This window comes from Terriglobales bacterium (assembly GCA_035651995.1).
Taxonomy (GTDB): Bacteria; Acidobacteriota; Terriglobia; order Terriglobales; family Acidobacteriaceae; genus DASRER01.
The window spans coordinates 1-57,671 of sequence record DASRER010000008.1 but is presented as its reverse complement, the minus strand read 5'-3'; the positions used below and the strand labels follow the sequence as shown (position 1 = coordinate 57,671).

The following is a 57,671-nucleotide window of genomic DNA, read 5'->3' as shown; positions in this document are numbered from 1 at the left end:
CACGGCGACGAAGATCACCGTCTGGCCTTCGCGGCGCAGTTCTTCAGCGCGCCGCAGCAGCGCCGTCGCGCCTGCGACGGTCGCGGAGATCATTTCCTGCTTGCCAACCATTACTTCCCTGCCGAGTACGCGGCCGGTCACGCCGCGTCCAGTGAGCGATTCGAAGCGCTCGGGCTCCGCCAGCTCGGCGCCGCGCTCGCGCGCGCCGGCAACCACGGCGCCGGCGAGGGGGTGCTCGCTGTTGCGCTCCAGGCTGGCGGCGAGGCGCAGCAGTTCCCTCTCGTCCTGGTCCGCCGCCGCGATTACTGAAACCAGGCGCGGCTTGCCTTCGGTGAGCGTTCCCGTCTTGTCGACAACCAGCGTGTCCACTTTCTCGAAGCGCTCCAGCGCCTCGGCGTTCTTGATCAGCACTCCGGCTGAGGCGCCGCGCCCGGTCGCCACCATGATGGCCATCGGCGTGGCCAATCCCAAAGCGCACGGACACGCAATGATCAGCACGGCGACGGCGCCGACCAGCGCGTGCGCCAAGCGTGGCTCGGGCCCCCAGAGCATCCAGCCGGCAAAGCTCAGCGCCGCGATGACGATCACCGCCGGCACGAACCACGCGCTGATGCGGTCGGCCAGCCGCTGGATCGGAGCGCGGCTGCGCTGCGCCTGCGCCACCAGCCGCACGATCTGCGCCAGCAGCGTCTCGCTGCCCACGCGCTCGGCGCGCATGAGGAGCGCGCCCCAACCGTTCAGCGTCCCGCCCACCACCTTGTCGCCCGGACCTTTGTCCACCGGGACGGACTCGCCCGTGATCATGGATTCGTCCACCGCGCTCGCGCCCTCGAGCACCACGCCATCCACCGGAATCTTTTCGCCGGGACGCACGCGCAGCCGGTCGCCCTTCACCACCTGCGCAAGCGGAATGTCCTGCTCGCCGCCGTCATCACGCAAAACCCGCGCGGTCTTCGGCGCCAGGTCGAGCAGCGCGCGGATGGCGCTCGAGGTTTGGCTGCGTGCGCGCAATTCCAGCACTTGCCCCAGCAGCACAAGAGCGGTGATCGCCGCGGCGACCTCGAAGTACACCGGCGCCGTGCCGTTTTCGCGGAACGCGGGTGGAAAGATCTGCGGCGCGAGCACTGCAACCGCGCTGTACGCGTACGCCACGCCTGTGCCCATGGCGATGAGCGTGAACATGTTGGCGCTGCGGTTCCGGACCGACGCCCAGCCGCGCTCGAAGAACGGCGCGCCCGCCAAGAGCACGACCGGCGTGGAGAGCACCAGCTGTATCCATCCGATCGCGCGCATGCCGAATAGGTGTTGGAGCGGCTGCCCGGGGATCAGGTCCGACATGCCCAGCAGCACCGCCGGCGTGGCCAGCGCGACCGCCACCCAGAAGCGGCGCGTCATGTCGCGCAGCTCGGGATTTTCTTCGGCGGCCGCGGCGATCGTTCTCGGCTCCAGCGCCATCCCGCAGATCGGGCAGAATCCCGGCTCCGCGCGCACGATCTCCGGATGCATCGGGCAGGTGTACTCAGTGCGCTCGGCGGCTGCCACCGGCATCTCCGGCTCGAGCGCCATGCCGCACCGGGGACATGCGCCCAGCCGCGGCTCGCGGACCTCCGGATCCATGGGGCAGACGTAAGCAACGCCAGGCGCCGCCGGCGCTTCCGGCGCTGATGGCTTCGGCTTCGCAGCGCCGAGCGCTACCAACTGCGGCCCGAAGGGCTTCGGCGCGAGATATTTTTGCGGATCTGCCTGGAATTTCTGCGCGCAGCTTTTCGCGCAGAAGTAGTACGTCGTGCCGGCGTGCTCAACGGTCGCCGCGGCGCGCTCGGGCGCGACCTTCATGCCGCACACCGGGTCGGTCTGTCGTTCCGGCCCCGCCGCGCCTCCGTGCTCCGCGATGTGGTGATGATGCTCCATAGTTTTATGAATCCTGGTGCTCGGCGTTCTCCACGATCTCCGCCGTGGGCCGGTTTTGGTTCACAGCCGCGGACCACTGTAGTAGATTCGAGGCAGCCGCGGCGAGATTCATCGGCCGCACTTTCCCACATGACGACGCTCGACGTGATGTTCCGCTACGGCGTCCCGCCCGACGAGCCGCAAATGCGCGCGCTCGACGGCGTGCGCGAAGTCTACGGCGTGCGCCGCCTCGTCTTCGACGAGCAGCGCCGCACCATCCGCGTGGAATTCGACGCCAGCCGCCTCAGCGCCGACTCAATCGCCGCCCTGCTGCGCGGCGCGGGCGTGGACCTGCGCGAGAGAGTGGCGCTGGTGTAGGTCCCCGCTCCCGGCTTCAGCGAGGGCGTGCGGCAACGTTTGTTATAATCAAGTGTTTCCGCCGCGGTTGCAGCGCGCCCTTAGCTCAGTTGGATAGAGCGTCTGGCTACGAACCAGAAGGTCGGGAGTTCGAATCTCTCAGGGCGCGCCATTCCTTCATCATCTGCACAACCGGTGCCCCAGCCATCATCGCGGATGAGGCGAAACTGATTGCCCTTACCGATGCGGTGAGGCCGATTGCGATCAGCGCGATTCGGGCCCGGTGATTATTCTCATCAGCCAGCCGCTTCAGGGGGAAGGACCATCAATTCCGCTTTCACGTAAATCTTTCCCCGCGCCTGAAATTCCTACTCGCGGGCTTCTGCGCAACCCGGGTTGATGCTGAATAAGTGCCGTGTTTTCAATGCGGAACACAGCTCAGACGATGGCATGACCGTTGCTCTTTAGACGGCCAGACGAAGTGGCGCGCAAGGGAGCGCTCTCGAGAGTACTTCGGCCAGAGGTTATTCTTGAGCGCTCCTTTGCTTTTTGTTTTGAGAAAGCGCCCTCGGCCCTCGGCCGCCGGCTTTCGGCCTAACACTCGGTGCGCCGACCTCCCCGCTCATCTTCAACCGAGCTTCCAACCGTCCGAATTCAAGTGACAACCGGCAACTGAGAACTGTCCTGCTCTGCTAACCGTACATTGCGCCGGCCGTCCATCTGACGACGCCGGCGAACGTCAGCCTGACATGAACTTTGCTGAAATCCTGCGCCAGACGCTGGCTTCCATCTCCGCGCACAAGCTGCGGAGCGTGCTCACCATGGCGGGGATTGTGTGGGGCATTACGTCGGTGATCCTGCTGGTCGGGCTCGGCATCGGCTTCAATCTCGACCAGAAAAAGCGCATGCGCTCGATCGGCACCGACATCGCTATCGTCTGGGGCGGACGCACCAGCTCGCAGGCGGGCGGATACGCGGCGGGCCGCCCCGTCCGGCTGAGCATCAACGACGCCTACCTGATCAAAGAACGCTGCTCGCTCATCAAGACGGTGAGCCCGGAGCTGCGCCGCTCCGTGCCCGAAGTCAGCCGCTACAATGCCGCGAATCGGCCCGTGCGCGGCGTGTGGCCCGAGTATCAGCGCTTCCGCTCGCTCAGCGTGAGCGAGGGCCGCCTGATGAACGACGAAGACGAGGCCCAGGCGCGCCGCGTGGTCCTGCTCGGCTGGGAGGCGCGCAATCAGCTCTTCCCCGGCAAACCCGCCGTGGGCGAGACGCTGATGATGAACGGCCAGCCCTACAGCGTGATCGGCGTGCTGGAAAAAAAGAAGCAGAACGGCAGCTACGGCTCCGGCCCCGATAACACGCAGTTGTTCGCGCCGTACTCGGCGATGGCGCGCGATTATCCGCCGCCGGAGCGCCCGGGCATCACGCGCGGCTGGATCAACAACATCGTGGTGGAGGTTGCCGACCCCGAGCAGCACGAAGAAGCGATGAAGCAGGTTTACCGCGTGCTCAGCCAGGCGCACCACTTCGAGCCGCACGATAAAGACGCGCTCTTTGTGTGGGACACGCTCGCCGGCTCCAAGCTGACCGCGCGCATCTTCAGCGTGATGACCCTCTTCTTCGGCTGCGTTGCGGTGATGACGCTGGCGCTGGGCGGCATCGGCGTGATGAACATCATGCTGGTCACCGTCACCGAGCGCACGCGCGAAATCGGCGTGCGCAAGGCCATCGGCGCCACCCGCGGCGATATCCGCAAACATTTCCTCGCCGAAGCCGTCACGCTCACGGCCATCAGCGGCGCGCTCGGCTTTGCGCTGGGAATCGGGTTGTGTCTGGTCATGCGCTCAGTACCGCTGCCCGACTTCATCCCGCAGCCCGCCGTCTCGACGACGGCGATCGTGGCATCGCTGGCTACGCTCTCGGCCATCGCCATCTTCGCCGGGATGTATCCCGCCGAACGCGCCGCGGCGCTCACCCCCATCCAGGCGCTGAGGCACGAGTAATGCAGCTGCGCGAGGCCATGCTGCAGGCGCTGGAAGCGCTCACGCGCAACCGCATGCGCTCGCTGCTCACCATGCTGGGCATCGCCTGGGGACTGGTCACGGTGGTGCTGCTGCTGGCCTACGGCGAAGGAGTGGGCAAGAGCGTGCTGCAGGCCTTTCTCGGGATCGGGAACAACGTGGTCATGATCTGGGGCGGGCAGACCAGCATGCACGCCGGGGGGCAGCGCGCCGGCCGCCGCGTCCGCTTCAAGTACGAAGACGTGCAGGCGGTTCGCGACGAGGTGCCGATCGTGAAGGCGGTCAGCGCCGAAACCGACGACGTGCTCGGCTACAAGTACGGCAACAAAGTGATTTCGATCTCCACCAAGGCCATCCAGCTTCCGTACGGCAGCATGCGCCGGCTCGAGGTCGAAGACGGCCGCTACTTCGAAGAAGGCGACTTCGTCGAGCACCGCCGGGTGATGATTCTTGGTCAGCAGGCGGCCAGGCAGATCTTCAGCGGCTTGCCGCCGGTGGGCCAGCAGGTCACGCTGCGCGGTCAGTCGTTCACCGTGATCGGCGTTTTGCGGCTGAAAATCCAGGACTCATCCAACAACGGACCTGACAACTGGAACGCGTTCCTGCCCTTCGAGACCTACCGCGAAGTGACCAACGCGCGCGATCCCGACATGATCGTCTTCCAGCCGGTCGCGCCCGACCAGCACAAGCGGGCGCTGGAGGCGGTGCGCGCCGTCATCGCCCGCCGGCACCAATTCGATCCCCGCGACGACAAAGCGACGCCCGACTGGGACACGGTGGAAAATGCGCAGGAAATGCAGCAGTTCAACCTCGCGCTCGACGCGCTGCTCGGGCTGATCGGCGCCTTCACGCTCGGCGTGGGCGGGATCGGCGTGATGAACATCATGCTCGTTTCGGTGACCGAGCGCGTTCGCGAAATCGGCTTGCGCAAGGCGCTGGGCGCGCGCCGCCGCGATCTGCTCGCCCAATTCCTGGTCGAGTCGTTCACCCTTACCTTCGCGGCCGGCATGGGCGGGCTGCTGCTGGCTGTGATTCTCGCTTATGCCATACCGCCGATGCCGCTCTACTCCGAGCAGTTCAAGACCGCCAACCACGAAGGCGACATTTTCCTGCGTGCATCGCCCATGATCATGCTTATTTCTACAATGATTCTGAGCGCGGTCGGCGTGGCTTCCGGCATCATTCCCGCATGGAAGGCGGCGCAACTCGATCCGGTGGACGCGTTGCGTGCGGAGTAGTGAGCAGGACGAAGAATGTAGCAGTTATTAGAAGATAAGTATTATCAGAGGATAATAATTGTTATCTCTATGAATGTTTCCATTCCTCTCTCCAGAGCAGGGTTGTTACTTCGAAACAGCCGCGAACAAATCCGACTTGAGCAGCGACTCGAACCGGCTGTCGTCGGTCTTGAAGCGCAGGCGCAGCTTGTCGCTGTCGTTGTTCACGGTCACGCTGTCGAGCGCCACTTTTTCGACGCCCGTCGCTGAAAGCTTCCGGTAGAGCACTCCCGCCTTCACCAGCGACGAAAGCGCGCCGGCGGTGAACGAGTCGCTGGTGAAAACGTCCAGGTCGAGATTCACGCCGCCGCTGAAGTTCATGGTGTAGCGCGAGCCGACCAGGCGTTTCTTCACGGTGTCGTAATCGGCGAGCCGCGAGGCGTCGCCCAGCGCCGAGCGCATCATGTTCTGAGTGCCGTTGGCGTCGAGCACGCTCCACACCGTGCCGTCCTCGATGCCGCCCATGAGGTCGGCAATGCGCGAGTTGGTGTTGAGGCTGGGTAGTTCGCCATCGCGCGTGTCGAGCGCGAGCTTCACCGAGGCCGCGTCGCCGAACAGCATGGTGGCCGGATCAAGGAACGTCATCTGCATGCCGCTGGCGGCAGGATAAAGGTCCGCCAGGCGGTACTTCGCCGGTTTCACCTTGCGCACTGCCATGCGGCGCGCAAACTGCGTGGTCGGGAATTGCCCCTGCGCGATGCCGATGGTGTGCAGCGTCGAGCCGTCGCGGAACGAGATGAAGTCGAGCTGGTCCACGTCCTGGTCCAGGTCGAGTCCCATGCCGCGCAGCGCGGTCTCGAACTGCTTCAGGTTCTCGGGCAGGACACGCTCTTTCAGCGCCATCGCCGTCGACGAGGAGCGCAGCGCGCGGTAGTCCACCGAGATGATCTGTTGCACTTCGCTCGGGATGATGGTGCGCGCCGAGGAGCCCAGCGAAGCGCTCCAGACCGGCGCCGCCGCCATGGCCAACAGAACTGCCGTCCATACCATGCGCTTCATCACAGAGTGATTGCTCCTGCCCTTTCAGATGCCGTTCTTTGCCGTTGCTGCTGCATTACTGTAGCGCAAACCCCACCCTCGGGGAACGGACTCGCAGCCTGTGAGGTGGTTACCTTAGAACGAGGGCCGCGGGACTTCGTGCGCGAGGCAAAACAACCGGCCAACCGGCAAAAACACAAAGGGACACTAAGGACGCAACGGATGTCAGTTACGGTTCGTCCCACGGGGCGGCATCATGCGGATTTCTTCGACCGGGGCGTCAGGCGGAAGGGCAATCGCCTCCACCACCATGGCCGCGATGGCGGCGGGCCGCATCATCGTCTTGCGGTCGGCTTCGGGCATGAACTGCTGCCAGATATCGGTGTCGGTCGCGCCGGTGATCAGCGCGAGCACGCGAATGCCGCGCCCGCGCAGCTCCTCGCGAAGTGTATTGGTGAAGCCGAGCGCGCCGTGCTTGGAGGCGTCGTAGGCCGAAAGGCCGGCAAACACGGTGCCCGCGGCGATCGACAGGTTGTTCACGATCACGCCGCCGGCGCGCATCAGCGGCAGCGCCGCGCGCGTGCACAGAAACGTCCCGGTCAGGTTGGTGGCGATCACGTCCTGCCAGGCGTCGACCGAGAGCTCCTCCACGGGCTTCATCGTGTGGGCGATGCCTGCGTTGTTCACCATGATGTCGACGCGTCCGAATTCGCGGCGCACGGCGGCGAAGAACGCATCCACCGATCCCGCCGCGCGGACGTCGCATGCCAGAGTGAGAAGGCGCCCGCCGTGAATTCGCTTCGAAGCTGCTGCGAGTGACTTGGGATTGCGGCTGGAAACTGCCAGTGCGCAGCCCTCGGCCGCCAGCGCCTGCGCGATGGCCAGTCCGATGCCGCGGCTGGCGCCGGTCACGACCGCCACTTTTCCGGCGAGCCGCCCGGCCTGGTTTTTTCCGGCGCGCTTAGATGCCATTCGACTTGGCGCGGATCAGGGAGAGAAATTCCTGGCGCGTTTCCTGCTCGTCGCGGAAGCAGCCCAGCATGCTCGACGTCACCGCCGACGAGTGCTGCTTCTCCACCCCGCGCATCATCATGCACAGGTGCCGCGCTTCGATCACGACGCCAACACCCTGCGGCTCGATCGCTTTCTGGATGGTTTCCGCGATCTGCTTCGTCAGCCGCTCCTGCACCTGTAGACGGCGCGAGAAGACGTCCACCAGCCGCGGCAGCTTGCTCAGGCCGATAACTCTCCCGTTGGGAATGTACGCCACGTGCACTTTCCCGAAAAACGGCAGCAGATGGTGCTCGCACATGGAAAACATCTCGATGTCTTTCACGATGACCATCTCGTCGTAGCACACCTTGAACAGCGCGTTGTTCAGCACTTTCTGCGGATCTTCCTGGTAGCCGCGCGTCAGATACTTCAGCGCCGCGGCCATGCGCTCGGGCGTGCGGCGCAGTCCATCGCGCTCGGGGTCTTCGCCCAGCCGCACCAGCAGTTCGCGCAGCAGTTCGTCGGTGGAAGCCGAGGTCAGCGTGGCGGGTTCGCGGGTTTCCTTCATCGTCTTCTCTCAGCCTACAGGATGCCCAGGCGCCGCAGATGATGCAATTTTCACCGCGGCAATTCCGCGCCGCCGGCGTACTCAAACGAGTTCAACATGGTCTCTTCGATCCGCACGCGCTGTACCTGCGCCGGCTTGAAGTTGCTCCGCAGCGCATCGTAAATCGCCACGCACAGGTTTTCCGTGGTCGGCACCTGCCGCTGGAACTCGGGCAGCGTGTTCAGGTTCTCCAGATCGTAGCGGTCCAGCACTTCGCGCTGCACGGCGGCGTCAAGGTCGGCGAGGTCGCAGACCATCCCGGTCCTGGGATCGACCTGCCCGGCCACGGTGACCTCAACCTTGTAGTTGTGCCCGTGCCCGAATGGGTTATTGCATTTTCCGTAGGTCGCGCGGTTTTCCGCCTCGCTCATCTCCGGGCTATGCAGCCGGTGCGACGCGGAAAACAGATAACGCCGTGTCAGGTGCGCCTTCATGCTTCTCCCCGATTCAACTTTCCCCAAAGAAGTCCACGAACAGGTCGGGCGTCTCGTACACGCGCACCCGATGCAGTTGCGCGCGGCGTAACTTCGTCGCCAGCCGCTTCCAGATGGCGATCGCCAGGTTCTCCGTGGTCGGGATCGCGTGCTGGAACTCGGCAACTTCCTTGTTCAGGAAGCGATGGTCGAGCGCGTCAATGACTTCGCGGTTCAGGATTTCCTTCAGCTCCTTCAGGTCCACGACAAACCCGGAGCGGCGGTCCACCTCGCCCTTGACCGTGACCTCGAGCGTGTAGTTGTGGCCGTGTCCGTTGGGGTTATTGCACTTACCGAAGACGCGGCGGTTCTCTTCCGGCGAAAATTCCGGGTTGTGATAGTAGTGCGACGCGGAGAACTCGGCTTTGCGCGTGAGATACACCATATTGAGTACGTTCCAGACACTCGAGCGGATTTCAGTCACTCATGACCGATGAGTTCGGCGGGCCCGCGGCTTCGTGAATTGGTCCGCGGAACCCGCCTTCACCGGCGGTGAGTCTTTCCGCCGTTTGTGCGGAGTAACTTCTTCCCTTCCAGGTAACCTCGCCCTCGCCGGCGTAGCGTTGCGCCGACCGCCGCAGGAGATACGCAAACAGCGGCAGCCCCAGCAGCGCCAGCGTTTCGGCGCGGCCGCCGGCATGGGCACGGTGGATGCGCCGGCGAAAGTTGCCGTAAGCTGCGGCCGCAAGCGCGCCTGAGGCGATGGCCAGGCCGCGGCGTCCGCTGGCGGCCGCCCATGCGCCGACGGCCGCGCCGCCCACGATGGCGGCAAACTCCAGTCCGCGGCGCGCGGCCAGTTCTTCGGCCTCGGGAAACAGCAGCGCCAGGTTCTTCGTCCAGCCCTCGCGCAGTTGCTCAAAGCTGCGGTACATGCGCGTGCGCACCGCATCGCCGCCGAAGCGGAATTGCAAATGGCGGCCGCTGCGCTTCACGCGGCGCGCCAGCTCCACGTCTTCCAGAAGCGTCGTCGCTGCGGCGGCGTGCCCGCCCACTGCGTCGTAGGCTTCACGCGTGATCAGCAAATACTGCCCATTGGCCGCGGCCGCGGCAGATGCCGGGTCCGAAACCTCGCGCGGACGATAGGTCCCCGCCAGCTCGGCAAAGATCACCGGCATCACCGCCTGCCCCCACACCGTGTCGGTCACCTGCTCCGGCGAGTAAGACAGCAAATCGGCGCCGCAATTCTCCGCTTCGGCCACGGCGCGCGCCAGCGAACCAGGCAGGTGAACCGTGTCAGCGTCGGTGAACAGCAGCCACTTGCCGCGCGCTTGCCGTGCGCCGGTGGCGCAGGCGTTCGACTTGCCGCTCCAGCCGGCCGGCAGCGGCCCGGCCGCGATCACTTTCACGCCCGGGAACGAACGCGCGACCTCCCCCGTCGCGTCGCTCGAATCGTCATCCACCACAATGATCTCGCAGGAAACGCCATTCTGGTCCGTTAGTGATGCCAGGCACTCGCCGATCGAGATTTCCTCATTGCGCGCCGGCACGACCACCGAAACCAGCGGCGCCGCCGCATCTTCTGCCGCGGACGACGGCTGCTTGCGGCGCGATGCAGGCGGTCCTGGCGGCTGCGGCGGCATGAGGCGAAGTTGTTATTATACGTTTGTGCGCCGTGTGGCTGCCGCAATCGCGCTTCTGTTGCTCGCTTCCGCCTGCGATCGCGGCACGGCCCCGCCCAAGATCGGCTCCCCCGCGCCCGATTTCACGGTCAATGATCAGCAGCGAAGCGTGTCGCTCAGCGGTCTTCGCGGCAAAACGGTGGTTCTGAATTTTTGGGCGACGTGGTGTCCGCCGTGCATCGAAGAAATGCCATCGCTGATGGCCATGCAGCGGCAGTTGCGCGACAAGGGCGTGGTGGTGCTCGCCGTCAGCACCGACGAGGACGCCGACGCCTATCGCAATTTCCTCACGAAGTACAACATCGACCTGCTCACCGTCCGCGACCCGCGCCAGGCCAGCAACACCCTCTACGGCACCTTCAAGTTCCCGGAAACCTACGTGATTGACTCGGAGGGCGTGATGCGGCGCAAATTCATCGGCCCGGTGAACTGGACCACACCCGAGATCATGGACTACCTGACCAGGCTGTCGCCCGAGCGCCGCGCCGCTCGTTGATCGGGCGCCGTTACTTAGCGCTTCCGGCAGCCGCTGGGGCCGGCGCCGGGGCCGCGGCCACCGGCTGAATCGGATATGCCTTGTCGGCGCCGTCGTGAAACACGAGCCCGCCGGCTCCTTGCGGAACTTCGAAGGCAATGCGCGCTGATTTTGAGTTCTTCTCCTGGAAGAAGTACCAGTCGGTGTACTTGGCGCCGGCTGCGTCGGTGAGAAAGAGATTGGGCTCGTCGGTCGCCGAGTTGTCCTTGGCCTCCAGGCGGCCGCGGTCGCCGCTGCTGCTCAGCTTCACCACGCCGTCGGACTTCTTCTTCTCCAGCGGCGGCTTGTCGTCGAAGTGCAGCACCACCCACGTCTTGCCCTTGGCGGCTTCTTTGTCGTCGGTGCTTGTCTTGAGCCCGTTCACCGTCAGGTACATCACGCGAACTTTCGTTTTCGGTGAAAGCTCGGCACGCACCAGCTTCCCCTGCGATGTTTGTGGCGGCGGTGGCGGTGGCGCCGGGGCTGCCGCCTGAGTAGGCGTCTCCGCCTTCTGGCAGCTCACCAGGGCCGTGAACAGCAGCAGGACCCAACCCAGGGATGGCCGGAAGTGGCGGGTTCTCATCTCATCCTCCTGAACAGCGCGCGCATTCTCACCCCGCATGGTGAGGGCGTCAAGCAACAAAGCGAAATCCGCCAAAGCGGGCCTTTGGCGCGCCATTCCGCACGTGAGATCGTGGTTCCCTGTAAAATCACGGGTTGTTCGGAGGCGTTGTGTCCGCCCTGCGTGTTCCGCTTCCTTCGGCCGTGCCCGAACTCTGGCCGGCACTCCCGCTGGCAGAGTGGGAGCCGACCCGCGCCACGCTCCACATGTGGACGCAGATGGTCGGCAAGGTGCGCACCGAGCTCACGCCCCCGGTCAACCACTTCTGGCACAGCGCGCTCTACGTGACCTCGCGCGGCCTGACCAGCAGCGCCATCCCCTACCACGGCGGCAGCTTCGAGATGGAGTTCGACTTCACCGAGCACAAGCTGCGCTTCCGCAGCAGCCGTGGCGAGCGCCGCGCCATGCGTCTCTACGCCCGTTCGGTGGCCGACTTCTATCGCGAGTTCATGAGCACGCTGCGCGCGCTGGGAGTGAACGTCAACATCCGGACGATGCCGCAGGAAGTTCCCGACCCGGTTCCCTTCGAGCGCGACGAGGAGCACGCCAGCTACGAACCCGATCAGGCGCATTGCTTCTGGCAGGTTTTGCTGGCCTGCTGGCCGGTGCTGCACGAGTTTCGCGGACGCTTCATCGGCAAATGCAGCCCGGTGCATTTCTTCTGGGGCAGCTTCGACCTGGCGGTAACGCGCTTCAGCGGACGCCGCGCGCCCGAGCGCCCCGGCGCCGACTTCCTCACCCGCGAGGCCTACTCGCACGAGTGCGCCAGCGTTGGATGGTGGCCCGGCGGCGGCCCCGTAAAAGACGCAGCCTTCTACGCCTACGCCGCGCCCGAGCCGGATGGCTTCAAGACGGCCGTGAACTCGCCCGGCTTCTACAGCTCAGACCTGAACGAGTACCTGCTGATGTACGAAGACGTCCGCAACGCCGCCGACCCGCGCGGCATGCTGCTCGACTTCTGCCAGAAGACCTACGAAGCCGCCGCCGGCCTTGGGAAGTGGGACCGGGCCGCGCTGGAACGTTCAGGCATCTAGCGATTTGGTGGTTTAGCGATTTGGTGTTTTCAGATACAACGACCACGCCCGCATCAGCCAAGTCGCCAGGTCACGAATTCGCCAAATCACCAAGTTCTGGGTCTCTGCGGTGAACAAGCCATTACTCCATGAACAGCTCGTCCACGTAGCACCAGCGCCAGTTCTCGCCGGGCTCAAACGACTGGATGATGGGGTGCTTGGAGTGATGGAAGTGTTGGGTGGCGTGCTTGTTCTTCGATGAGTCGCAGCAGCCCACGTGTCCGCAGCTCAGGCACAAGCGCAGATGGACCCAGGTGTCGCCAATCTTCAAACAGTCCTCGCAGCCCTTGGCGGACGGCGTGACCTTCTTGATCTGGTCGAGATGAGTGCAGGTTTCGGCCATTGAGTTCCCTTCCTACCGAGTCGGCTACCAACCAATGGATGCACCCGCGCCGCGTCCCGGCTCAGGGCTCGAATTCATCCGGCTCGGCGACGGCGGCCGCTCCACTCCGCGGACGCGGTCCGCGGCGCAGCGGCGCGAGCACGTCGGCATAAGGATCGGGCGGCGGACTCGCCCGACGCCGGCGCAGCCACGCACGAACACGCGCCAACCAGCGCTGGCGCGCTTCGGAAAGACGCAACCGGAAGAAATAGAGCGACATGCATCGGCCATTCTATGCTCTGAGCCGCTTGCCTGCCGCACTGCGCCGCTGCGCAATCTGAGTACTGGAAGACGTCGTCGAGACGAAGCGTCAGCTCACGCGCCCCGGAGCACCTCGCGGCCCCGATTTGCATCCGAACGCTGATGGCTAAGGAGGCCAGCTATGAATGAATTGATTGAGCAACTCAAGTCGCGCGTGGGATTGAACGACAGCCAGGCAAGCTCGGCCGCGCAAACCGTTATCGAGTTCCTCAAGCAGCGCCTGCCCGCGCCGGTGGCAAGCCAGTTGGAGAACCACATTGCCGGCCAGGGCGGCGAAGCCGGGGCGGTGGAAGGCATGAAGGAGAAGCTCGGCGGCGTGTTCGGGAAAAAGTCCGCGTAGACGGCCGTTCGCGCGCACATTTTCGTTGAAAGAAAAGCCCGGCCGAGGGCGGCCGGGCTCCATCTGCTGGTGTGCGCCGGGCTTCCGCCCGGCGCCCGGACGGAACGTCCGGGCCTGCGCACACCGACTAGATGTCGTAATACAGGGCGAACTCGTAGGGATGCGGGCGCAGACGGACCGCGTCCACTTCCTTCGAGCGCTTGTAGTCGATGTAGGTGTTCAGCAGCTCCTCGGTGAACACGTCGCCCTTGAGCAGGAAGGCGTGGTCTTTCTCCAGGTGGTCGAGCGCCGACTCCAGCGATCCGGGCATCGAGGGGACTTTCGCCAGCTCCTCGGGGCCCAGATCGTAGATGTCCTTGTCGAGCGGCTGGCCGGGATCGAGCTTGTTCTCGATGCCGTCCAGTCCCGCCATCATCATCGCCGCGAACGCCATGTACGGGTTGCAGCTCGGGTCAGGCGGGCGGAACTCCACACGTTTGGCCTTGGGTGACGCCGAATACATCGGGATGCGGCATGCCGCCGAGCGATTGCGCCGCGAGTACGCCAGGTTCACCGGCGCCTCGAAGCCCGGCACCAGGCGCTTGTAGCTGTTGGTGGTCGGCGCGATGATCGCGGCCAGCGCCGGCCCGTGCTTGATCAGTCCGCCGATGTACCACAACGCCAATTGTGAAAGCCCGGCATAGCCGTCGCCGGCGAAGAGCGGTTTGCCGCCCTTCCACAGCGATTGGTGCGTGTGCATGCCGCTGCCGTTGTCCTGGAAGAGGGGCTTGGGCATGAACGTCACCGTCTTGCCGTACTGGTTGGCGACGTTCTTCACGATGTACTTGTACAGAAGCATGTTGTCGGCCGAGCGGACCAGCGAATTGAACTTCAGGTCGATCTCGGTCTGGCCGCCGGTGGCCACTTCATGGTGGTGGCACTCGACCTCGAGCCCGCAGTTCTGCATGGTCAAGGTCATCTCGGTGCGCAGGTCCTGGTAGTGGTCGGTCGGCGGCACCGGGAAGTAGCCTTCTTTGTAGCGCGGGCGATAGCCGAGGTTGTTGTCGGAGCGGCCCGAGTTCCAGCGGCCCTCTTCCGCGTCAATGTGATAGAAGCCCTCGTTCACGTTCTGGTCGAAGCGGACGTTGTCGAAGATGAAGAACTCGGCCTCGGCGCCGAAGTAGGCCGTGTCGGCCAGGCCGGTCGAGCTCAGGTACATCTCGGCCTTCTTGGCGATGTAGCGCGGGTCACGGTCGTAGCGCTGCTTGGTGACCGGGTCAATCACGTCGGCGACCATCACCAGCGTGGGCACCTCGGTGAACGGATCGAGCATGAACCATGCCGGGTCGGGGATGAGCAGCATGTCGCTCTCGTGGATGGCGGCCCAGCCGCGGATGGACGAGCCGTCCATGCCGAAGCCGTCTTCGAACGACGACTCGCTGAACTGGTCAATCGGGAACGAAACGTGGTGCCAGATGCCGGGCAGGTCGGTGAAGCGCAGATCGAGGAGCTTGACCCCGTTCTTCTTCACAAACTCCATTACCTGTTTCGGATCAGCCATGTAAAGCTCTCCTTGAAGGTTTGCCCGCAAGCTCACACTCGCCAGGCTGGTGGTCACTGGGCCGACATCGCCGCAAACACCAATACCGGTTGCCGCCGTTGCCGCGCCCGCCAAATTTCATGGAAGCACGCTGAGGATGTGCGCCGGCGGATTCCAACCGCAGGAGCACAGAATTGACCATAACCGCTCGGTGCCGGATTGTGAAATCAAACGTTTTTATGTCGGCCATAATGCCGGGTTATGAGAAGCTAAGTGCATCGCCGACAGTGGAATACGTGGTGGAAAACGGCGTTTCACGTTCCCCGTTCGCCTTTCATGGAGGGGGTTGCACTGGGAAGGCTGGGTGGATAAGTGAACGCGGCGCACAACCCGATCGAATACGCTCTTGGACGCACGCCCATCGAGTACGAGCGCCTGATGCGCCAGGCTCAGCTCTTCGAGCCGAGTGCTGCCCAAGATCGTCGAGCACGGAGTGGCGGCCGCCGAAGAAGTGCGGATCGAGACACTCGGCCGGCGGCTTCGCCGTGAGGCTGCGCCGACCGGAGCGCCGAGCATCATTGCGCCGCACGTCGTCGCGTGGGGCCGGAAGGAGTAGCCGCAACGCATGGACTTTGACCAGCTGGAAACCTTTCTCGACGTGGCCCGCCTGAGTTCGTTCTCACGCGCGGCGGAGAAGCGCTTTCGCACGCAGCCGGCCATCTCGTCGCAGATTCGCGCGCTGGAAGAAGAGGTCGGCGCCAAGCTCCTGGACCGCACCGGCGGCAAGGTTTCCCTCACCGCCGCCGGCAAGAGCTTCTTCAAATACGCCGAAGACGCCCTGGAGGCCCGCCGCGTCGCGCTCACCGCCGTCGCCGAAATGGAGCGCGTGCCGCGCGGCGAATTGCTGGTCGGCGCCAACGAGGGAACCTGCCTGCACGTGCTTCCCGAGGTCTTCGCCGAGTTCAAGAAGCAGTACCCGAAGGTCGGGGTGAGCATCCTGCGGCTGGAACACCCCAAGATCCTCGAATCCGTCATCGACAACACGGTGGACTTCGGCGTTGCCGTGCTGCCGGTGCCCGACAACCGGCTGACCGTCGTCCCCATCCATCGAGACGAGCTGGTTGTCATCGTGCCGCCCTCGCATGCGATGGCGGAGATGAAGGCCGTCAGCATCGCCGACGTGGCCCGCTTCCCCGTCCTGGTGCCCAAGCTCGGGCGCACCCGCGATACCATCGAAAACCTGTTTCACGAGCGCAACCTGAAAATCAACATCTCCATGGAGCTGGAATCGAGCGAACTGCTCAAGCGCTTCGTCGCCGCTGACGTCGGCGTGGGCTTCATCGCGCGCTCCTCGGCGCAGGAAGACGTCCGCTCCGGCGCACTCGTCGCGCTGGGCATCTCCGACGCCACGGTTCGCCGCGACCTCGCTCTGGTTTTCCGCAAGGACAAGGCCCTCAGCCGCGCTGCCTTGGCGTTCATTGATATTGCTGTCAAGCTGAAGCCGGCGGCGGCGATCAGCGCAAAGTGAGCTTTCACCGCAGCGCGCAGCACTCTGCACTCAGCATTCAGCCCTTGCGCATCCCGCTCTGGAGTGCACACCCTCGCCGAAGCCGTGCGGGGGCTGAATGCTGACTGCTGAATGCTGAGTGCTTCTTCCGGAAAAACCGTGAAGCTCCGCCCGGTGCTCACCATCTATTACAATCGCAGTCAGTCTGGAAATCAGAGGAGAGAAATGAAGCGCACGGTCATCTGTGTAGCCGCAATCCTGGCACTTTTCTCGTTCGCAACCGCTGCCGACAAACCGCAAACCCTCACCGGCGTGATCACCGACGAAATGTGCGGCGCCAGGCACATGATGTCGGGCAGCGCCGCCGACTGCGTCCGCGCCTGCGTGAAAGAAGGCTCCAAGTACGGTCTCGTGGTGGGCGACACCGTCTATACCCTCGACGGCGGCGATCAGGCCGCGATCGATAAGCTTGCCGGCGAGCGAGCCAAGATCACCGGCTCCGTCAACGGCAAGACCGTGAAGGTGCAGTCCGTCTCCGCGGCAAAGTAGCCGTCGGTGGCCTCCCAGGTCTGCCGTCGTTCTGGCGGACGTGGGTCGGCGAACCCGCATGACCCGGGTACTCGCCGCTCGGCCCCGGGCGCTCTCCCTGGCCGTTCCCGGCCGGGCGTTGCGTTTGAGAAAACCTCAGTTTTCTCTAGCGCAAATTTCCTGCTGTTGCTAAATTCTTCCATTCTCCTGGATTTCTAACTGGCCGGAGGCTCGAAAATTGTCGAAAGACATGGTCCCCAAGCGCATTTTTCTCACCAAGGGGGTGGGAAAGCACAAAGAACGGCTGACGTCGTTTGAGCTGGCGCTTCGGGACGCGGGCATCGCCGCGCAAAACCTGGTCCGCGTCTCTTCCATCTTTCCGCCCAACTGCAAGCTCATCCCGCGGGCGCTGGGATTGCGCTACCTCTCGCCCGGCGAAGTCGTGTTTGCCGTGGTCGCGGAAAACTCCACCCGTGAGCCGCACCGCCTGATGGCTTCCAGCATCGGCCTGGCGATTCCCGCCGACCGCACCACCTACGGCTACCTGAGCGAGCACCACAGCTTTGGCGAAACCGAAGACGCGGCCGGCGACTACGCCGAGGAACTAGCCGCCGAGATGCTCGCCACTACGCTGAATGTGGAGTTCGACTCGGAAAAGAGCTGGGACGAGAAGAAGCAGATCTATCGCCTGTCGAACAAGATCGTCCGCACCATGAACATGACGCAGTCGGCGGTGGGCGATAAGCGCGGCCTGTGGACGACCGTGATCGCGTCGGCAATCCTGATCTTCGAGTAGGACCGCTGCCTATTTCTTCCGGGCCGGCGCTCGGACCCTCGACTTGCCGTTCTTCGACGACGCCGCGGATAGCTGCGGCGAGTGAGTACCCGCCTTCGCCGGGCCGGCATTTTTCTTCTCAGCCGCCCCCGCCCCAAGGCCCAGCCGCTCGAATACCGCGGCGACAATCAGCGGCAATCCCACCGTCGCGTCCACGAAAACTTCGCCGAAGCGTCCGCCTTCCGCGGGCGGAACGAACTTGCCCCACGAGATGGCTTCGCTGTAAGGCGAGCCCGACAGACCGCCCCAATACACCGGCTCAGGACAGATGCGCAACCCATAGTGATAGCGCTTGAGCGGCATCGGCTCGCCGCCGCGGCGCCAGCGCAATTCAATGTACGGCCCGAACTGCTGCGCCCAGTTGCGCGGCACGCCGCCGCCGATGGTGAAGATGCCGATGCGCTTGGGCTTCAGCATGGTGTCGGCAAAGTGCTCCAAATCGAGGAAGGGATCGTACTTGAGCGGCGGCTTGCCGTTGCGCTTGCGCATGCGGTTGGTGAGCGCCACGTCGAGCCCCAGTTCGGAGTCGGTGAACGCCGGCACGAACACCGGCACGCCTTTTTCGTAGGCCGACTTCAGGATGCCGCGGCCGGGCGAGTGCTTGTGCAGGTGCTCGCCGATGGCCCGGTTCAACTGCCACGAGCACAGCGTCTCTTTCGGGTCCCAGTTCTCCAGGATCTCACCGACCACCGCTTCGACGTGGTCCAGGTTCGTCTCCGGCTCCAGCGTGTCGTACACGCGGTTGTAGCCGGCTTCATACAGCTCAACGTCGTTCAGCTTGGCGTCGTAGCGGAAGTGGGACTTGCCGGTGGCCTCCACCAGGCCGTGCGCCATCAGCGCGCCGGTGGAGACGATGGCCTTCACCACGCCGTAGTCGATCAGGTCGGCGATCACCAGGCCCTGCTTGGCCACCGTCATCGCGCCCGCCAGCGTCATCACCACGAAGCACTGCTTGTCGCGCGCCATCGCCTCGAGCACGTCGGCGGCCTCGCCGAGCTGGCGCCCGGTAAAGGCGGTGCGTCCCATGGCGCGCACCAGGTCGTCGATCGAGCGGACCTGCGAAAGGTCCAGCGGATCGAGCGGGACCAGCTTGTCGGCGACAGGGTCGTGCAGCTTGCGCTCGATGCCCGCGCCCTCGTGATGCTCACCCTCGTGATGGTCCTTCAAGGTCGAACCCTCGCAAAGAATTTCTTCCGTGACGAAGTGCAAAACTACAAGAAAATTTCACACGGCGTCAATAAAACAAAGGCGCAATTCGCGCCACTCAGCACTTGCCACTCAGGACTCGGTGCTCGTTTGCTATGCTAGTCGGTTGCGCCAAGGAGACGCGATTTTGCCTGACCTGTATCGCATCGGGCTGGTGCAGATGCGCTGCGGCCCCGATCCCGACCAGAACCTGGCGCACGCTGTTGAAATGACGCGCGACGCCGCCGCCAGGGGCGCCAACGTCGTTTGCCTGCCCGAGCTCTTCCGCACGCAGTACTTCTGCCAGCGCCAAGACGCCGGCCTGTTCGACCTGGCGGAGCCTGTCCCCGGCCCGACCACGCTGGCGCTGGCCGATGTGGCGCGCAAGGCGAAGATCGTCGTGATCGCGTCGGTCTTCGAGAAACGCGCCGCCGGCGTATATCACAACACGGCGGTGGTGCTCGGCGCCGACGGGACCGTGCGCGGGTTGTATCGCAAGATGCACATCCCCGACGACCCGCTCTACTACGAAAAGTTCTACTTCACGCCCGGCGATCTCGGTTTCAAGGCCTTCGACACCGACTTCGGCAAGATCGGCGCGCTCGTTTGCTGGGACCAGTGGTATCCGGAGGGCGCGCGGCTCACGGCGCTGCAAGGCGCCCAGGTCCTCTTCTATCCCACGGCGATCGGCTGGCACCCCTCGGAGAAGAAGGAATTCGGCAAGCAGCAGCACGATGCGTGGCGCACCATCCAGCGCGCCCACGCCATCGCCAACGGCGTCTACGTTGGCGGAGTGAACCGCGTGGGCCACGAGACGGGCAGCGTCCGCGGCAACCGCGCCCCCGGCGACGGGCTGGAATTCTGGGGCGGCTCGTTTATCTGCGACCCCTTCGGGGTCGTCGTCGCCGAAGCGGGACACGACCGCGAAGAAGTGCTGGTCGCCGAAGTGGATGCGCGCAAGCTGGAAGACGTGCGCCGCAACTGGCCCTTCCTGCGCGACCGCCGTATTGACAGCTACGGCGGCATCACGCAGCGGCTGATCGACTAGACTGCCGAATTGCCGAATTGAAATTCAATTCCGCAGTTCGGCAATTCGGCAATGCAGCAATCCAGGATGAAGCGCAAACAAAACAGGACGCCCCAATCCCTCGGCTACCGCATGCCCGCCGAGTGGGAGCCGCACGAGGGCACCTGGCTCGGCTGGCCGCACAACCAGACCGACTGGCCGGGCAAGTTCCAGCCCATTCCGTGGGTGTATGCCGACATTGTTTACCACCTCGCGCAGGTCGAGCGCGTGCGCATCCTGGTGAACAGCCAGGCCGCAGAAGACCACGCGCGCGAGGTCCTCCAGCGCGCCAACGCCCTGCGCGAGACGGTCGAGTTCCTGCGCTGGCCCACCAACCGCGGCTGGACGCGCGATTCCGGCCCCATCTTCGTCCGCAACGACGGACCAAGAGCGCGTGGCAGCGCGCGCCGGAAGAAGAAGGACGGCGCCGCGCCGGTCGCCGTGGTCAACTTCCGCTTCAACGCCTGGGCCAAGTACAACGACTGGAAGCTCGACAACGCCATCCCCGGGCGTGCCGCCAGGCATTTGAAGGTCCCCGAATTTTCTCCCCGCATCGGCGAAGACGGCGCCCACATGGTCCTGGAAGGCGGCAGCATCGACGTGAACGGCTTCGGTTCGATGCTGACGACCGAGGAGTGCCTCCTCTCCGATGTCCAGCAGCGCAATCCCGGCGCCACCCGCGAAGACCTGGAGCGCGCCTTCGCGGAATATCTGGGCGTGACCAACACCATCTGGCTGGGAAGCGGAATCGTCGGCGACGACACCCACGGCCACGTGGACGACGTTGCCCGCTTCGTCGCGCCGGATGTCGTCGTGTGCGCCTCCGAGCCCGATCCGGCCGACGCCAACTACGAGCCGCTGGCCGACAATCTTCGCCGCCTCCGCGAAGCGGCCACCGAAACCGGACGCCAGCTCCGCGTCGTCGAGCTGCCCATGCCGCGGCCCATCATCCATCGCGGCCGGCGCCTGCCCGCCAGCTACGCGAACTTCTACATCGCCAATCGCCTTGTGCTGGTTCCAACCTTCAATGATCGCAACGATCGCGTGGCGCTGAACACGCTCGCCGAACTCTTCCCGGACCGCGACGTCGTGGGCATCCACTGCGGCGACCTGGTGTGGGGATTGGGTACGCTGCACTGCATGACCCAGCAGCAGCCGGGATAGAACGATTGGCTATTTGTGATGTGTTGTTTGCTGTTTTGCGCTGATGGTCGCACCCGCGAGCAGCAGGCGATGGTCAATAACAAATGGCCAAGGAAATAACAGATTCCTAGGCTCTGGCCGTCCTCTCCTTCTCACTCCGATAATTCAGCGCCTTGATTCCCACGAACCGCGCCGCGTCTCCCAGGCTCTCTTCGATGCGCAGCAGCTGGTTGTACTTGGCGGTGCGGTCGGTGCGCGAGGCCGAGCCGGTCTTGATTTGTCCCGCGCCCGAGCCGACGGCGAGGTCGGCGATGAACGTGTCTTCCGTTTCGCCCGAGCGATGCGAGATCACGCTGGTGTACTTGTTCCGCCGCGCCAGCTCGATCGCCGCCAGCGTCTCGCTCACCGTGCCGATCTGGTTCACCTTAATAAGGATGCTGTTGGCCACGCCCGCCTCGATGCCGCGTTCCAGCCGCTCGGTGTTGGTCACGAACAGGTCGTCGCCCACGAGCTGGATCTTTGACCCCAGCTCCTTGGTCAGCAGCGCCCAGCCCTGCCAGTCGTCTTCGGCCAGGCCGTCTTCGATGGAAACAATCGGATACTTCCGCGCCCACTCGCTCCAGAAGCGCACCATCTGCTCCGGCGTGTGCGCCGACTTGTCGGACTTCTTGAAGACGTACCGCCCGGCCGCGCCCTTCTGCCCTTTCTTCGACCGGGGCTTCTCGTAGAACTCGCTCGCCGCCGGATCGAGCGCGATGGCGATCTGCTCGCCCGGCAGGTATCCTGCCTGCTGGATCGCCTCGATCACCAGCTCGATCGCTTCCACGTTCGACTTCAGCGACGGCGCAAAGCCGCCCTCGTCGCCAACCGCGGTGTTCAGCCCGCGCTTTTTCAGGACTGACTTGAGCGCGTGGAACGTTTCCACGCCCCAGCGCAGCGCCTCGTCGAACGACGTTGCGCCGACCGGCATCACCATGAACTCCTGGAAGTCCACGTTGTTGTCGGCGTGTGCGCCGCCGTTGAGGATGTTCATCATCGGTACCGGCAGGATGTTCGCGCCCACGCCGCCAAGGTAGCGATACAGCGGGAGCCGCAGCGCATTCGCCGCTGCCCGCGCCGCCGCCATCGAAACGGCCAGGATCGCATTCGCTCCCAGCCGCGACTTGTTCGGCGTGCCGTCGAGCTCGATCATCTTGTCGTCGAGCGCGCGCTGGCGCGTGGCGTCCATGCCGGCCAGCGCCTGGGCGATCGCTCCGTTCACGTTCGCCACGGCCTTGGTCACGCCCTTGCCGTTCCACTCCCTGCCGCCGTCGCGCAGCTCCACCGCCTCGTGCTCGCCCGTGGACGCGCCGCTCGGCACGGCCGCGCGCCCGAATGCGCCGCCGGCCAGCACCACGTCGGCTTCAATCGTGGGATTGCCACGCGAATCCAGAATCTGGCGGCCGCGAATGCGAACGATGGCAGTAGGCGCTGATGGCAAGGTCGTCCTCCAAAGTGCGACTGCGGATTATACCGAGTCGCCAGTTGTAGGTTGCTTCTTGCCAGTTTCTCCAGGTGCGAGCTGGCAACTGACGACCGGCAACCGAGAACTGCTTCCTGCACTAACCACCTTGGTTCCCGCGCGTTTCCGTCGTTGTTCCGCCCTCGTGCCTGTTCTAGAGTCGCGACAGTGGCGCGTGCTTCGGAAACTTTGAAAGTCGGCGACCACGCGCCGGCGTTCACGCTTCCGGCGGCGAATCGCGAGGGCCTGGTGGCGATGGCCGACCTGTTGCGCGACGGGCCGGCGGTGCTGGAGTTTCTGCGCGGCACATGGTGACCGAACTGCGTCAAGCGCATGGCCCAGTTCGGGCCGGAAGCGGCGCAGAAAATTCGCGACCTGGGCGCGGGGTTCGCGTTCATCGCGGCGGAAAAACGGGGCGGCATGTTCAGGCCGGAGCAGTTTTTGCAGAAGGACCCGGTGCCATTCCCCTTCCTGCTCGACGAGGACCGCACGGTGACGAAGGCTTACGGCGTTTACCACCGCCTCGGGCACGACGCGTTCAACATCGCGCGCCCGGCGACGTTCGTGGTGCGACAGGACGGGACCATTCGCTGGATTTACGTGGGCAGCACGCAAACCGACCGCGCGCCGCTGAATCAGGTGTTCGACGCTATTGCGGCGCAGCGATGAGTGTTCGCAATACGGAGCGCTGGAGCCCGGGCCCGCGCTCAGGCCATAACCGGAACCAGGCTGCAAGAATGGAGGCAACATGAAGCACAAGACATTGGCCGTGCTGGCGCTGTTGGCGGTGGTTTCAACCTCCGTCGTCGTGGCGGCACAGCAAACCACAAGCAGGCAGAAGCCATCGGCCGGCCGCATCGCGCTGGAGAATGGCCGCACCACCGAAGCCTCTTCGCCGCAGGTGAGGGCAGTCACCGAACCCGCGACGCCGGCGGCAGCGCCCTCAACAGCAATCGCCCCGGCCGCGGCGGCGCCGGCCGCGGCGGCGCCGGCCGCTCCTGCGGTCGCGCCCGCGAAGCAGGAAACGCCGGGTGCTGACCTGAACGAAAAGACCGCAGGCAGCGCCGCCTCCATGGACGGCGTGTTGCCCGTGGGCACTACGCTGCGCATGAAGCTGGAAACGCCGCTCTCCACCTCCAGCAGCCGCAAGGGCGACATGTTCTCCGGACGCCTGATGGAATCAGTGTCCCTGGGCGGCCGCACCGTTATCCCTGTCGGCGCATCGGTCGAGGGCCGCGTGACGCACGTTTCTGAATCGCGGCGCTTCCGCGGCGTGCCCAGCATCAACATCATGCCGGAAACGGTCATCATGCCATCCGGCGAGCGCATGAACATCAACGCCGTCGTGGTTGATACCAACCTCACCAACGACATCGACGTCGATGAAGAGGGCCGCATGAAGGGCGTGGGCCACAGCGGCCGCGACATCCGCGACCTGGGCATCTTCACGGGCGGTGGCGCGATCGTTGGCGCGCTGATTGCGCACACCGCCAAGGGCACGCTCATCGGAGCGGGTGTGGGCGCAACCGTGGAAGCCGTGCGCTTCCTCGCCCGCAAGCACTCGGAAGACATTCCCGCCGGCACGGAAATCTTCATGGAACTCAGCCGCCCGGTGACGCTGGGTACCGGAGGCTCAGGCCGGTAAAGCAGTGGAGAGTGGAACGTGGTCCAGTGGATAGTGCGCGCGGCTTCGGCTGCGCGCTTTTTTTTTGGAGACATTGCTTGCAACGTCTCCCGGCCAGCCGTGAGAGACGTAACAAGTTTTACGTCTCTGCCGTCGACGCAACTCGGAATTCCGCAATTCGGCAGTTCGGCAATTTCTTCACCAGTTCCCCGCTCCTGACAGCTCGTGCTCCGGCGCCACTTTCAGCTCGATCCATCCGTCCAGCGGGAGCGCGTCCACCGGAAGGCGCGCGCGCCACAGCGTGACGCGAACACGAAGGCGGCTGCCCTCGCCGGCGGACAACAGCCGCAGCGGGATCTGCGCCTCCAGCGCATCGCGCAATCGCCAGAGCAAACCGTCCTGCGCGGTCGAAGTTGACGCCGCGGTCTGGTCGCCATCCGGTGCGATGCCCACATCGCCGTTGCCCGCCGGCTGCGGATCGCGCACGAGCCGCGAACTGCGGATGGCTCCGCCTTCCATCTCCAGCGTCAGCCGGAGCGAATGCGCGGGCTTCTCCGTGCCGGCAGCCAGGCTCTCGGCCGCGAGCACCGCTTCGAATACGCCTTCGTCGGCGGACGGCGGCCGGCCTCCGGCGAACTCCACGTGAACGTAGAGCGACTCCTCGTCGATGCCCGCCTGCAGCACATCGAGGAAGAAGCTGCGCCCGTGCATGGCGCTGGTGGTCCGGTCATGCGTGTACATGGCCGCGCCCAGCCAGTCGAAGTAGCGCGCCGCCGCATCGCCGATGCGCGGATGCACATACGCCGTCTGCGGCACGAAGTACGGACGCCCCGCCGGCTGGCCGATCGCCTGCGCCAGCGACTCCGGCGGCGCCGCGCCCAGCAATTGGTAAACGTTCGACAGGTGTTTGCGATAAAGCTCGTCGAACTCGCGATCGTTGGCCGAGTGATGCTCCGGCCCGTACCACCAGTTCCAATCGCTGCCCTCGGCGATCAACAATTCCTCGAAGGCAAGCGCGCGCCGCTCGGGATCGGCCGCGGCCGCGTTGCGCTCGTAAAAGTCGCGCGCCATGCCAAGCTCGTCCCATGCGCGGTTGTCTTCCGGAGCGCCGATCCACACGTTGAAGTTTGCGTTGATCCACGACCCCGGCGCCAGCGATCCAAGCTCGCCGAAGTTGCGATGCCGCGCGATCGCCTCCGTCATGGTCAATGCTTCCAGCTCAGCATCGCGCGCGATGCCGTCGTACAGCCGGCGCAGGAACTCGCGCCCCGACCTCGGGTAGTACTCCCACGCGTTTTCTCCGTCGAGGACAATGGGCACCACCACGTCACGCCCTGAAGCTGCTATCACCCGCGCCGATTCCTTGATCCGACGGATGAGGTGGTCCGCAGCCTCTTGCGGGGGCATGCCCGAGTACACAAACCCGATCAGGTCGCTCAGCGCGTGGTCGCGGAAGATGAGGTTCATCTCCGTTCCGCCGTTGCGGTAGCGATACAGGTTGTAGAGCCGCGCCGCGGCGTCGGCCGGCAGCCGCCCGTCGTGATCGCGCAGGAAGTGGCTGCCCGTGCTGCGCCCCAGCACACCTTCGTCGGTCGCCATCCACCCGATGCCCAGTTCGTGCGCGATCGCCAGCACCGCCTCCGACACGCTGCCCTCCGACGGCCACACGCCGCGCGGCCGCGCTCCGAACAGCTGCTCGTGCAGCTCGATGGCGCGGCGCAGCTGTTCGCGCGCATCGTCCGGACGCTGGAAACGCGAGGGCAGCGGCAGCCCCGGCGACGACGCTGCCCCCGCATTCGTGTCGCACAGCAGCGGAAGAATCGGATGGTAGAACGGTGACGTCGAGACCTCCACCAGTCCGCGCTCGGCCGCGCCGCGATACGCCGGCAGCACCCGCGCCATCAGGTCGCGTTCGCGCTCGGTGACGAAGCGCTGGTCCTCAAGCGAGTATCCGCGCCCTTTGCGCACCAGCGCCGCAATCTCGGGCTCGTCGAGAAAGAACTCGTCGAACCACGCCAGTTGCGAGAGCACTTGCAGGTCGGTGAACTCGGCGGCGGTGAAGAACGGCTCGGCGCGCTTGGGGTCCTGTCCGAAGCCGCGGAAGCGCTCCCACAACTCGTGGTACCGCGGATAGCGCCCGATCATGTGCGTGGGATTGGCCTGAAACAAATACTGTAGGCCGAAGCGGCGATCCTCCGCGGTGAGCTCGCCCACCGGACGCGCGGCCACATCGAAGAACGGATCGCGCGCCGCGCCGGTCACGTAGTCATCGAGCTGCGTGAGCAGCGACGGCACCAGGTTGAACGTCTGGTGGACGCTGGGGAACTCATCCAGCACCTTCACCATGCCGTAATAGTCCTTCAGCGCATGCATCCGGACCCAGGGCAGGCGGTACTCGCCGCTCACCAGGTCCTTGTAGTACGGCTGGTGCATGTGCCAGAGGAAAACGATGCGAATTGCCATCCGAAACAGTTTCGCGTGACGCCGACGAAAAACGCAACCGGGTCAGAAGCGCGCTGCTTTCCGCTTCTCGCGCCGGCATCGGGTTCGGCCCGGCACCCAACGGCTGCTTTTGACAGTTATTGGCGGCGCCCTCGCTTGCCTGGCATCGTCCAGCTTTTCCACCGGGGCGCAAGCCGGCGGCAGGATGGGAGGGGCAGGCGCCGCTAGCGTCGCGAGCGTCGCTGGCTGCCTGGCCGTACATATCACTCGTGCCCTTGGTTTAGAATCTCGGCCGATGGAGATTTCCCGGCGAACCTTTCTGCAAAGCGCGCTTGCGGCCGGCGCCGTGTCGGCGCTTGGCCCGCTGGACGCCCTCGCCGCAGGCGGCGTTCCCGGCAAAGAGCGCCTCATCGTCAACTCGCTCCGCTACTTCGACCTGGAAGCGCCCGCATCGGCGCTGACCACGTTCATCACTCCCGTCCCGCTGTTCTTCGTGCGCAACCACGTCTCGGAACCATTCGCGTTCGACCTCGACGCCTGGCGCCTGAACATTGTGGGCGAAGTCGAAAGGCCAGTCAGCCTCACCATGCGCGACCTGGTGCGCATGGAAGCTGCCAGCGTCACCAACACGCTGGAGTGCGCCGGCAACGGACGCGCCTTCTTCGGGCCGCATGTTCCGGGCATCCAGTGGAAGCGCGGCGCGGTCGGCACCGCGCGTTTCACCGGGCCGCGTCTCAAGGACGTGCTCGCGCGCGCCGGTCTCAAGTCCACGGCAAAGCATGTCGCTTTCAAGGGACTCGAAGAGCCGCCGGGCAGGGTGCCGCAGTTCATTCGCAGCATTCCCATTGAGAAGGCGCTCGACTCCGGCACGCTCGTTGCCCTCCACATGAACGGCGCGCCCCTGCTCAAGCATCACGGATTCCCTGCCCGCGCCCTCGTGCCCGGATGGATCGGGGCCGCCAGCGTGAAGTGGCTTACCGAGGTCCGCGTGCTCGATCGCGAGTTCGAGGGCAACTTCATGAAGCCGGGGTATCGGTTGCCGGCTTCTCCCCTTGCTCCCGGCGGCGAAGTCAATCCCGATCAGACCGCTGCCATCACCCGGCTCAACGTAAAGTCGCTGATCACGCATCCGGCGGAAGGCGCGCGAATCCCCGCCCAAGCCGCGCGAATCGCCGGCATGGCCTGGGCGGGGGAAGCCGAGGTGGTTCGCGTGGAAATCTCCACTGACGGCGGCGCGTCATGGAGCAATGCGCGGCTCGGCGCAGAGCGCGCCAGGTACGCCTGGCGGATGTGGGAGTTCGCCTGGAAACCGCCGCGGGCCGGCGAATACACCATCCTGTCACGCGCGACCGACAGCGACGGACGCACTCAGCCCGCCGCGGGCGCCTGGAACCCCAGCGGATATCTCTGGAACGGATACGATCGCGTGAGGGTGAATGTTACCGCATAGCCAGCTTCGTGTTCGCCCGCGTGCAGTCGCCACGGTTGCCGCTTTCGGCCTGGCGTTCATCCTGCTGCCGCTCGTCGCGCAGACTCCGGGCAAGCCGCCGGCGAAAACCGGCGTCAGGTCCGCCGGCCCCGATCTGCCACGCGGCCCCATGAAAGCAAAAGCGGAGACCGCCTGCCTCGAGTGCCACGACGCGCACATCATCGTGCAGCAGCGTCTCGACAAAAAAACCTGGACCAGGGAAGTGGACAAAATGGTCCGCTGGGGCGCGCTGGTTGAGTCCGGCGATCGTGACGCCCTGATTGACTACCTGAGCGCTCACTTCGGGCCGTAGGGCGCGATGCAGGACAAGTGAGGACCCTGTTTGCGCGCTTGCAACCTGGTCCTGGGGAGACGCTTCCTACTCAGGAGACCCTTCGGCGCTCCGGATGCGGGCTACAACGTGACAATGCGGGCAGTTTTGTGCCTTCTCGGACGCGCGGCGCGTGGAATGAAGGCTAGGCGGGCAACTACTCTGCTGGTATGAGGTGGAGGGCCCAGTTCGATGCGGAACAAGTCTGAGAAGCTACTAGGAGATTCCGGTAAGCCTCGTTCTCGCTGCCGTAGTACCAGCGCAAACACCCCGTTCGATGAAGGGACAGTCCTGCTTCTGACGACTGATCAGCGCGTGAATGGCGATTCCACGAATTTCAGGCGGACTAAGGTCTGCGAACAGCCCACTGAACACCATTCGCAATGCGTGCAAGTGATTGGGATCGAGCGGATTGAGGCGCCAAGGAACCTGGAGGCCCCGGGCAGAGTCGAACTGCCGACCTACGGTCTAGGAAGTCGTCGCACTCCACCCCTCCTGCGTGGATTCAATGACCCAGGCTGGGAACAGCAGTCGTAATTCGGGCCGCCGAGTGTCGGTCGGGTCAGGCTTTTCAGTGCTGTGTGCAGTGCAAAATCATGCTTACCTACGGCTTCGTAGCCGCAGCAACGACTGGTGCGGATGCTCGCTCCAGCTCCTTGCGCCTCGAGCCCATGCCGGCCAAGGCAGCTGATCCGATCAGCACCATAGCGCCTCCCAATAGCTGTAAGCGCGCTGGCAAGGCGGTCCCTGTGATCATGCCGATGGCGACCACAGCCAACGGGCGCAGGGAGTCGATCGGCGCGCCGCGAGCCAGTCCGACGACATTGAGCCCGGCGTATAACAAGCTCATGCCGATCATGGCGCCTGAAATACCCGCGGCGACACAAAGCCCAATACTCCTCGCCGTGCCAAAATGAAGGCTTCCTGAAGATATCGCCCCGATCAATCCCCACGTTGCGACCAGAAACAAGGAAAGAGTCATCACGCTAGGGAGGTGACCAACTCCAGTCGCATGCTTCATCAGCGACTTCTTCATGGACATGAGCACGCAGCCGGCAACCATGAGCCCGATGCCTGACCAGTTCATCTGGCCATCCCGGTAAGAGAAAACAAACGCACCGGCAATCGTCACGCCGACGGCGAAGAGTTCACGTAGGCGTAGGCGTTCTCCCGAAAGCAATCCAGTAAGGACGAGAATGGCGGGAATCAAGTTGCCAAGAAATGCGGTGAACTCGGGCCCGTAGAGCTTGTTCGTCTGGTTGATGAACCAGCCTCCGGACGCCGCGCCGAACCCGGCCAACAGCACCGGCCATCCTTGTGCCCGCGCCGCCTCGATGCAGGCTGCGAACGATACTCGATGCAGTGAGCCCCAAGTAAGACCCAACTGACGCCAAACCCAGCCAGTGAGGAGACACGCGACAACGCTCCCGTAATTTGCCGCGATAACGACGCCCAACGGCGATATTGGCGGGCTCGATTCCGGCTGGACGTTCAGGGCCGCCGCCTCGAGGTTGTATCGCAGGCCGTTGAATACGATGGAGGTTACCAGCATGACGTAACCCCAAATCATCGGCATTGAGGCAAGTGCCGACCCTGTGCTTCCGGGTGATGTTGAGGGATGCACGCCGGCAGGCACGCCGTCGGCGGGTTCCCTGGCGTCAGACTTCTTGAGGGCCGCCCCACCCTGTTCAGTCATCGATCTCGCCCCCGGAAAGACCGAGGTCGGCGTTAGCCAAACGCCGGCTTCGAAGTTCTCAAACACACACTACAGCACGACCCACAGTCCGGCCATGTGCCATCCCTCATTATGGAACAGCTCGTTCGTACCCGCCGAGCTTTGCTAATCTTCGTTCGCACGCAGAAGAGGCTAAATGCCGCACTTCAAGGACCGCCGCCGCTTCCTTCAGAAATCGTCAGCACTTCTGGGCACCGCAGCCCTATCGCCCTGGATGCGCGCGGAAGAGGCAGCTACGCCTTCATCAGGCGGCAATGCCACGTCGCCAGGCGGCGAACAGCTGCATAACGGGATCGTCCTGCCCAAAGAATGGCCTCCGCGTTACACGACCGTGCCGACGCGCGAGCCGATGATGGTGCCCTACCTACACTACATTCCGGACATCATCCCCATTGATGTAGGCCGTCAACTTTTCATTGATGACTACCTGATCGAGCCGTCCAGGCTCACGCGCCGCTACCATTGCGCCAAGTACGGATCGGAAAACCCGATCGTGGTCGCGGACAAGCCGTGGGAGAGTGAAGCGGTTGAGAAGGAAGTGCCGGCGGCGCGCGCCATGCCTTTCAGCGACGGCGTCTGGTATGACCCGAAAGATAGAACGTTGAAGATGTGGTACATGGGCGGTGTAGACCGGTACACCTGTCACGCCACGTCCACCGACGGAGTGCACTGGACCAAGCCCAGTCTCGACGTAGTCCCGGGCACGAACATCGTGAGCACGTTCGGTCGGGACTCCACGGTGGTTTGGCTCGACCTGTTCGAATCGAACCCGCGGCAGCGCTACAAAATGTTCGCCTATCAGCGCCCCGAGAACACGCGGCAGCAGTCGTTGTTCTTCTCCCCCGATGGCATTCATTGGACCGGTCCCGTCGGAAAGAGCGGGCCAACCGGGGATCGCTGCACGGCTTTTTATAATCCGTTCAGGAAAGTTTGGGTCTACAGCATAAAAGCCACCACGTCGCGCCTGTATGGACGCCGGCGTTGGTATCGCGAGCACCCCGACGTGGTTGAGGGACTAAAGTGGAGCATGGGAGAGCCGCTGCAGTGGGTGGGCGCGGACTGGCTCGACAAACCGCGGCCTGAATACGGCGTCAACCCAGAGCTCTACAATCTCGACGCAGTGGCGTATGAAAGTATTCTGCTTGGCTTGTTCGCAATCTGGACGGGCGAAGGCGGAAATGGGCGGCCAAAGCCCAACCAGCTTTTTGTCGCCTTCAGCCGGGACGGCTTCCACTGGCACCGGCCAAATCGTGAGCCCTTCATTCCAGTTTCGGAAGACCCGAAGAGTTGGAACTACGGGAACGTACAGTCAACCGGTGGATGCTGCGTGATCATGGGTGATCGCCTGCTCTTTTACACCAGTGGACGACAAGGGATGCCGGGTTCGAAAGAGCCGGGCGTGTGCGCCACGGGGCTGGCAACACTGCGCCGCGACGGCTTCGCCTCGATGGATGCTGGACGCGAAGAAGAGTTCGTCACAACGCGGCTACTCCGGTTTGGCGGCCAGTATTTGTTCGTTAACGTAGAAGCGCCCGAGGGTGAGTTGCGCGTGGAAGCGCTTGACGCGGAATACAAGCCGATTGAGCCGTACACGCGCGAGAACTCCGTTCCCATTCGCGTGGATTCCACGCGCTACCAAGTGTGCTGGAAGAAATCCACCGATGTAGCGCGCCTCTCGAATACGCCAATGCGATTCCGATTCCATCTGCGCAATGCCAGTCTCTATTCGTTCTGGGTCAGTCCATCAGAAAGCGGCGCCAGCAACGGCTATCTCGCCGCCGGAAGTCCCGGGGCCACGGGTCCCGCCGACACGACCGGAGTGTGACTCCGCGGCGTATTCAGATATTGCAACGTGCGCGATCTCGCGTCGGCAGCACGCAGCCGTGCTGTCGCCGCCGTGCTTATCGCAGCAGGTAGATACCACCGACAACTACCCCTATCGCCACTACGGACCAGCGGAGCGTACGAGGCTGAATCCGTGAAGCCAAGCGACCACCAATCGCCCCGCCGGCAATCGCACCCAACGCCATAAACAGCGCAGCCGTCCAGACGACATGCCCCGAGGGGACGAACAAGAACACGGCGCCGATATTTGCCGCTAGAGCAATCGACTGTTTCAGCGCGTTGAGACGCGTCAGCGTGTCTTTTAGGAGGACGCCGAGCGCTGCGAGGATGATGACGCTAAGCCCTGCCCCGAAGTAACCGCCGTAGATAGCCGCCGCGCCGACCGGCACGGCAGCCAACATCGGTGACTCCGATCCCGCGGCTTCCGCGCCTCTCTTGCGCAGCAACCATCCTCGGACCCAGTCCTGGATCGCGAGCAGGGTCGAAGCCAGCAGGATGAGAAACGGCACCAGCGAGCGAAACGCGCGCTCGCCAGTGTGCAGCAACAGGAGTCCGCCGAGTATGCCGCCGGCCACTCCAACGGGCAGCATCACCCACAGGCGGTGGCCCTGGCCTCGAAGATCGGAACGCTGCGCTAGCGTTGCGCCCAGATATCCCGGCCACAGCGCTACCGTGCTGGTGACGTTCGCCGAAACGCCGGGCAAACCGATAGCCATCAGCGCCGGAAACGAGAGAAGGGTTCCCCCTCCCGCGATGGCGTTCACCAGACCGGCGCCGAACGCGGCAAGCGTCGCAAGCCCCAGATCAAAAGATGTCAAAAAAGGGCCTCCGCGCAGAAACCGAGTTGAAACGCATTTGCGAAGGCTTGCGGCGTCACGCCTTCTCCAAGACTATGTGACGGTCGCCCTGCACGTTTCCCGACGCCGACCTAACGCTGATCTCAACGCGATACTCGCCGGGCCGGTCCGAGGGATTACCGCTGATGACGCCGTTTTTTGAGTCGATCGTCAGACCTCGCGGAAGCGCGCCCTGGCTGAGGGTGAAGTTGAGCGGTGCCATGCCGCCGGTTCCGGTCAGGCCGATTGCTGGGGCGCCGATCGTGAACCTGAGCGGTTCAGAGTCGAACTTGAATTCCGGTTGAAAGCACAGCACGCGGAATCGAGCATTGTCCATCATGTAGACGGTTCCCGTTCGAGGATTGACGGCGAGGGCGTCGATGTTTCCGCCGAAGCGATGGCATGCAGGCACTGAGTAACCGAGCTGGTCCGCTTTCGGACCGCCGTGCGGCTCCGCGATTTCGGGCCGCTTCCTTCGGTCCGCGGCATCGCCAAGCTGTCCAATCAGCGGAACGGATTTCCGGATGTTGCCGGAGATGTCCAGGGCGAATCCGTCGGACCACAGCCGCCGTCGCTCCTCGTCAATGCCCAGCCATTCGCCCACAAATGGCAGGTCGGTTTCGACGGTTGAGTGCGCCCCGCCGATTCGAATGGCAGGCGCCATGCCGTTGGTGATCGGACCGGAGAGATCAAATCCGAGGATCTCGCGCCCGTCGTTGACCACAAAAAACATCTGCGTCACATGGTCGTACGCCGCGCCTTTGGGTTCCTTCAATCCCGCGGGATGCCAGGGCACTTTCTTTTCTGCGGGCTTGGTGGCGCGCTCGCCCATCGAGTCGTTCGCGATGAAGACACGGTCGTGATCGTTGTCACTTATGGCCTTCCCGCGATACGGGCCATTGCTGTCAAAATCGGCCTGGCCGAGAACCGCGAAAGCCGGCATAAAGGTTTTCACACCTTTGCTAACATCCATGATCACTACGCGATTGTTCTGCTTATCAGTGATGATGAGCCAGCCCCGCTTTCGGTCGAACGCCAATCCACTGATTTCTTTTCCTAGCTGACTGATCGATGCTGCGTTTCGCAAACTGGTGTAGAAGTCCACCTGTCCGAGCACGGCCTTCGCGGCAGCTCCGCATGTGATACTATGAAATAAGAGGTTATCTTTGGTTCCTCGCATGCCGGGAGCACCTCCCGCAACCGTTGCGCCGTCGGGCGACGGCAAATTCGGCCGCAGTGGATCGAGAGCACCCTTCCCGGACGCCGCCGTCAGACCTGGTAGCTCGAAGTAAAGAATTCGTGCGCCGCTGAAGTCGGTGATGAAGACCCGGCCATCTGCGGTCATCACGCTGGAACACGGTCGGGCAAAGCGATCCGGGCCATAGTTGCTAACCTGTGTCGTCAGGTCTGGTGCACCCAGCGTGAAACGCGCGTACCGATCCAGAGGCAGTCCATCGCTGGCCAGCGGGAAGAACAGCACGCGGCCACCTACGCTGTCCGAAGCCAGCAGCCACTGGCCGTCTTCGCTCACCGAGATCCCAGGGACGCCGTCAATCAGACTAAAACCGTAGGGATTGGCTCCGCCATTGTGCCCGTACTGGTTGTAGCTTGGTCGCGCCGAGTCACCAGCATACGACTGGCCGAGTACATTCACGGCACGGCGAGCCGGGTGCGATGTGTCGTAGCACAAAACGCGGCTGGCACGCGGTTCCGCTACGTACAAGAACCGACCGGCTATTGCCAGACCGGTAGGTCCTTCCGCCTTGCCGAGGCCCTTCACCTGTTCCAAGTCAGTCAGCATCTCGAAGCGCCCGAGTGCAGCCTCGGGTGCGGGTTTTCCGCTGAGAATCGATGCCAAACTGTAAACAAGAACTCTCAGTCCCTTGCGGTCCGATACGAAAACGCGATCGGTCTCATCAACCACGACGTCCACGATCCCCTTGAAGTCCTTGTCGGCGGGACGCCACTCAGCCGGAACGTCGTCATTCTTTCGTACGACAGCCACCGCTGGCATGCCGTTGCGGATCTCCTTGCCAACGTCGAATACCAGTGCGCGATCGTTCTGGCAGTCGGCGACGAGGAGGTAACGATGCGTGCGATCCAGGGCAAGTCCGGTTGGAAACAGCATCGTGTCCGGACCTGGTTTTCCGTAGAAATTGTTCAGGCTCTCCCGGTCGGAGCTTGCCATCAGCTTGATCGTCGGGCCCGCCGCACCGCCTCGGTTCGGCTTGAATCCATCAAAGTCGGGCTGTCCGAGCACAGCGATCGCCGCCGGCCCGTTTTCCGTACCGCTGATGTCGAAGACGAGTACCCGATGGTTGTCGCAGTCAGAGACGAACAACCGCTTGCCGTCGCACGCCAATCCGCTGGGGAGAAAGAACCCGCGAGGACTCGGGTGGCGATGCAACGGGAAGGGGCCATCGTAGCCATAAAGGCTGCGCAACGAGTCCCGTAGGACGCGATTTGGATCCCCCGGCTGTGCATCGTAGCCCCACGAGTCAAAGTCAGGCTGGCCGTACACCCTTACGGCACGCTGCAGCGAAGCCATGTCGTATTGCAGGACGCGATTGTTGTGCTCGTCGGCCACAAACAGGAACCGGCCATTCGGATCGAACGTACACGCGGCGGGATAGTGCAGCCCGCCCGGGCCTTGGCCGATTTCTCTTGCGTCGAAGGCCGCCTGTCCGATGATGCCGCTGGCAACACGGCTCGCAAGCGACCCATCCGACCGCAGGTCGAACAGCAGCACACGATGGTTCCAGGTGTCCGGCACGGCAAGTTTGCGAAGGCCGAGGTGGGCGGCCAAGCCGGTGACGGTATCGGTGCGTCCCATCGCGGCGTAGAAGAAAAAGCCGCGGTCATTGGCGCCGCCGTTGGGGCCGTACAAGCCGTAATGCGGTCGCGCAGGGTCGCCTCCAACCAGCTGGCCAAGCACGTCGCTCGCCAGGGTTTGTCCATGCGGAGCTTCTCTCCAGCCCCATCCCAATAGGTGGCGCTCCGCTGTGCTGTAGGTGCCAGGGGCCTTTGCGGGGGGCGGCATTTCTGTGGCTGGCGCCGCCTGCCAGTTGCTTGCGCGCAGCAATCCGGAGAGGCCCACCAGCGAAGCGATGCCACCCTGGAAAAAGTCACGACGCTTCATCAACTCACCTCGTCGCCTTCGTTCCCGCTCATGCTACACACACAGAGTTCTTCCCTGCCCTGTATCCCGTCATGTGGAACCAAGAAACCCGTGAAAACCGCCTAAGATGATTGCATTGTGGTGTGCTCGATTGAAGAGCTATTGAAATGTGAGGCGAACCTGCTGCAATGCGGGCGATGTGGAGCCGTTTGGCGAAACGAGCACGGCGCGATATTGGATCCAGGAGTGCTCCGCATTCACATGCAGGGGGCTGCCGCTGACCTCGTAGTAGCTGCCGACGCCACGCGGACCGGTCCAAACTGCCCTTTCAAGCGCCTCCGCGGTTGCGGCAGTGCGCACCTGGAAGCGCACCTTGCTGCCGCGCCGCTCACGCGCGACCCATTCGATGCGCCCACCGGCCCTGTGCTGGAATTCAAATGCTTGGGAGACGTATCCAAACTGGAAACTGCGATCGTAGATGTTGCCCAGATCCACGCCGCTGTCATAGTGAGCGCCCTTCGACGGGATCAGGAGCCGGCGTGCTGGCGAAAGGCCGTGTGCGCTGCCCCAATATAGAAAGGTGTCTGTCTGATGCTCGCCGAAGATGCCGACACGGCGTGGATCCCCCTCGGACCTATGGCAGGTGAGCAGCAGGTCGTTGTAGCCGTCGTGATTGTAATCGGCGATCTGGCTTCCCGTGCCGCCGTTAGTTGGAAGTTGCAACATAGACCTTGCACTTAGCCCGTTCGGGCCGCCGAAGTAAACACGGGAGAGGGTCGCCCGGCTCTGATTGTTGTTGTAATTCGGGCAGACAACGTCGAGCCATCCATCGCCGTTGAGGTCTCCCACGGTGACCTCCTGCGTCCCGACCGTTTCAAATTCCTGGCGATTGTCTGCGCCAAACACGCCGCGCGCATTCCCGTAGTAAACAAACGATGTGGCTCGACGGTCGTTCTTCCAGACGCTGCGCGTCAAAATCAGGTCCAGATATCCATCGCGGTTCAGATCGGCAATCTCGGAATTCGACGCGCCTTCGCTGCCCGGCACGGAAAACGAGCGCTCTGCATTGTAGTTGCGTGTGCCATCGCCCCAGTAGACGACCGCCGTGTGGGCCGCCGAATTGGAATGTCCGACGATGTCAAGAAACCCATCATGGTTCAGGTCCGCGATTTTCACGGTGCCCGAACCGTAGTTGGGCAGCCCGGTGCGCTCCGTAGTAACGAAACCATTCGGTCCTCCCCAATAAATGATGATGCCCAGTTTTGGATCCGGATCGCGGGTGTAGAAGATCACGTCGAGGTATCCGTCGCGGTCCAGGTCGGCGACGCCGACACCGCACGTTGCCGGACTTACCAGCGCCGAACGCCGTTCTACACTGAATCCTTCCGGACTACCCCAATAGATAAAGCTTTCAGTAAGCTTGCGCCCAACCTCGTCCATGTTCGCGACGAGCAGGTCGGGCCAACCGTCGCCGTTCAAGTCCGCCGCCGCCCACTGGTAGGGATCCAGTGCCGGTAATTCGATCCGGTCCCTTACAGAAAACTGCCCTGCCGGGTTTCCCCAGTACACCTGGACGGAACCTGATCCCAGACCGCGGCTTCCGCTCATGGTGTTGTTGAACAGAATGTCGAGGTGACCGTCGCCATCAAAGTCGCCGATTGTGTTGCCTACGGCGCCGTGAGTGAAGATGGACGTTCTGAGGCTGTCGCTGAAGCCACTCGGCGAGTTCCAATAGATGTAAGACGCCACGTCGTACGAGTAGTGCTCGCCATAGTTGGAAACGACCAGGTCGAGTCTACCGTCGCCGTTGAGATCAGCCGTAGAAACTCCCCAAGCACCAATCGTCTGAAAGGACTGGCGTCGCTTCGGCGAAAACCCATCCTTGCCGCCCCAATACAGGTACGACAGGGTGAACGGGTTTCCGGCCCTCTCGTGATTGGCAATGAAAATATCCACAAACCCGTCGCCATTGAAGTCCACGGCCACGCAGCCTCGTGCGTCGCTGCTCGGCAGTTCAATCCGGCGTGCCAGATCGAAATGCCCTCGATCGCTCAGGTAGACATAGCTCGCTGGACCGCGTCCGTTGGCGAAAACGATGTCCTGGTAGCCATCGCCGTTCACGTCGGCGACTTGCACCGCGTTCACTTGGTTGGTCGGCAGGGCGGATCGCCTCTCCTTGCTGTACCCCTTCTCGCTGCCCCAATAGACAAAAGAGTCCACCTCAAAGTTGCCGTCTCGCTCGCGATTCGCAAGGACCACGTCGGGCCAGCCGTCGCGATCCAGATCGGCAATCGCAACGGCAGTCGCGCCTGCTGCTTCCAGGTCGGTAAACCGTGCCTTGTCGAAGCCCGCGCTTCCTCCCCAATAAATCCTGCTTGGCGACAGGTACGCATCACCTCGAGCGCCTCCCGCGCGGTACTCCCAAAAGCCGGCTGATTGCGCAAAAACAATGTCCATGTGGCCGTCGCGATTCAGGTCGCCGACTGCGGCTAGCTGCGCCGCGCGCGTGGGAAGCTCGGTCCGCCCCAGCAGGTGGGAAACGTCCGTGCCCTTCTTCAGGTCGGACTTCCTGTAAGCGGACCAGTCACCGCGATACACGTAGGACGGCATGCCATCCCAGGTGCCATTCGTGTAGTTTGGAACGATGAACTCGGATACCCCATCGCCATCCAGATCCGCGGCCACCGTCCATTGCGCACCGTCATTTGGCAGCGGAGAGGAGCGCCGATTGTCGAAGTCGTGGCCATTACCCCAATAAATCACCGCATCGAGCTTCTCCGTTTGCGAATGCGTATTCGCGAAAACAATGTCAAGGTTCCCGTCTCCATTGAGGTCCCAACTATGTACGAGCTGAATCCGGCCCAGATGGGAAACATAGGTGTTTGCGCCTCCGTCTTCCAATCGTCCTTTCCGGAAGTCCTCGAATGACGATTGATTCCATACCAACGGAACTGGCTTGCTGTTCATCATCCCCATGGACGCAAGCCCGATGGCTACGCAGGTACGGATGCAGGCGCGGTAGATGCCCGTCATGCTTGTTCGTCCGCCATTTCCATCCAGCAGCCGTCAGCGCGTGAATCGCTGCCGCCAACCAGACTGCCCCCCTCGCGTCGGCAGATGATTTGGCCGCGCCCGAACATAACGCGATCGTAGCCGGCGATGTTCAGTACCACATCATGGCCGCGCTCGAGGAGGCCGTTCGCGATGTCAGTGTCCATGCCTTCCTCGATATAGACCTTTCCGTTGGCCGAGGCAGGGTCCAGTCGAAATCTCGGCCGATCAATCGCCTCCTGCGGCGAAAGGCCATCGCTGAGCGATGCAATGACTTGAAGGTGTCCTTGTGGTTGCATGTATCCGCCCATGACCCCAAACGGGCCAAGCAGCGTACCATCGGATTCATTTGTCAGCATGCCAGGGATGATGGTGTGGTACGGCCGTTTACGCGGAGCCAATTCATTCACATGTCCAGGCTCCAGCGTGAATGTGCATCCTCGGTTCTGAAGCGTGAAGCCCCAACCGACAGGAATAATGCCGGTGCCGAATCCCAAGTAGTTACTGTTGATGAATGAGCACGCGTTCCCGTGCTGGTCAACCACACACAGGTATGTTGTGTCGCACGACACCGGCGCGCCGGGTCCGACATTGCTGAGCACGCCATCCAGCCGGATCAGGGTCGCGCGCTCCGCCGCATACTCACGAGAAAGAAGTTCTTCAACTGGAGTCGGGGAGAACGCAGGGTCGGCTACGTACCAGCACGCGTCCTCGAATGCGAGCCGCATCGCTTCGATCATCACATGCCATCGCTCCACACCCTGCGCGTCGAACTGGTCGAAAATATTCAACGCGAGCAATGCCGCGATTCCCTGCCCATTGGGTGGGCATTCCCACACCCGCATTCCGCGAAAAGGCGTGCTGATCGGGTCTTCCCAGCTGGACTCGTGCGCCGCCAGATCCACCATTGCCATCGCGGCCCCGCGTTCACGCAGCACCTTGACGATAGCTGCGGCGATTGGACCTCGGTAGAACACCTCTGGGCCGTCGTCAGCGATTGCGCGAAAGGTCCTTGCAAGTCCCGGATTTCTAAACGTTTCACCCGCTTTCGGAGCGCGGCCGCCAATCGTGAGTTCCGGCGATGTAAGGCAGTGGAGTCCTTCATTCCAGAAGTGCGCCGTGATCGGCTCGACCTGAAAACCCTCCTCCGCGAGCCGAATGGCTGGGGCCAACAGCTCTTTCATCGGCAGCGAACCATGGCGCGCGATCAAGTCGAACCATGCCGCACACGCGCCGGGAACAGTGACCGAATTCGCATCAAATAGCGACAACTTGGAGATGCGGTCCCGTGTGAGAGCCGCGGGCGCACGACCCGAGCCATTCAGTGCCGTCAGTTGTCCCCCAGAGTAATAAAGCGCGAAGCAGTCGCCGCCGATGCCCGTGGAACACGGCTCGGTAACGTTGAGGGCTGCCGCCATCGCCACCGCCGCATCAGCGGCATTGCCGCCGCTTCGCAGGATGTCAATTCCGACTTGAGATGCAGCTCTCTGAGAGCTCGCAACCATCGCGCTCATCGAGGGCAATCCACTTGTGCCCCTAGGGGGCGTTCATGCCGCGAGGTGGAGGTAGCGGGCGAAGCCCACAAGAACGTTGCAAGTCGTATTCAAGCGCAGGTCCAGCGACTGCTCTTGAGCACCGCCGCCGGTCGCGTCGGCAAGCCACTGTCCATCGGACCGCTGCCGCGAGAGGATGTACTCCACACTCCGTTCCGCCGCTGCGCGAAGTCTTGGCTCGGGATTCACGCGGTGCAACTCGAGCACGCCCCACAGGAATTTGTGAGATTCAACGCAATCGTAAATGCCGGTTGGGCCATCCAGGAACGGCAGCGTATAGCCCCAGGCCGCCTTCAAATAGCGCTCATCCCCCAGCAACTGGAAGAGTCGCACCAGCAGTACCTGTGCCGGCCCGATGCGGGCAGGCCGCTGCCTGACCGCCGTGCAATCCACGTAGTCGCTCGGATCTTCCGACTGATCTAGCTGCTGCTGGCCGTCCCTCGTCGCTTGCACTGTCAACGCGATCCGGTCGCACTTCGCCGGCTGAAGGTCAAGCAAGTCAATCAGAAAGTCGCCGGCGCGTCTGGCTTCCTGCACGCGGCCGGCGGCCAGCAGCCCCCAGCCTGCCATCCCCACGGTCATGGCGTGGTGCCTGCCGCGGCCCTCCGCGAGCTCCTTCCTGCTGTCCCAGAATCCTCCGGTGGACGAATTCTGAAATGTGCGGAGGTCTTTCGCGAGGCGCAGTGCGATGTCGTAGCGCTGGCACAGGGACGCACCCCAGATCATCCAGCCGCGATCGTAAGCACGTCCCTCCGATTGCTCCTTCGGCACTGAGAGCGCGCCTTCCTTTGTGAGCAGGTGCTTCGCGATCCAGTCCAGGCTGCGCAGCGCGCCGCGAACATCGCCACTTAGGGCGAGTGCCACGGGGACCTTGTAATAAAGAGAGGCGGCTTCGTTGCCGGCGATCTTGCCGTCCGAATCCATCAAGCCGGCGAGCCACTCACGGCCTTGGCGAAGACTCTTCTCCACTGATGCGGTGAGGGTGGCCTCGACTTCACTTTGCGCCGACACGCAGCGCCTCCCTTTGCCCCGCAGCAGCCACGCGCCGCAAGTCCTGCATCCCGGCACGTGCCGCTTCGGTCAGCAACATGAGAGTGCTGCCGAAGACGACAAAGCGAACGCCGTAACCCATCCAGCGGGTGGAAAGCTCGACATTGCGGCCCTGAATTCCGACTTGCCGGTTCGTCCTCTCGGCAGCCGACACGACTTTCCGAATAGCTTCATCGAGCGCAGCCGACTTCCATTCGTTCGGAAACCCGAGCGCGATGCTCATGTCCTGTGGACCCACGAACAGCACGTCAACTCCCGGGCGGCTCGCCAGTTCCTCCACGCGGTTCAGCCCTGGCAACGTCTCGATCTGAATGCAGACCAGAATTTCATCGTTGGCCTGCTGCATCGCCGTGCGTGGATCGCCAATCGGCTGAAACTCACTGTGGCGGCCACCCAGGGCGGCGCCGCGATCCCCTTCAGGCGGATACTTGCAGTACCCAACGATGGTGTCCACTTGCTCGCCTGTCTCCACCCGCGGAACGATAACGCCCTGGGCGCCGATGTCGAGCGCCCGGCTGATGTAAAAGCGCTCCGTGTCGGGAACCCGCACAATCGGCGCTATCCCGGCACAGCGGCTGGCCCACACCAACTCGCTGATCGTCTCCCACCCCTCCGCGCCGTGCTCCATATCGAGAAAGAGAAAATCGAATCCGAGCCCGGCCAGGATCTTGGGCAGCGTGATCGACCGCATCTCCCCGATCGAGATTCCGAACACATGTTCGCCATTCTTCAGTTTCTGCTTAGTGACGTTGCGTGGGTACACGATTCGAACCTCCTCGTCCATCTATTGATCGGAACCAAAACCCGTACACAAGATCCCAAACTTCACACCTAAGGCTCTAACTTCTGTCTTCATGCAGCTGCATTCGCAAGCGATCTTTGAAAGTCTGCGAGCAGTGGATCCCGGGTTCGCCGCATCCAGTCCCGCAGCTCTCCTTGAAGCCGACGGAGTACGGCCTTTTTTGCCGTTGTCCTAGCCAGATTCGTGAGCTCGTAAGGATCGACCGAGAGGTCGTAACATTCGTCGATGTCGCCTTGATTCCAAACGTACTTGTAGTGATCGTCGGTGACCAGCCGCCAGTCGACGACACCATGCCAATCCGCCTTAGGAGTGAACTCGCTGAACAACAGGCGCGGACCACCAGATCGCGTTGACGAAAACAAATCGACGCCCTGAACCGCAGCTGGAGAAGCAACACCGCAGGCCGCAAGCACAGTGGGCGCAATGTCGATCAGGGAAGAGGGGGTCCGGGTCCGCAATCCCGGCTTGAACAGCCAGGGCGCGCGGATGATCAATGGGACGCGAAGGGACTCTTCGTAGGCTTGATACTTCATCCACAACCCGTGCGATCCCATCAGCTCGCCGTGATCGGCTGTCATAACCACCAGCGTCTCGTCGAGAATTCCTTCACTGCGCAGCCGTTCAACGAGTCGCCCGATCTGGGCATCAATCATCGTCACGAACCCCCAATACACGGCGACGCTCTTGCGCCATGCGCCCCAGCTGGTGCCGTGGTCGCGCCATACAGTTCGATAAAAGCTGCGTGAAAGTGCGGCCGGCTCTCCCGGCGTCGGCCCAAAGTTTTTCGGCTCAGGTATGCTCGCCGGATCGTACATGCTGTAGTACGGCTCCGGAATCTTGAAGGGCGGGTGCGGACCTTGGAACGCGCAGGTCAAGAAAAAAGGCCGGTTGCGATCGCGCGTATTAAGAAGCTTGATCGCATGGTCTACCGTCCAGGCTTCATTTGTCTGCTCTGGCTTGAGTGAACTTACCGCAGTGGCAGGACTGGAAACGTCTTCGCGCCGCGAATGCATCTTCGGATCGTTGAACGCCCAGCCATCTTCCAGGCCTTGTTCCGCGCACCACCGGCTGTACTCGGCAGTGTCATTCGCTTCTGCGCGGTCAACCCAGCCGCTCGGAATGGACTTCCCCATTCCCCACTTCCCCGCGTAGTCGACTTGATACCCGTTAGCCTTCAGCCTCGTAAGAAGAATGGGTTCGGCGGTCAGCGTGTCCGTGTTCCGCACGGTTTCTGTCTGATGTCCGTATTGCGACGTGAACAATGCCGTCCGCGCGGGCAAGCAGATCGGCGTCGGCGTGAGGCAGCGGTCGAATGAAGCGCCCTCGGCGGCAAGGTGATCCAAGTTGGGTGTCCGGCACGGGGTGAGCCTGCGATATCCCAACGTATCGGTGCGCTGCTGGTCGGTAATAATCAACAGAACGTTCGGGTGCCGAGGGCGTCTTGGCTGGCTCGCCATCGATGGTAGCGGCAGTCCGGCTGCCATGGCGGCGCCTAGCGTTTTAATTGAGTCCCGGATGAACCTTCTGCGTGTTCTCCGTGACATCGACACCCCCGATTCACCACGCGCATGCTACACGGGAAGGGTCTGGGTGGCTCCTTCCATTCCGCATGGCAGAACAGTCTTCTGGCCTTCTCAACAGCCTACTCGGCGCCAGACTTGGAAGCCGCAAGGGTCGCTAGCGCGGATCGCGAAGGATGCACCGAAATCCGAGATGGCACGTGGATGTGTCAACCGCTTCAGGCATTCGCGCCGCGGGCCGGTAGCGAAGACAGTAGTTTGGCGCGCAGAGAAAGGACCCTCCCTTTACGACGCGGCGCGGAAATCCACCCGCATGCGCCGGGTCGTAACTCTGCTCCTCGCGTCCTTCCCGGGGGTTCTTCGGGATGCAGCAAGGCTTGGCCGCGTCGGGCTTGTGCTTCCCCTGGTACCAGTCGCTGGTCCATTCCCAGACGTTGCCCGTTACATCGTATAGGCCGTATCCGTTCGGCGGAAATGCTCCTACCGGCGAGGTGGCGCCGAAGCCGTCAAGCAACTGGTTCTCCCAGGGAAACTCACCCTGCCAGGTGTTCGCCATATACTTTTGCGAGGGAAGGAACTCATTACCCCACGCGAACTCGGCGCCGTCGAGACCGCCTCTGGCGGCGAACTCCCACTCAGCTTCCGTCGGTAGTGACTTTCCCGCCCACTTTGAGAAGGCTTCCGCGTCATCGTAGGTGACGTGCACGACTGGATGATCGTCTAGGTCTGCGATTGAACTGTTAGGTCCATGAGGATGCTTCCAGTTCGCGCCGGGCCGATATTCCCACCATTGAAGATAATTGCCGCGGTCCACACGGCAGGATGGCGGGACAAAGACCAGGGAACCGGGCTGGAGGGCTTCCGGCGGAATACCGGGATATTTGCTGGCATCGGGCGTGCGCTCGGCGAAAGTGACGTATCCGGTGGACTCGACGAACTCTCGAAAGGCCCGGTTGGTGACGGGGAAGCGATCTATCCAGAATCCGTCAACGGCAACCCGGTGGACGGGACGCTCCTCCGGATAGTGCTTGTCCGAACCCATCCGGAACGTGCCGCCCGGAACGTAGACCATCTCAGGAAAGCGCTGGGTAGTTACAGCGTGCGGCGCCGGCCGAGGCTGTGACTTGGTTTCGCACATACTTTCAACCGTTTTTATCACAGCGCGAGAGGCCCCCGCGCCTCGCCGCTGGTCACGATCGCCAGGTACGACCGTGACCTGCGCGGCGAGGCGCTTAACACCTAGAAGATGAAACGCAGAGCCGCCTGCATCCGGCGAGGCCCAAGCGTTCCCTGCGAAAGCAGGTTGAGGGTCGAGGGATCGCTGGGCTTGATCGCATTCGGCTGCTTGAAGTTGACGTTATTAAAGAGGTTGAAAGCATCCAGTTGGAGCTCGAAGTGGGCCCGCTCGGTAACTGGGATGGCTCTCCTCACACTCATATCGACGTTCTTGGTGTACGGCCAGCGAATGGCGTTGCGTGGGAGATTGCCGAATGTACCGTCCGCGGGCTGGCTGAAGGCCGCCGCATTGACGTAGATGTGCTTCGGGTCGGTCTCCCAGTTCGGATTGATCAGTGGTGCGCCGGTCGCATTCGGACGCTCCCAGCATTGCTTCGAATTGTCGCAGATGAAGCTGTTGTTCTGTGCTGCGAGAACGTTCACCAACCTGCCATTCTGGATCGTCAGCACCGGGGTGAGCGACCAGTTCGAGACCAGCAGTCCAATCAAGTCGTGTCTGCCTTTCCCGTAGGGAGATTCCCAGGACGGAGCGAACACCAGCCTGTGCGGGATGTCCATGACCGATGGCGACCAGTCGGCGTCGAGGTTGTTGGGATCCCCCCGACCATAACCGTTTGCATCGCCTTTGGAGAACTCACCGTCAATGTTTGAGTAGGCGCGTGAATACGTGTAGTGCGAGAGCATGTGGAACGGTCCGCGCCCCCTTGCCTTGACTGTGACCTGGAAGGCGTTGTACGAGGAAGAACCGTTTGCGGCGATGAACGCCTTGTCCGTCAGGCGATAGGTCTGATCGGGCCGCCGTGACGCAAGGTTCGCGTTATCCCAGCTGTCGGTCGAGTCTTTGTGCACAGGCAGGTTCCAGAAGTCCAATCCCCATAACTTGACGCCCTGCGTTCCGAGATAGGCCACACTGTAACTCCATCCCGGATGGAACTCGTGCTCGAAGGTGACGTTGTATTGATGGACGTAGCCGAGTTCCAGTCCGGGCTTGTAGATCCCGGGAGACCCGCTATTTGGGTTGAACACCCGTTGGCTCGGATCAATCTTTTTAACTAGATCAGAGAAGTTAGGGACGGGCAGATTGGCATATTTGAAGATGTCGAGCCAGCCTTCCGGCCCGGGGTATCCCAGATTGAAGCTTGTTCCGAAGCTTTGCAGGAAGGCATCGGAATTCAGATCGATTCCGTCATGCACGCCATTCGTTGCGTCAAAGAAGAGGCCCCACCCACCACGCAGGACCATCTTGCCCGCCGAGTCGAGCTTGTACGCCACACCCACACGGGGCGCGAAGTTATAGATGTCGTTTTCCTGGCCTGAGAGATTGGGCGATGCGCTGTCGGAGGTCAGGATTGTGCCCGATGGGAAGTTCGCAAAGCGGGACTTGGCGCCCGGAATGAAGATCAACGCGCTGTCCGATGTCAGGTGGCCCCAGAAATGAGGCTCCCATCGCAACCCAAAGTTGAGAGTCAGGTTCGGCCTCAGTTTCCAATCGTCCTGGAAGAAGGCATCAATGTAGTGGATGCGCGCATTGCGATTGCTCGGCGCCTGGATGGAGCCGAAACTGGCGGGCCAACCGATGAGGAATTCCGCTGCGCTGTTGCCAAGCCACTGGCCGTTGTACAAGTAGTTCTGGTTGGACGCAATCAACTGCTGAATCCGCTGATACTGGAAAGCGCCACCTGTTTTCATCAGGTGCCGACCCTTTACAAAGGATACGGTATCGCGGAAATCCGTTACGCTCCGAACCTCGTCCTTGAAGGAAGGCGAGTTCAGGCCAAACTGGCTCGGAGTCAGCTTGTTGAAACCGACAAACGAGTTTGGCAGCTGCGGATATGCCAGGCCGAGGGATGCAAAGTCCGCATTCCCGAAGTTGGCAACCTGAGTTTGGGCGATCTTGGTGAACCCGAAAGCCGCTTCATTCACCAGCGTCGACCCGATTGTGGTCACGTTAACAATCGAGAGATGCCGGTCTCTCAGCTTGTTTCCCTGCGCAAAGCCCAGGGGAGCGTTGTCCACTTGCTTGGGATCCGGGAAATTCATGAAGTAATAGCCGCTGGCACTCACTTTGTTGTTGTGGTTCAGCACCTGATCAAGTCGTACCACGTAGTCAGGTTGGTCCTGCGCCTGGTTGAGGCTCTGCACCGGGTTATCACCACTGACTGCAACCGTCGGGAACCCGAGCAGCTTGTACCACTTCACCGCCGTCGGACTCAGGAAGGGCACAAGGTTGGTGATCTTCTGCCCGGCCAGGCCTTTGAAAGGCGAGTTCGGGGCGTTCGCCGCCGACGTGCTGACGACGGGCACCTTCGCCGATTGCGAAAAATCGCCCGCCAGTTCGGCCGCAGTGAGCCCGCCCGGATGGTACAGGTAGGCCGTCGACGGGGCCCAGAGCCGCTGAATATTGACGAAGAAAAACGTCTTGTTGCGTCCGTCGTAGAGGTGCGGCACGATGACGGGCCCGCCGAACGAACCGCCCCATTGATGCTGCTTCAGAGCTCCTCTGGGCAATCCCTGGGCGTTGCGCTCCCAGGAATTCGCGTTCCAGCCGCTGGTCTGGAAGTAGTCGTAGGCGCTCCCGTGCCATTGGTTCGTGCCGCTCTTGGTCACGGCGAGCACGGCGGCGCCGCCGCCGTGCCCGAATTCCGCGGAGTAGTTTGTTTGGATGGTGAACTCCTGTAACGAATCCGGCGGAGGGTTCCGTCCGGCGACGCTCTTGAAAACGTCCAGATTGTCGGTGCCGTCGAGCCTGAAGCTGTTCGAATTTTCGCGAACGCCGTTGGAAGCGAAATCCCCCTGCACTCCCGTCGTCATACCGGGCACGAGTGCGATCAGGTTGTTCGCATTCCGGCCAAGAATGGGAATGCGATCAACAAGAACGTCGTCTATCGATGTTCGAACCACTCCTGAAGTCGTTTCCACCGTAGGCAAACTCGCCACGACGTCCACCACCTCGCTGACGGCGCCAACCTTTAGCTGGACGTTGATTTCGCGCCGGTCGCCTGCGTCCAGCACAATATTGGTCTGCCGCGCGGTGCTGAAGCCGGCTAGCCTGACCTCAATCGTGTACGTGCCTGTCTGGAGTCGCGGCGCGCTGTAGGTCCCCTCACCGTTTGTGCGGACCTCGCGCCGATAGCCAGTGCGCGACTCGGTGACAACGACTGTTGCGCCTGCTGCGACCGCACCGGAGGTGTCGGTTACGAGCCCGAAAATATCGGCGGTGGTGTTTTGGCTGTATGCTCCGGCCGGGAACATCGCCATCAGCACTAAAACCAGCGCTAATAACCACGAGCCCAGCCTTTCCGACCTGCGGATGATCGACGCTGCCATAACAACCACTCCTCTTCCAGTCGCTCTCTTGACGGCGAGCGAGGCGTTTTCGGAAGGAAGATGGCAGATCACAAAATAATGTCAATTGCATTCCCACTCTGTCCCGAACTGCGGAACAGAGGTTTTCGGGGTGACGCATGCGCGATAAGAACTAAAACAAACGAACTACGTTTTCCGAGCACGCCGTCGCACCCTGTTCTCAATCGCGGGACGGAGCAGACGAATCCTCTGTCTCCAGAGATCATGTAGAACGCTAAGCGAAAAACCGATGCAAGGACACCACACCCGGGTCCCTGCACAGACTTTAGCGCGGGTCGTGGGAACAAGCGCAAAGGGAATTCATGCGGCTGCGTCTCGACTACGGAACGTCAGGCTTGGAGGTCTCGCTTCCTGATGAGCGCGTAACTGTGATCAAGCCAGTTTCCACTCGCGCCATTTCCGACCCCGCTAGTGCGTTGATGGCGGCTCTGCGAGATCCGGTCGCGGGACCTCCTCTGAAGCACGTAGCGCGTCACGCGCGACATGTGGCCATTTCGGTCTGCGATATCACGCGCCCGCAACCTCGACGAGAAATGGTCGAGGCCGTGTTACACGAGCTCAAGGCTCTTCACGCGATTGATGTCACGATCCTGATCGCCACCGGCACGCATCGGGGCAACAGTGATCGTGAGCTCGAGAGCATGTTGGGCCGCTACGTGTTGAGCAGTTGCCGGGTTGTGAATCACGACAGCCGTGATCCTGGAGTGCTGGTTGACTTTGGACGAATCGGAGGTGTACCGGTCCTTCTCAACCGCCTTTGGCTCGAAGCGGATTTGCGGATCACAACCGGGTTCGTCGAACCACATTTCTTCGCCGGATTCAGCGGTGGTCCCAAGATGGTTGCTCCAGGCCTTGCCGGCTTGGAAACCGTTATGGTCCTGCACGACGCAAAACGGATTGGACATCCATCCGCCACATGGGGTGTTATTGAGGGAAACCCCGTCCATGACGACATCAGAAGAATCGCCCGAACGACCGGTGTTCATTTTGCCATTGACGTGACCCTGAATGAGGACAAGAAAATAACCGGCGTTTTCGCGGGAGAACTGTTCACCGAGCACCGGCGTGCGTGCGAAGCGGTGCGGCAGTCCGCCCTTCGCGAGGTGGCCGAGCCCTTCGACGTCGTGCTCACTACCAATTCCGGATATCCCCTGGACCAGAACCTCTACCAGGCCGTAAAGGGTATGTCGGCGGCAAGCCGGGTCGTCAAGCCGGGCGGAATAATCATTTGTGCCGCGGAGTGCCGGGATGGTCTACCCGATCACGGGTCTTACGGGACCGTTCTGGCATCCCAACCTTCACCCGAGCGCCTGCTGGAAATGATCCACACACCGGGTTTCAGCATGCCTGATCAGTGGCAGGTACAAATCCAGGCACAGATTCAGCGTAAGGCCCGCGTCCTGGTTCGCGCGGACGGGCTCTCGCCGGATCAGGTTCGGAAGGCGCACTGTGAGCCAATTGATGACGTTGAAAAGACGGTGCGGGATGTCCTTCAAGCTCGCGGCCCGAATTCCACTCTGTGCGTAATGCCGCACGGACCGCAAACGATTCCCGTCCTCGCTCGAGACGCGCATCCATAAGACGCCGCTCTCGACAAACGTCCGCTTTGCAGATTGTCCCGTCAGCCGGAACGCGGCGGATTTAGGGTTGAAATTCACAGCTTCGCGGATCAGCATCGTTAGCTCCAACTGACTATCAATCAAAACACATATGAATATCGGATGGATCGGAACCGGAGTGATGGGCGCCTCAATGGCTGGCCATCTGCTGCAGGCAGGACACAGACTGACTGTCTTCAGCCGAACCAGGCAGAAAGCCGAACCGCTAGTGTCCCGAGGCGCCACGTGGGCTGACACGCCCAAGGTCGTGGCGCAGAACAGCGAAGTCTGTTTCACCATGGTTGGGTACCCTCGCGATGTCGAGTCGATTTATCTCGACAGCAACAATGGGATTCTCAGCACCCTGGATTCCGGTACAGTGGCGATCGACTGTACGACAAGTAGCCCATCCCTCGCGGTTCGCCTCGCTAACATTGGCGCCGAGCGCGGAGTCGCCGTGCTCGATGCACCCGTCAGCGGTGGCGACGTCGGCGCACGGACCGCGGCCCTCTCGATCATGGTCGGAGGAGACGAAGCCGCCTTCAATCGGGTCAGGCCGCTGCTTGAGAAAATGGGGAAAACAATCGTGCTGCACGGACCTGCCGGTAGCGGACAACACACCAAGATGGTGAATCAAATCCTTCTGGCTAACACAATGGTTGGCCTAGCGGAAGGATTGTTGTATGCCAGAAGCGCCAAGCTCGACCCGGAACGCGTGCTTGCCAGCGTTGGCGTAGGGGCGGCTGCTTCATGGAGCCTTCAGAATCTATTGCCCCGAATCCTTAAGGGAGACCTTGAACCAGGATTCTATGTCGAGCACTTCATCAAGGACATGGGGATCGCATTGACTGAAGCCGAGACGATGAAGATCGCACTCCCTGGCTTGGCAGTGGCCAAGCAGCTTTATCAGGCGCTTGCCGGCTGTGGGGCGGGCCGCAAGGGAACTCAGGCGCTGATCTTGGCGCTCGAAGCAATGTGCGGCCAGAAGGCTCTCGCCGACACACCCAGTTGATGACGCGGGCGTGGATTATCTCGGCCGACGCAAATTCGTAGTAATCTGTGCGGACATACGTCGCAGTTTCGACACGAGGTGCGGGATAGCGGTCGGCGGCATGTCGCCCGCTGCGTTCGAGATGCTCAAGGCCGCCGCCAATCTGCCGTAGGACAGATAAACGGGAACCGCCAGGCAGCGCATGCCCGTATAGGATTCCTGGTTGTCGATTGCGAAACCTTGCTGGCGGATCTGACGTAACTCAAGGCGCAGTTGCTCAGGTGAGCTGATCGTAAAGTCCGTGTATGTCTTGAGCATCTTGCGCGGGCCCAGGAAATTGCGCAGATCGTCATCGCTGCCGTATGCGAGGAAGATCTTGCCCTTGGCTGTCGAGTGCGCCTCCCGGCGCGTGCTGAACTTGGGCGTCTGAATCATTCGCGAAATGGTGCAGAACCGCAGCAACTCGACCGACTCGCGACCGTCCAGCCGACTCAGGTGCGCGATAGACCCCGTTTCCTCCGCGAGCACGCGTAAGGCCCGCTCTGATGCTCGAATCAGACGGTCATTGATCTGAAACATCATCCCGAGCTCCATGCATCGGAGTCCGAGACGGTAGCGGTGCCCTTCGGTTCTTTCCAGATACCGGGCTGCCTCAAAGGAACTGAGGAAACGATGGACAGCACTCTTGCACATTCCCACGTAGTCGGCGAGCTCGGTAACCCCCCACTCCGGATGATCGTCGGTAAAACAGTTCAAGAGCTCGAGGGACTTGGTGACTGACTTGACTGAGTTTGACTCGGTCCTGGCATTGCCACCCGCGGTCCTGGTCCCATTCGCCATGCTTCCTCCCGGGCGTTATTGTTGAACAAAAGCGCCTCTTCAGGGCAACTCGGACCGCGCGTTCCGCCTATCGGAACGCAATACCCGAGACCACTCGGCCGGCGCCTTCCGTGTTGGGGTAACTGGTACAGGAGGTCCGGCCGCTGCGTCAAGGCGGCGATTGCCTCAAACCAACGCCGTGAATCTCCTAGAAGCGGACATAGTGGCACAACTGAGATGGGTTCGGAGCCGAGAGATTAAATCATCGCGTCGACGAAGGCGCGCGTTACAACTCGCGGGCGCGTGATGGCGGTGCCAACCACGACGGCATGCGCGCCAAGATCAAGACCACGCTTTGCCTGCTCTGGCTTCCACACGCGGCCTTCCAGAATCACCGGGCCAACCTTCGCGCGAACCAGCGCCCGCAGCAGCGCCCAGTCGGGCTCTCGATCGTCGGACAGCGCCGTGTCATCCGTGTACCCGGCGAGAGTCGTCGCCACGAACGCGGCGCCGGCCTCCCGCGCCGCGCGACCCTCCTCCAGCGTCGAGACATCCGCGACAATTGGGACGCTCCATCGCTTCACGATTTCCGCAACGAGTTGGTTGCCGGCGAGACCAGATGAGCGACGCCTCAAAGTTGCATCAACAGCGATGAGGTCGGCGCCAGCGCGCAGCAGTGCTCCTACGTCCGACAACTCCGGCGTGATCAGGACGCGGCCATTGGGATACGAGCCCTTGGTCAGCCCGATGATTGGCTGAGAAACCACCTTGCGAATGGCATGGACGCTGCTTGTACCGCACGCTCTGATTCCGGCGGCGCCGCCCAGGACAGCAGCGGCGGCGAAGCGCGCAAGCAATTGCGGGGAATTGAACGGGTCGGCCCCTTCCGCCTGACACGACACGATCAGCCCGTGCCGAAGCTTCTCCACAACCGTGGTGGGTCGCCGCGCCATTTTTCCGCTCTCCTCGATAAGGGTCTGGCGCTACAGCAGCGCCTCGGTTCTGCTGATCCACAGCGCAAACTGTGCGGTGATGTTCAGTCTGGGCGAATACGACCACTCGTCCGCCGACTTGACCAACGCCCAGTGCACGAACGACCCGTCCTTTTCCTGATGCGCCACCAAATAATCGCAAACCCGGCACGCCGATTCGAGGTGCTTCGCGTTCTGCGTTGTGCGATACAACCAGGAGGATCCCCAAGCAAATTTGTGGGCCAGCGTGGTCTGATAAATCTCCTCGCTTCCCCCCGCAGCAAACTCGTAAACCGTCAAAGCCGCATCCAGGTACTTACTTTCGCCGCTGACGCGGTAAAGATCGCTGAGGAATGCGATCATCATGCCCGTTAGATAGTGGTGCTGATTGTTGCCAAAGCGCTCGATAACCCGCGGCATGTTCGGTGACGCAGGCGCGTCAACATCGGTCCGCAAACCGCGCTCAGTATCCCAGATGGGATAGAAGCACACCCCTAGGTCGGAATTTGAAGCTACCAGGTTGAGAATGTGATCTCCCATCCTCATGGCTTCCGCCACATAGCCGGTAGTGAGCGCCGATTCGCCGGCCACGCATGTCACCGCGCAATTGACGATTCCCTTGCGTCGCGTCGCATCATCGCCGGTGCCGAACATGCCACCACTCACTGGGTCCTGGAGCATTAGAAGATGAGGCATGGCACGCAGCGAGATGTCGTAGGCGAGGTTGACATGTGAGGAATAGATGACCCAAGCTGGCGCATAGCCACGCTCCAGCAGGGCCGATTTCCTGCCGGCTCGCACTTCGGGCGCGTCAAAGCTTCCGTCCTGCGCTACAAAGAGTGCCTTCATGGCGCGCATCAGTGCCGCGGCTGCGTCCGCATGCCCGGTGTACAGCATTGATGCGCCCAGGACCATGTAGTGACTCATTGTCTCCACCGGTCCGAAGCTGCCGTCGGGCTCCTGATGGGAGAGTATCCAGCCCATCGCCCGATCGACCGACGCTCGATACGCTCGTTTCCGATCTCGGGTGGCGACCTGTCCCATCGTCATTCTGCGTCTATCTCGCCACCAGACTGACCGATAGCAAGTACGGCGTAGGCCCTCCGTTCGGCGTGGAAAGCCTTGCGCGGTACTGCACCCAGGGGCCTGCAGCGAGGGAAGTGGGCATGCCGCTCCTCTCAAACCAGGAATTTGGCCCTTGTGGACCGCTCCATTGCGCTGTCTCCAATCCCTGCCGAGTCGAGGCGGCGCGCAACTGGAACTTCACCGTTGTCTTGAATGGCGTTTCGGTCTCCCATGAGATTCGGCGCACGCGTGCACTCGGGTCCTTAGGGCTCCAGGCCGGTGAAATGTAGTACTCCGCCAGTTCGCGCGTTTCGATGTTGCCCACGTCAGCCACAATCTGCGCGTGCGGCCCTACGGATGGAAGCTCCGAGTGCCGGTCGGCCCGAAGTCCATCAGGGCCACCCCAATAAATGAGCGAATTGGTCTGGTGTCTGTGCGGTTTCCCTGCCTCATCTCGCGATCCGTCCTGTCGGTGGCAGGCGACGAACAGATCGAGGAATCCGTCGCCGTCGAAGTCGGTGATCATCGACCCGGTGCCAGCATCGGCCGGCAACTCCTGGCGCCTCTTGCGGTCGAATCCGCCCGGGCCGCCCCAATAGATGTAAACGGGCAACGTGCGCTTTCCCGCGCGAGTGGCTGAGTAGTTCGGGAACACAATGTCGAGCCAGCCATCGCGGTTAAGGTCGGCGACGCTCGGGTCATATCCCGCCATAGTCGGCAGCCCGACCTTGCGGTCCTCACTGAACCCATTGGCCGAGCCGTAATAGATAAAGGAGTCGGCTTCGGTGTCCTTGCCCAACCTCCGCGTCGGGGCAATGATGTCGAGATAGCCATCCTTGTTCAGGTCCGCTGCTTCCGCATGCGCGAACTGACGGTCCTTACCGAGGACTGTGGGGCGTGACGGATCGAATCCCTTCGCGCTTCCCCAGAAGATGTGGAGCCCGTTTGCGTCTTCGGTGGAGGCGGCAAGATCGAGATATCCGTCGCCGTTCAGATCCGCCACCAACGGCTCGCGTGAACTCGCACCGAGCGGGAACACCTGTCGCCGCCGAATCGAGTAGCCGTCGGCGGAGCCCCAGAAGATGACGAAGCCTCCCTTCGTCCCACCGTCGCTCTCTTCGCCGCCCACGATGAGATCGAGCCAGCCATCTCGATTCAGATCGGCCGCCTTCGCGCCTCCGGCGGGATTAAAGTTGGAGAGTATCGTCCGATGGTCAGCCGAAAACCCGGCCTTCGACCCCCACCAGAGATAAAAGCCCTCCAGCGTTCCGGGCCGGCCCGCCGCATATCGGCCCTCGTTGAACCCAAGGTCAACCCACCCATCGTCATTCAGGTCGGCCTGTACCGAGCCGGTCGTGTAGTAGCTCGGCAGAATAGTTCGCCGGGCCACGGAGTAGTTCCTTGTGCCGTCCCCCCAGTAGATGTAATTGGGGCTGAAGCCCTCATGCAAGTCGCCATTCGTGTTCGTGAAGACCAGGTCCGGGCGGCCGTCGTGATTCAAGTCGCCAACCGCTACTCCAGAGGCGCCTCGAGTATCGAGCATCGTCTTCCGGCCGCGATCGAATGTTCCGTGCACGTTCCAATAGATCAGTGATTGGATGTTGTTGTCGTTGTATGCGCGACGGTCCGCGAATATCGCTTCCGGATAGCCATCACCGTCTAGATCGGCTGCCGCGGCGTCCATCGCATCCACCGTTGGCAGGCGGGTACGTTCGCGATGATCGAAGCCTTGCGGATCATTCCAAAGAATGAACGAGTCGGTGAACTCATTGCCGGATATGTTCTGCACTGAAACCAACAGATCCTTGCGGCCGTCCTGGTCGAAATCAGCCCAGGCAAGAGCGGACACGTTGACGATGTTTAGAGCAATCGGTGAGCTGCCAGGCATATGCCGATAGAGTTTCACTGTTTTCTTGTCGGCAACCGCGACATCCGTCTTGCCGTCGCTATCCCGATCGCCCGCCGCGATCGGACCGCCGCCGGTATCAAGCAGCGGTTGCGCATCCATGAGCTGCTGCTTCGTACCGCGGTAGAGCAGCACGGACTTTGCTGTCGACACGAGCAGGTCGGCGATGCCATCGCCATCCCAATCGGTCGCAGTCAGACTCTCCCATTGCGGGCCGGCGAAATCCTGTCGACGGCCAGCTGCAAAGCTCCCATTGGAATTCCAGTAGACCGTCGAGACAGCAGCCTTCGGGTCGGTGCTCTCGTTTTCGCACGCAAAGGCAAGGTCAATCCACCCATCGCCGTTCAGGTCGGCAGCCACTACCTTGCGTGCCGCAAATGCGGGCAGCTCCAGCCTCCGCTTCACGGTGAGTCCGTCCGGACCATTCCAATAAATGAATGCGTTCAGGCGTGGACTGATGCCGTTGTCTCGCTGGGCGAGTATCAGGTCGTTATATCCGTCCTTATTAAGGTCCGCGATCGCGGCGGCGTAAGCTCCATCGGCGGGCAGGGCAATTCGCTCGACCGAGTTGAAATCGCCATTGCGGTTCGGATAGATGAAGACGTCTTCCTTCTCTGTTTTGGGGTGACCATTACCGATGGCGATATCGACGTTGCCGTCGTTGTTTAGATCGAGCCGGTTGATCATCTGAATGCGGCCGCGCGCGCTGACATAGATGTTCCGGCCGGCCCCGCCGAATGTGCCTTGCGAAAACTCGTCGAACCCACGCTGCGTCCACGTTTCCTCTCGCGATCGCTGCGGTAGCAATCCGCAGCTGATCAACATTGCCGCGAGCAAGAGCCGTAATGTGATCCCCATCAAGGGTGCGCCTCAATTTCGAATGCACTGCGCGTGATTTCGCGAGCGCGAATGTGTTTTGAGCAGCGCCGGACGGTATCACAGCAGCCCGGACTGCACGACGCCTGTTCCACAATGAAGAACTCCGTCCAAGGCTTAACTGCGGTGAGCGGACGCGACCACGGTGAGGCCTCTATGAAGCGCGGCGAAGGCCCTGCGGGCGGGCGGCAAGACACTCAACAGCGCGGTGGCTGACCGGCCAGATGAGGCGCGCGGCGGCGTCGAACTGGCGAGTGTGCAGTGAGTGTGCAGTAGGCAGTGACGGGCGCGCGTGCGACGAGCGACGTAAGCTTATGAAATCGCTTCCTAAACAGCTGGAGGCCCCGGGCAGAGTCGAACTGCCGACCTACGGTTTAGGAAACCGCTGCTCTATCCATCTGAGCTACGGGGCCGTGACAAGCGCACAGCCTCTTCAGTTTACACCTGGGGCTTTGTTTCGCGGTTTTAGCGAAGATACGCGCCGCGCGTGTTGCGCAACGGCGATCGCGCCGGTGGCCCCGCTACAACGCAAGCCACAGGCGCTACTCCGTGCTCCGCGCCGATTGTGACTGGCTCAGGGCCGCGGCCTTGGCCTGGCGCATTCGGGCGTGCTTCGCCATCGCTCGCGGATGGTCGTAGGCGCCGCTCTGCTGCAAAAGCTTCGCGACCAGGCCCGTCCATCCTGTCTGGTGGCTGGCGCCCACGCCCGATCCGTTGTCGCCGTGGAAGTATTCGTAGAACAGGATCAGGTCGCGCCAGTGCGGATCGTTCTGG

General features: G+C 62.5%; 48 protein-coding genes, 2 tRNA genes and 1 pseudogene (1 of these 51 running past the window's edge). 21 read left to right on the top strand and 30 right to left on the bottom strand.

Annotated features, from left to right (window positions below; all coding sequences use genetic code 11):
• A protein-coding gene (locus VFA60_04205; GenBank protein ID HZQ90973.1) for a heavy metal translocating P-type ATPase crosses the window boundary here: on the bottom strand, nucleotides 1-1,911 show its 5' portion. Its footprint begins 603 nt before the window's first position; the window shows 1,911 of its 2,514 coding nt (coding positions 1-1,911); the start codon lies at nucleotides 1,909-1,911; its stop codon lies beyond the left edge, outside the window.
• A 129-nt stretch (nucleotides 1,912-2,040) separates the two neighbouring features.
• On the opposite strand from VFA60_04205, the gene VFA60_04200 reads away from it, so the two are divergent.
• From VFA60_04200 to VFA60_04185, 4 genes are all read left to right on the top strand, one after another.
• Complete coding sequence (locus VFA60_04200) at nucleotides 2,041-2,268, top strand: hypothetical protein (GenBank protein ID HZQ90972.1); 228 nt, start codon at nucleotides 2,041-2,043, stop codon at nucleotides 2,266-2,268.
• A gap of 74 nt (nucleotides 2,269-2,342) precedes the next feature.
• Nucleotides 2,343-2,419 (top strand) — tRNA-Arg (locus VFA60_04195).
• A 577-nt stretch (nucleotides 2,420-2,996) separates the two neighbouring features.
• Nucleotides 2,997-4,253: an ABC transporter permease gene (locus tag VFA60_04190; protein ID HZQ90971.1), complete on the top strand. Its 1,257-nt coding sequence runs from the start codon at nucleotides 2,997-2,999 to the stop codon at nucleotides 4,251-4,253.
• Nucleotides 4,253-5,509, top strand: a complete 1,257-nt coding sequence (locus VFA60_04185; GenBank protein HZQ90970.1) for an ABC transporter permease — start codon at nucleotides 4,253-4,255, stop codon at nucleotides 5,507-5,509. Before VFA60_04190 ends, VFA60_04185 begins: the two co-directional genes overlap by 1 nt.
• Nucleotides 5,510-5,614: 105 nt before the next feature.
• On the opposite strand, the gene VFA60_04180 is transcribed toward VFA60_04185, so the two are convergent.
• The 6 genes from VFA60_04180 to VFA60_04155 form a co-directional block, all read right to left on the bottom strand.
• Nucleotides 5,615-6,547: a hypothetical protein gene (locus VFA60_04180; protein ID HZQ90969.1), complete on the bottom strand. Its 933-nt coding sequence runs from the start codon at nucleotides 6,545-6,547 to the stop codon at nucleotides 5,615-5,617.
• 204 nt (nucleotides 6,548-6,751) lie between these two features.
• Nucleotides 6,752-7,498 carry an SDR family NAD(P)-dependent oxidoreductase gene (locus VFA60_04175; protein HZQ90968.1) on the bottom strand — a complete coding sequence of 249 codons (747 nt, stop codon included), beginning with the start codon at nucleotides 7,496-7,498 and terminating at the stop codon, nucleotides 6,752-6,754.
• Complete coding sequence (gene folE / locus VFA60_04170) at nucleotides 7,488-8,087, bottom strand: GTP cyclohydrolase I FolE (GenBank protein HZQ90967.1); 600 nt, start codon at nucleotides 8,085-8,087, stop codon at nucleotides 7,488-7,490. Before folE ends, VFA60_04175 begins: the two co-directional genes overlap by 11 nt.
• 50 nt (nucleotides 8,088-8,137) lie before the next feature.
• On the bottom strand, nucleotides 8,138-8,560 hold the full coding sequence (locus tag VFA60_04165; protein HZQ90966.1) for a 6-carboxytetrahydropterin synthase: 423 nt from the start codon (nucleotides 8,558-8,560) through the stop codon (nucleotides 8,138-8,140).
• A 13-nt stretch (nucleotides 8,561-8,573) separates the two neighbouring features.
• Nucleotides 8,574-8,984: a 6-carboxytetrahydropterin synthase gene (locus VFA60_04160; GenBank protein ID HZQ90965.1), complete on the bottom strand. Its 411-nt coding sequence runs from the start codon at nucleotides 8,982-8,984 to the stop codon at nucleotides 8,574-8,576.
• A 31-nt stretch (nucleotides 8,985-9,015) separates the two neighbouring features.
• Complete coding sequence (locus VFA60_04155; protein ID HZQ90964.1) at nucleotides 9,016-10,179, bottom strand: glycosyltransferase family 2 protein; 1,164 nt, start codon at nucleotides 10,177-10,179, stop codon at nucleotides 9,016-9,018.
• Between the two features lie 34 nt (nucleotides 10,180-10,213).
• Here VFA60_04155 and VFA60_04150 point away from each other — a divergent pair, with 34 nt between their 5' ends.
• Nucleotides 10,214-10,714: a TlpA disulfide reductase family protein gene (locus VFA60_04150; GenBank protein HZQ90963.1), complete on the top strand. Its 501-nt coding sequence runs from the start codon at nucleotides 10,214-10,216 to the stop codon at nucleotides 10,712-10,714.
• 10 nt (nucleotides 10,715-10,724) lie between these two features.
• On the opposite strand, the gene VFA60_04145 is transcribed toward VFA60_04150, so the two are convergent.
• Nucleotides 10,725-11,315 (bottom strand): hypothetical protein, encoded by a 591-nt coding sequence (locus VFA60_04145; protein HZQ90962.1) that lies wholly within the window; start codon nucleotides 11,313-11,315, stop codon nucleotides 10,725-10,727.
• 149 nt (nucleotides 11,316-11,464) lie between these two features.
• Between VFA60_04145 and VFA60_04140 the strand changes: the two genes are divergently transcribed.
• Nucleotides 11,465-12,388 carry a DUF5996 family protein gene (locus VFA60_04140; protein ID HZQ90961.1) on the top strand — a complete coding sequence of 308 codons (924 nt, stop codon included), beginning with the start codon at nucleotides 11,465-11,467 and terminating at the stop codon, nucleotides 12,386-12,388.
• A 121-nt stretch (nucleotides 12,389-12,509) separates the two neighbouring features.
• Here the strand turns inward: VFA60_04140 and VFA60_04135 are convergent, their stop codons facing one another.
• Nucleotides 12,510-12,770, bottom strand: coding sequence for a UBP-type zinc finger domain-containing protein (locus VFA60_04135; GenBank protein ID HZQ90960.1), 261 nt, complete (start codon nucleotides 12,768-12,770; stop codon nucleotides 12,510-12,512).
• Nucleotides 12,771-12,831: 61 nt separating this feature from the next.
• Nucleotides 12,832-13,029 (bottom strand): hypothetical protein, encoded by a 198-nt coding sequence (locus tag VFA60_04130; protein ID HZQ90959.1) that lies wholly within the window; start codon nucleotides 13,027-13,029, stop codon nucleotides 12,832-12,834.
• Between the two features lie 162 nt (nucleotides 13,030-13,191).
• Here VFA60_04130 and VFA60_04125 point away from each other — a divergent pair, with 162 nt between their 5' ends.
• Nucleotides 13,192-13,410: a hypothetical protein gene (locus VFA60_04125; GenBank protein HZQ90958.1), complete on the top strand. Its 219-nt coding sequence runs from the start codon at nucleotides 13,192-13,194 to the stop codon at nucleotides 13,408-13,410.
• 127 nt (nucleotides 13,411-13,537) lie between these two features.
• On the opposite strand, the gene glnA is transcribed toward VFA60_04125, so the two are convergent.
• A complete protein-coding gene (glnA, locus tag VFA60_04120) occupies nucleotides 13,538-14,950 on the bottom strand; it encodes a type I glutamate--ammonia ligase (protein ID HZQ90957.1) in 1,413 nt (470 codons plus the stop codon).
• 445 nt (nucleotides 14,951-15,395) lie between these two features.
• Here glnA and VFA60_04115 point away from each other — a divergent pair, with 445 nt between their 5' ends.
• The 4 genes from VFA60_04115 to VFA60_04100 all read left to right on the top strand — a co-directional run bounded on the left by VFA60_04115 (nucleotide 15,396) and on the right by VFA60_04100 (nucleotide 17,760).
• Nucleotides 15,396-15,545: a hypothetical protein gene (locus tag VFA60_04115; GenBank protein ID HZQ90956.1), complete on the top strand. Its 150-nt coding sequence runs from the start codon at nucleotides 15,396-15,398 to the stop codon at nucleotides 15,543-15,545.
• Between the two features lie 9 nt (nucleotides 15,546-15,554).
• Nucleotides 15,555-16,457: a LysR family transcriptional regulator gene (locus VFA60_04110; protein ID HZQ90955.1), complete on the top strand. Its 903-nt coding sequence runs from the start codon at nucleotides 15,555-15,557 to the stop codon at nucleotides 16,455-16,457.
• A 204-nt stretch (nucleotides 16,458-16,661) separates the two neighbouring features.
• On the top strand, nucleotides 16,662-16,985 hold the full coding sequence (locus VFA60_04105) for a hypothetical protein (GenBank protein ID HZQ90954.1): 324 nt from the start codon (nucleotides 16,662-16,664) through the stop codon (nucleotides 16,983-16,985).
• Between the two features lie 217 nt (nucleotides 16,986-17,202).
• Nucleotides 17,203-17,760 carry an arginine decarboxylase, pyruvoyl-dependent gene (locus VFA60_04100; protein HZQ90953.1) on the top strand — a complete coding sequence of 186 codons (558 nt, stop codon included), beginning with the start codon at nucleotides 17,203-17,205 and terminating at the stop codon, nucleotides 17,758-17,760.
• Between the two features lie 9 nt (nucleotides 17,761-17,769).
• On the opposite strand, the gene VFA60_04095 is transcribed toward VFA60_04100, so the two are convergent.
• Nucleotides 17,770-19,008, bottom strand: a complete 1,239-nt coding sequence (locus tag VFA60_04095; protein ID HZQ90952.1) for a deoxyhypusine synthase family protein — start codon at nucleotides 19,006-19,008, stop codon at nucleotides 17,770-17,772.
• Nucleotides 19,009-19,132: 124 nt separating this feature from the next.
• Here VFA60_04095 and VFA60_04090 point away from each other — a divergent pair, with 124 nt between their 5' ends.
• Nucleotides 19,133-20,032 (top strand): carbon-nitrogen hydrolase, encoded by a 900-nt coding sequence (locus tag VFA60_04090; protein ID HZQ90951.1) that lies wholly within the window; start codon nucleotides 19,133-19,135, stop codon nucleotides 20,030-20,032.
• A gap of 66 nt (nucleotides 20,033-20,098) precedes the next feature.
• Entirely contained in the window at nucleotides 20,099-21,214 is a 1,116-nt protein-coding gene (locus VFA60_04085) for an agmatine deiminase family protein (GenBank protein ID HZQ90950.1), read from the top strand.
• Nucleotides 21,215-21,320: 106 nt separating this feature from the next.
• Here VFA60_04085 and eno read toward each other — a convergent pair whose 3' ends face one another.
• The gene (gene eno, locus VFA60_04080) at nucleotides 21,321-22,673 is read right to left on the bottom strand and encodes a phosphopyruvate hydratase (protein ID HZQ90949.1); all 1,353 of its coding nucleotides are present in this window, start codon (nucleotides 22,671-22,673) and stop codon (nucleotides 21,321-21,323) included.
• 189 nt (nucleotides 22,674-22,862) lie between these two features.
• Between eno and VFA60_04075 the strand changes: the two genes are divergently transcribed.
• The 3 genes and pseudogenes from VFA60_04075 to VFA60_04065 all read left to right on the top strand — a co-directional run bounded on the left by VFA60_04075 (nucleotide 22,863) and on the right by VFA60_04065 (nucleotide 24,339).
• Nucleotides 22,863-23,009, top strand: a complete 147-nt coding sequence (locus tag VFA60_04075; GenBank protein ID HZQ90948.1) for a hypothetical protein — start codon at nucleotides 22,863-22,865, stop codon at nucleotides 23,007-23,009.
• A 12-nt stretch (nucleotides 23,010-23,021) separates the two neighbouring features.
• Nucleotides 23,022-23,363: pseudogene (locus VFA60_04070) on the top strand (redoxin family protein).
• 79 nt (nucleotides 23,364-23,442) lie between these two features.
• On the top strand, nucleotides 23,443-24,339 hold the full coding sequence (locus VFA60_04065; GenBank protein HZQ90947.1) for a hypothetical protein: 897 nt from the start codon (nucleotides 23,443-23,445) through the stop codon (nucleotides 24,337-24,339).
• A gap of 177 nt (nucleotides 24,340-24,516) precedes the next feature.
• Here VFA60_04065 and VFA60_04060 read toward each other — a convergent pair whose 3' ends face one another.
• Nucleotides 24,517-26,781, bottom strand: a complete 2,265-nt coding sequence (locus tag VFA60_04060; GenBank protein HZQ90946.1) for a glycoside hydrolase family 57 protein — start codon at nucleotides 26,779-26,781, stop codon at nucleotides 24,517-24,519.
• A 274-nt stretch (nucleotides 26,782-27,055) separates the two neighbouring features.
• On the opposite strand from VFA60_04060, the gene VFA60_04055 reads away from it, so the two are divergent.
• Nucleotides 27,056-28,210 carry a molybdopterin-dependent oxidoreductase gene (locus tag VFA60_04055; protein ID HZQ90945.1) on the top strand — a complete coding sequence of 385 codons (1,155 nt, stop codon included), beginning with the start codon at nucleotides 27,056-27,058 and terminating at the stop codon, nucleotides 28,208-28,210.
• Nucleotides 28,197-28,541 (top strand): hypothetical protein, encoded by a 345-nt coding sequence (locus VFA60_04050; GenBank protein HZQ90944.1) that lies wholly within the window; start codon nucleotides 28,197-28,199, stop codon nucleotides 28,539-28,541. The genes VFA60_04055 and VFA60_04050 overlap by 14 nt, the downstream gene beginning before the upstream one ends.
• Nucleotides 28,542-29,163: 622 nt before the next feature.
• Here the strand turns inward: VFA60_04050 and VFA60_04045 are convergent.
• Nucleotides 29,164-30,255: a DMT family transporter gene (locus tag VFA60_04045; GenBank protein HZQ90943.1), complete on the bottom strand. Its 1,092-nt coding sequence runs from the start codon at nucleotides 30,253-30,255 to the stop codon at nucleotides 29,164-29,166.
• Between the two features lie 175 nt (nucleotides 30,256-30,430).
• Here VFA60_04045 and VFA60_04040 point away from each other — a divergent pair, with 175 nt between their 5' ends.
• Entirely contained in the window at nucleotides 30,431-32,119 is a 1,689-nt protein-coding gene (locus tag VFA60_04040; GenBank protein HZQ90942.1) for a hypothetical protein, read from the top strand.
• Between the two features lie 76 nt (nucleotides 32,120-32,195).
• Here the strand turns inward: VFA60_04040 and VFA60_04035 are convergent, their stop codons facing one another.
• The 9 genes from VFA60_04035 to VFA60_03995 all read right to left on the bottom strand — a co-directional run bounded on the left by VFA60_04035 (nucleotide 32,196) and on the right by VFA60_03995 (nucleotide 48,632).
• Nucleotides 32,196-32,957, bottom strand: coding sequence for a sulfite exporter TauE/SafE family protein (locus tag VFA60_04035; GenBank protein ID HZQ90941.1), 762 nt, complete (start codon nucleotides 32,955-32,957; stop codon nucleotides 32,196-32,198).
• 55 nt (nucleotides 32,958-33,012) lie between these two features.
• Nucleotides 33,013-36,114, bottom strand: coding sequence for a putative Ig domain-containing protein (locus VFA60_04030; protein ID HZQ90940.1), 3,102 nt, complete (start codon nucleotides 36,112-36,114; stop codon nucleotides 33,013-33,015).
• Between the two features lie 138 nt (nucleotides 36,115-36,252).
• Complete coding sequence (locus tag VFA60_04025; GenBank protein HZQ90939.1) at nucleotides 36,253-39,126, bottom strand: VCBS repeat-containing protein; 2,874 nt, start codon at nucleotides 39,124-39,126, stop codon at nucleotides 36,253-36,255.
• Entirely contained in the window at nucleotides 39,123-40,658 is a 1,536-nt protein-coding gene (locus tag VFA60_04020; protein HZQ90938.1) for a gamma-glutamyltransferase family protein, read from the bottom strand. The genes VFA60_04025 and VFA60_04020 overlap by 4 nt, the downstream gene beginning before the upstream one ends.
• 33 nt (nucleotides 40,659-40,691) lie before the next feature.
• Nucleotides 40,692-41,708, bottom strand: a complete 1,017-nt coding sequence (locus VFA60_04015) for a hypothetical protein (GenBank protein ID HZQ90937.1) — start codon at nucleotides 41,706-41,708, stop codon at nucleotides 40,692-40,694.
• Nucleotides 41,692-42,531 (bottom strand): aldolase/citrate lyase family protein, encoded by an 840-nt coding sequence (locus tag VFA60_04010; protein HZQ90936.1) that lies wholly within the window; start codon nucleotides 42,529-42,531, stop codon nucleotides 41,692-41,694. Before VFA60_04010 ends, VFA60_04015 begins: the two co-directional genes overlap by 17 nt.
• 68 nt (nucleotides 42,532-42,599) lie before the next feature.
• Complete coding sequence (locus VFA60_04005; protein HZQ90935.1) at nucleotides 42,600-44,033, bottom strand: sulfatase-like hydrolase/transferase; 1,434 nt, start codon at nucleotides 44,031-44,033, stop codon at nucleotides 42,600-42,602.
• 193 nt (nucleotides 44,034-44,226) lie between these two features.
• Nucleotides 44,227-45,141 carry a formylglycine-generating enzyme family protein gene (locus tag VFA60_04000; GenBank protein ID HZQ90934.1) on the bottom strand — a complete coding sequence of 305 codons (915 nt, stop codon included), beginning with the start codon at nucleotides 45,139-45,141 and terminating at the stop codon, nucleotides 44,227-44,229.
• Between the two features lie 167 nt (nucleotides 45,142-45,308).
• Nucleotides 45,309-48,632, bottom strand: coding sequence for a carboxypeptidase-like regulatory domain-containing protein (locus tag VFA60_03995; protein HZQ90933.1), 3,324 nt, complete (start codon nucleotides 48,630-48,632; stop codon nucleotides 45,309-45,311).
• A 341-nt stretch (nucleotides 48,633-48,973) separates the two neighbouring features.
• Between VFA60_03995 and larA the strand changes: the two genes are divergently transcribed.
• Together larA and VFA60_03985 are read left to right on the top strand one after the other, a co-directional pair.
• Entirely contained in the window at nucleotides 48,974-50,251 is a 1,278-nt protein-coding gene (gene larA, locus VFA60_03990; protein ID HZQ90932.1) for a nickel-dependent lactate racemase, read from the top strand.
• 130 nt (nucleotides 50,252-50,381) lie between these two features.
• Nucleotides 50,382-51,281 (top strand): NAD(P)-dependent oxidoreductase, encoded by a 900-nt coding sequence (locus tag VFA60_03985; protein ID HZQ90931.1) that lies wholly within the window; start codon nucleotides 50,382-50,384, stop codon nucleotides 51,279-51,281.
• Nucleotides 51,282-51,296: 15 nt separating this feature from the next.
• Here VFA60_03985 and VFA60_03980 read toward each other — a convergent pair whose 3' ends face one another.
• The 6 genes from VFA60_03980 to VFA60_03955 all read right to left on the bottom strand — a co-directional run.
• Nucleotides 51,297-52,100: an IclR family transcriptional regulator gene (locus VFA60_03980; GenBank protein HZQ90930.1), complete on the bottom strand. Its 804-nt coding sequence runs from the start codon at nucleotides 52,098-52,100 to the stop codon at nucleotides 51,297-51,299.
• Nucleotides 52,101-52,336: 236 nt separating this feature from the next.
• Nucleotides 52,337-53,032 carry a putative N-acetylmannosamine-6-phosphate 2-epimerase gene (locus VFA60_03975; GenBank protein HZQ90929.1) on the bottom strand — a complete coding sequence of 232 codons (696 nt, stop codon included), beginning with the start codon at nucleotides 53,030-53,032 and terminating at the stop codon, nucleotides 52,337-52,339.
• Nucleotides 53,033-53,062: 30 nt separating this feature from the next.
• Nucleotides 53,063-54,094: a hypothetical protein gene (locus VFA60_03970; protein ID HZQ90928.1), complete on the bottom strand. Its 1,032-nt coding sequence runs from the start codon at nucleotides 54,092-54,094 to the stop codon at nucleotides 53,063-53,065.
• Between the two features lie 13 nt (nucleotides 54,095-54,107).
• Nucleotides 54,108-56,879, bottom strand: a complete 2,772-nt coding sequence (locus VFA60_03965) for a VCBS repeat-containing protein (GenBank protein ID HZQ90927.1) — start codon at nucleotides 56,877-56,879, stop codon at nucleotides 54,108-54,110.
• A gap of 354 nt (nucleotides 56,880-57,233) precedes the next feature.
• Nucleotides 57,234-57,310: transfer RNA gene (locus VFA60_03960), tRNA-Arg, on the bottom strand.
• 129 nt (nucleotides 57,311-57,439) lie between these two features.
• On the bottom strand, nucleotides 57,440-57,671 hold a 232-nt coding region (locus tag VFA60_03955), incomplete at its 5' end, for a hypothetical protein (GenBank protein HZQ90926.1).

Excerpts from the sequence above, each read along its gene's own strand:
- VFA60_04180 (HZQ90969.1), bottom strand. The coding sequence starts at position 6,547 with ATGAAGCGCATGGTATGGACGGCAGTTCTGTTGGCCATGGCGGCGGCG.
- VFA60_04040 (HZQ90942.1), top strand. The coding sequence starts at position 30,431 with ATGCCGCACTTCAAGGACCGCCGCCGCTTCCTTCAGAAATCGTCAGCA.
- VFA60_04065 (HZQ90947.1), top strand. The coding sequence starts at position 23,443 with ATGAAGCACAAGACATTGGCCGTGCTGGCGCTGTTGGCGGTGGTTTCA.
- VFA60_04110 (HZQ90955.1), top strand. The coding sequence starts at position 15,555 with ATGGACTTTGACCAGCTGGAAACCTTTCTCGACGTGGCCCGCCTGAGT.
- VFA60_04160 (HZQ90965.1), bottom strand. The coding sequence starts at position 8,984 with ATGGTGTATCTCACGCGCAAAGCCGAGTTCTCCGCGTCGCACTACTAT.
- VFA60_04200 (HZQ90972.1), top strand. The coding sequence starts at position 2,041 with ATGACGACGCTCGACGTGATGTTCCGCTACGGCGTCCCGCCCGACGAG.
- VFA60_04020 (HZQ90938.1), bottom strand. The coding sequence starts at position 40,658 with ATGAGCGCGATGGTTGCGAGCTCTCAGAGAGCTGCATCTCAAGTCGGA.
- VFA60_04185 (HZQ90970.1), top strand. The coding sequence starts at position 4,253 with ATGCAGCTGCGCGAGGCCATGCTGCAGGCGCTGGAAGCGCTCACGCGC.
- VFA60_04055 (HZQ90945.1), top strand. The coding sequence starts at position 27,056 with ATGGAGATTTCCCGGCGAACCTTTCTGCAAAGCGCGCTTGCGGCCGGC.
- VFA60_04050 (HZQ90944.1), top strand. The coding sequence starts at position 28,197 with ATGTTACCGCATAGCCAGCTTCGTGTTCGCCCGCGTGCAGTCGCCACG.
- VFA60_04045 (HZQ90943.1), bottom strand. The coding sequence starts at position 30,255 with ATGACTGAACAGGGTGGGGCGGCCCTCAAGAAGTCTGACGCCAGGGAA.
- VFA60_04165 (HZQ90966.1), bottom strand. The coding sequence starts at position 8,560 with ATGAAGGCGCACCTGACACGGCGTTATCTGTTTTCCGCGTCGCACCGG.
- VFA60_04025 (HZQ90939.1), bottom strand. The coding sequence starts at position 39,126 with ATGACGGGCATCTACCGCGCCTGCATCCGTACCTGCGTAGCCATCGGG.
- VFA60_03995 (HZQ90933.1), bottom strand. The coding sequence starts at position 48,632 with ATGGCAGCGTCGATCATCCGCAGGTCGGAAAGGCTGGGCTCGTGGTTA.
- larA (HZQ90932.1), top strand. The coding sequence starts at position 48,974 with ATGCGGCTGCGTCTCGACTACGGAACGTCAGGCTTGGAGGTCTCGCTT.
- VFA60_04010 (HZQ90936.1), bottom strand. The coding sequence starts at position 42,531 with ATGGACGAGGAGGTTCGAATCGTGTACCCACGCAACGTCACTAAGCAG.
- VFA60_04145 (HZQ90962.1), bottom strand. The coding sequence starts at position 11,315 with ATGAGAACCCGCCACTTCCGGCCATCCCTGGGTTGGGTCCTGCTGCTG.
- VFA60_03970 (HZQ90928.1), bottom strand. The coding sequence starts at position 54,094 with ATGGGACAGGTCGCCACCCGAGATCGGAAACGAGCGTATCGAGCGTCG.
- VFA60_04175 (HZQ90968.1), bottom strand. The coding sequence starts at position 7,498 with ATGGCATCTAAGCGCGCCGGAAAAAACCAGGCCGGGCGGCTCGCCGGA.
- VFA60_04130 (HZQ90959.1), bottom strand. The coding sequence starts at position 13,029 with ATGTCGCTCTATTTCTTCCGGTTGCGTCTTTCCGAAGCGCGCCAGCGC.
- VFA60_04005 (HZQ90935.1), bottom strand. The coding sequence starts at position 44,033 with ATGGCAGCCGGACTGCCGCTACCATCGATGGCGAGCCAGCCAAGACGC.
- VFA60_03985 (HZQ90931.1), top strand. The coding sequence starts at position 50,382 with ATGAATATCGGATGGATCGGAACCGGAGTGATGGGCGCCTCAATGGCT.
- VFA60_04105 (HZQ90954.1), top strand. The coding sequence starts at position 16,662 with ATGAAGCGCACGGTCATCTGTGTAGCCGCAATCCTGGCACTTTTCTCG.
- VFA60_04125 (HZQ90958.1), top strand. The coding sequence starts at position 13,192 with ATGAATGAATTGATTGAGCAACTCAAGTCGCGCGTGGGATTGAACGAC.
- glnA (HZQ90957.1), bottom strand. The coding sequence starts at position 14,950 with ATGGCTGATCCGAAACAGGTAATGGAGTTTGTGAAGAAGAACGGGGTC.
- VFA60_04085 (HZQ90950.1), top strand. The coding sequence starts at position 20,099 with ATGAAGCGCAAACAAAACAGGACGCCCCAATCCCTCGGCTACCGCATG.
- folE (HZQ90967.1), bottom strand. The coding sequence starts at position 8,087 with ATGAAGGAAACCCGCGAACCCGCCACGCTGACCTCGGCTTCCACCGAC.
- VFA60_04155 (HZQ90964.1), bottom strand. The coding sequence starts at position 10,179 with ATGCCGCCGCAGCCGCCAGGACCGCCTGCATCGCGCCGCAAGCAGCCG.
- VFA60_03980 (HZQ90930.1), bottom strand. The coding sequence starts at position 52,100 with ATGGCGAATGGGACCAGGACCGCGGGTGGCAATGCCAGGACCGAGTCA.
- VFA60_03975 (HZQ90929.1), bottom strand. The coding sequence starts at position 53,032 with ATGGCGCGGCGACCCACCACGGTTGTGGAGAAGCTTCGGCACGGGCTG.
- VFA60_04000 (HZQ90934.1), bottom strand. The coding sequence starts at position 45,141 with ATGGTCTACGTTCCGGGCGGCACGTTCCGGATGGGTTCGGACAAGCAC.
- VFA60_03965 (HZQ90927.1), bottom strand. The coding sequence starts at position 56,879 with ATGGGGATCACATTACGGCTCTTGCTCGCGGCAATGTTGATCAGCTGC.
- VFA60_04135 (HZQ90960.1), bottom strand. The coding sequence starts at position 12,770 with ATGGCCGAAACCTGCACTCATCTCGACCAGATCAAGAAGGTCACGCCG.
- VFA60_04060 (HZQ90946.1), bottom strand. The coding sequence starts at position 26,781 with ATGGCAATTCGCATCGTTTTCCTCTGGCACATGCACCAGCCGTACTAC.
- VFA60_04190 (HZQ90971.1), top strand. The coding sequence starts at position 2,997 with ATGAACTTTGCTGAAATCCTGCGCCAGACGCTGGCTTCCATCTCCGCG.
- VFA60_04030 (HZQ90940.1), bottom strand. The coding sequence starts at position 36,114 with ATGAAGCGTCGTGACTTTTTCCAGGGTGGCATCGCTTCGCTGGTGGGC.